Source organism: Stenotrophomonas maltophilia (genome assembly GCF_002799245.1).
GTDB classification, from domain to species: domain Bacteria; phylum Pseudomonadota; class Gammaproteobacteria; order Xanthomonadales; family Xanthomonadaceae; genus Stenotrophomonas; species Stenotrophomonas maltophilia_S.
Window position 1 is genome coordinate 770,410 of record NZ_NEQV01000001.1, and the last position, 56,949, is coordinate 827,358.

Here is a 56,949-nt window from a genome sequence, read left to right on the forward strand (position 1 = left end):
CCTTGCGGGTGCGGGCGTTGGTACGGGTGCGCTGGCCACGCAGCGGCAGACCGCGACGGTGACGCAGGCCGCGGTAGCAGCCCAGGTCCATCAGGCGCTTGATCGCGATGCCGATTTCACGGCGCAGATCGCCTTCCACGATGTACTTGCCGACTTCGGCGCGCAGGCGCTCGATTTCCGGCTCCGACAGATCGCGGATCTTGGTGGTCGAAGCAACGCCTGCGACTTCGCAGACCTTCTTCGAACGGGTACGGCCGATGCCGTAAATGCTTTGCAACCCGACCCAGACGTGCTTCTGGGCTGGCAGGTTGACGCCTGCAATACGCGCCATGACGCGGTTCTCCAGCTGAGTGATGGCCGACAGCGCGCCTCGGGCACGCCAATCCGGCAGGATGGATCAAAAAAGTGAACTAGCGATACTAACAAGGTTCCGGTTTACATGGAAGCCCGTGAAACCATTGGTTTCATGAACCCGGCCTGGGGAGTGTGCCCAGGCTCCGGCGCCGGATGGGGTTGGGCCTGGGGTTTCCCCCGGGACCGCCCGCGCTACTCCAGCGCGGGACCACCTCATCACACCCCCACCCGGAACCGCTGCGGGGGCCGCCCTTCGTTTGTGTGGCCGAAGTCCGCGAAGCGGAGGGACCATCACGTCAGGAAGACGAAAGTATAACAGGCCTGTCAGCCGCGGGCAAAACCGCCGCGGTTGCCGCCCTTCAGGTTGGCCTTCTTCAGCAGGCTCTCGTACTGGTGGGACATCAGGTGCGCCTGCACCTGGGCGATGAAGTCCATCACCACCACCACCACGATCAGCAGCGAAGTACCACCGAAGTAGAACGAGGCATTCAGCTGCGTGCGCATCAGTTCCGGCAGCAGGCAGACGATCACCAGGTAAGCCGAGCCGGCCGCGGTCAGGCGGGTCAGCACGCCGTCGATGTAGTCGGCGGTGGCCTTGCCCGGACGGATGCCCGGAATCAGCGCGCCCGACTTCTTCAGGTTGTCGGCGGTTTCCTGCGAGTTGAACACCAGCGCGGTATAGAAGAACGCGAAACCGGTGATCAGCGCAGCGAACACGATCATGTGCAGCGGCTCGCCCGGGCCCAGGGCATTAGCGACCTTCTGCAGGACCTGGCCGAAGCTGCTCTGGTTGGCAGCCTGGCCGGACCACATGGCCAGGGTGGCCGGGAAGGCCAGCAGGCTCGAGGCGAAGATCGCCGGGATGACGCCGGCCATGTTCAGCTTCAGCGGCAGGAACGAGGTCTGGTTCATGTACGCGTTGCGACCGCCCTGGCGGCGCGCGTAGTTGACCGTGATCCGGCGCTGGCCACGCTCGACGAACACCACGAAGAAGGTGAAGGCGAGCACGACGATGGCGATCAGCAGCAGCTGGATGAACTGGATGTTGCCGTCGCGGTAAGCGTCGAAGGTGTGGATGACCGCACCCGGCAGGCCGGCGACGATACCGGCGAAGATGATCAGCGACACGCCGTTGCCGATGCCGCGCTCGGTGACCTGCTCACCGACCCACATCAGGAACATGGTGCCAGCGGTCAGTGCGACCACGGCAGTGAGCACGAAGCCCATGCCCGGCGCATACACGACCGGAGCGCCCGACGGCGAGAGCTGGCCCTGCAGGGCCAGCGCGATCGAGCCGCCCTGCACCACTGCCAGCAGCACGGCGCCGATGCGCGAATACTGGGTGATCTTGCGGCGACCGGACTCACCTTCCTTCTGCATCGCCTTCAGGGCGGGGAAGATGTGCACGGCCAGCTGCATCACGATCGATGCCGAGATGTACGGCATCACGTTCAGCGCGAAGATGCTGAAACGGTGCAGGGCGCCGCCCGAGAACATGTTGAACATGTCCACGATGCCGCCGCCCTGCGTTTGCATCATGGCAAGCATGGCATCGGGATTGACGCCCGGCACCGGCACGTAGCAGCCGATGCGATAGACGATCAAAGCCCCGACGACGAACAGCAAACGTTGGCGAAGTTCAGTGAACTTGCCCATTCCGCCCGCGAGGTTACCGATGCCAGCTTGCGCCATGATTTTCTTACTCCGTTACGCTGCCGCCGGCAGCTTCGATCGCGGCCTTGGCACCGGCCGTGGCAGCAATACCCTTCAGGGTGAACGCCTTGGTCACTTCGCCCTTGACGACGACCTTGGCCTTCTTGGCAGTGCTCGGGACCAGCTTGGCAGCACGCAGGGCGGCGAAGTCGATCTCACCGGCCGGCAGCTTGTCCAGCGCGTACAGCAGCACTTCAGCGGTGTCCTTGGCGATCGGCGAACGGAAGCCGATCTTCGGCAGACGACGCTGCATGGGGGTCTGGCCGCCTTCGAAGCCAGCCTTGATCTTGCCGCCACCCTTACGGGCGAACGAACCCTTGTGGCCGCGGCCGGCAGTCTTGCCCAGGCCCGAGCCGATACCGCGACCGACGCGGGTGCGCTCGGTGCGGGCGCCCGGTGCCGGGCTCAGTTCATTGAGACGCAGAGTCATGATCGATTACTCCTCAACCTTGACGAGGTAGTGAACGGTGTTGATCAGGCCGCGAACCTGCGGGCTGTCCTTCAGTTCACGCACATCGTTGAGCTTGTTCAGACCCAGAGCACGCACCGACAGGCGGTGACGCGACTGAGTACCACGCAGGCCGCGCACCAGGCGCACCTTCACAGTCTTGTTGGACTCATTAGCCATGGTTGAGTTCCTCCACCTTCTTGCCGCGCTTGGCCGCGATGCGAGCCGGCGACTGCGCAGCAGTCAGGCCCTTCACGGTGGCACGCACCAGGTTGATCGGGTTGCGCGAACCGGTGGCCTTGGCCAGCACGTTCTTCACGCCAACGGCTTCCAGCACGGCGCGCATGGCACCGCCGGCGATGACGCCGGTACCTTCCGAAGCCGGCTGCATGAACACGCGGGCTGCGCCGTGACCATCCTTGATGGTGTGCCACAGGGTGCCGTTGTTCAGGTCAACGCTGACCAGGTTCTTGCGGGCCTGTTCCATCGACTTCTGGATGGCGACCGGCACTTCGCGGGCCTTGCCATAACCGAAACCGACCTTGCCTTCGCCGTCGCCGACAACGGTCAGGGCGGTGAAGGTGAACTGGCGGCCACCCTTGACGGTCTTGCTGACGCGGTTGACCGCGACCAGCTTTTCGATCATGCCGTCGTCGATCTTCTCTTCGCGGTTACGGTCGCGATCGCGACCCCGCTGCTGACGCTCTTCTGCCATGTTGATTCCTTGGTTGTTTGGGTATGTACGGCTCAAGGCCGCTTATGGTTGTGAAGTAACACGTCGTTCCGGTGGGCCGCTGCAGAAGAGCGGCGCCGTCCAGCCTCACTCAGGCTGGCGAGCAGGCGGGCAGGAGGCCATCGGCCCCCTGCCCTGATCCCTTAGAACTGCAGACCGGCTTCGCGGGCGGCTTCTGCCAGGGCCTTGATGCGGCCGTGGTAGCGGTAGCCCGAACGATCGAAGGCAACCTTCTCGACGCCGGCGGCCTTGGCGCGCTCAGCGACGATGCGGCCAACCTTGGCAGCGGCATCGGCGTTCTTGCCGTTCTTCAGGCCTTCCATGACGTCGGTCTGGGTGGTGTTGGCAGCAGCCAGCACCTTGGAACCGTCAGCGGTGAAGACCTGGGCGTACAGGTGCTGGCCGGTGCGCAGCACCGACAGGCGGGCGACGCCGAGCTCACGGATGTGGGCGCGGGTCGACTTGGCGCGACGCAGGCGGGCGATGTTCTTGTTCATGATGTTTTTCCCTTGAAAGCGGAAGAGCCTAATTAGGCCTTCTTGGCTTCCTTACGGATGATGACTTCGTCGGAGTACTTCACGCCCTTGCCCTTGTACGGTTCCGGCTTGCGGAACGCACGGATCTTGGCGGCGACTTCACCGACGACCTGCTTGTCAGCGCCCTGCACCAGGATCTCGGTCTGGGTCGGGGTGGTGATGGTGATGCCTTCCGGCGCCACGAACACGACCGGGTGCGAGAAACCGAGCGACAGGCTCAGGTCCTTGCCCTGCATGGCAGCGCGGTAACCCACGCCGACCAGCTCGAGCTTGCGCTCGAAGCCTTCGGACACGCCCTTGACCATGTTGGCCAGGATCGCACGCACGGTACCGGTCAGTGCGACCAGGTCGGCGCTCTCGGTGCTCAGGGTGGCAACGCCGTTGTCGACGTTGATGGCAATACCGGCCGGCTTGACCAGCGACAGGGTGCCCTTCGGGCCCTTGACGGTGATGCTTTCCGACTGGACGTTCAGTTCGACCTTACCCAGGGTGACGGGCTTCTTGGCTACGCGGGACATATTCTTACTCCTCTCGCCTTAGGCCACGAAGCACAGGACTTCGCCGCCGACGCCCAGCTGGCGCGCCTGCGCATCAGTCATGATGCCCTTGGAGGTGGAAATGATGGAGATACCCAGGCCGTTCATGACCTTCGGCAGCTCGCTCTTGCCGCGGTACTGGCGCAGGCCCGAACGCGAGAAGCGCTTCAGGGTCGCGATGACCGGCTTGCCTTCGAAATACTTCAGCACGATTTCCAGCTCGGACTTGTTGTTTTCCAGCTGGGTCACGCGCAGGTCGGTGATGTAACCCTCGTCCTTCAGGACCTGGGCGATCGCAACCTTGATCTTGGACGACGGGGCTTTCACCGTCTGCTTGCCAACCGCGGCCGCATTCTTGATGCGGACCAGCAGGTCGGCGATGGGATCAGTCATGCTCATATGAGTACCTTTGAGTGCACCGATATCCGCTTTCGCGAAAATCTGTTGTCTCCTGGAAACGGGCCAGGTCCCTTGATGCAGCGGGCCAAGGGCCCACTCCTACAACCCCGTTTGCGCAGGGCAAGACGCGGGAGTATACGCCAAAAGAGCCCGACTTGCGTCGGGCTCTTCGGGTTTTTTCGCAGAAAGGAAGCTGAACGCCTCCCCTCCCCGGTTCAGCAGCCCCCGAAGGGGCTCCTGATCGCAGGGCCGGCTGGGATTACCAGCTGGCCTTGCGCAGACCCGGGACGTCGCCACGCATGGTGGCTTCGCGCAGCTTGTTGCGGCCAAGGCCGAACTTGCTGTAGACGCCACGCGGACGACCCGACAGCTCGCAACGGTTGCGCTGGCGGCTCGGCGACGAATCGCGCGGCAGCTTGGCCAGCTTGGTTGCGGCGTCGATCTTCTCTTCGTAGGTCGCATCCACGGAGGACACGATCTTCTTCAGAGCCGCACGCTTTTCAGCGTACTTCTTGGCCAGCTTTTCCCGCTTGATGTCGCGGTTGACCATGGAGGTCTTTGCCATTTCGGTTTCCTCGACAGATCAGTTACGGAACGGGAACTTGAACGCCGCCAGCAGCGCCTTCGCTTCCGCGTCGGTCTTCGCAGTGGTGGTGATGGCGATATCCATACCGCGGATCGCGTCGACAGCGTCGAAGTCGATTTCCGGGAAGATGATCTGCTCCTTCACACCCATGTTGAAGTTGCCGCGACCGTCGAAGGAACGACCGGAAACACCACGGAAGTCGCGCACGCGCGGCAGCGAGATGTTGATCAGGCGGTCCAGGAACTCGTACATCTTGTGGCGACGCAGCGTGGTCTTGCAGCCGATCGGCCAACCATCGCGGATCTTGAACGACGCGACCGACACACGCGACTTGGTGACAACCGGCTTCTGGCCGGAAATCTTGGTCATGTCGCCGACGGCGTTTTCCAGGATCTTCTTGTTGGTGGCCGCTTCGCCGACACCCATGTTCAGGGTGACCTTGACCAGCTTCGGCACTTCCATCGGATTGGTGTAGCCGAACTGCTTCATCAGCGCCGGCACCACTTCGTCCTTGTAGAACTTTTCGAGACGGGAACTCATCTTCTCATTCCTCAGGCGTCGAGCGCCTCACCGCTGGAGCGGAACACACGCAGTTTGCGTCCATCCTCCAGCACCTTGAAGCCAACGCGTTCACCCTTGCCCGAAGCCGGGTTCAGGACGTTCACGTTGGAGATATGGATCGAAGCTTCGCGCTCGACCACGCCGCCGGCAACACCTGCCTGCGGGTTCGGCTTGGTGTGGCGCTTGACGATGTTCACGTTGGCGACGACCACACGATCGCCGTCGACGCGGACGACTTCGCCCTGCTTGCCCTTGTCCTTGCCAGCGTTGACGACAACCTGGTCGCCCTTCTTGATACGGTTAGCCATGATTATCTCCTGTCGCTCACAGCACTTCGGGAGCGAGCGAGACGATCTTCATGAACTTCTCCGAACGAAGTTCACGGGTCACCGGCCCGAAGATACGGGTACCGATCGGCTCCTGCTTGTTGTTCAGCAGGACGGCAGCGTTGCCGTCGAAGCGGATCAGCGAACCGTCGGCGCGACGCACACCCTTACGGGTACGCACCACGACGGCGTCATACACTTCACCCTTCTTGACCTTGCCGCGCGGAATTGCATCCTTCACGGTGACCTTGATGATGTCGCCGATACCGGCGTAACGGCGCTTGGAACCACCCAGCACCTTGAAGCACATCACCTGCTTGGCACCCGAATTGTCCGCGACGTCAAGGTAGCTCTGCATCTGGATCATGATTCAGACTCCTTATTCAGCCGCACGCGTGATGACTTCCACCACGCGCCAGTTCTTGGTCTTGGACATCGGAGCAATCTCGGTCACGCGGACGACATCGCCTTCCTTGCAGGCGTTGTCGGCATCGTGGGCGTGCAGCTTGGTCGAGCGCTTGATGTACTTGCCGTACAGCGCGTGCTTGACCTGACGCTCAACCAGGACGGTAACCGTCTTGTCCATCTTGTTGCTGACGACACGGCCTTCGACCGTGCGCAGCGTCTTGTTTTCAGTATTGTCGCTCATAGCGGCCATCCTTACTTCGTGCTGCCGAGCAGGGTCTTGACGCGAGCAATCTCGCGACGGACCCGGCGGATGTCGTGGGTCTTCGGCAGCTGGCCGGTGACCTGCTGCATACGGACAGAGAACTGTTCCTTACGCAGGTCGATCAGGTGGGCCTTGAGTTCGTCAGCCGACTTTTCACGGAGAGTTTTGATATCCATCAGCGCACCGTCCGGGTCACGAAAGTGGTGGTGACCGAGAGCTTCGCGGCGGCCAGGCGGAACGCCTCGCGTGCCACCTCCTCGGAAACACCCTCGATTTCATAGATCATGCGGCCGGGCTGGATCTGGGCCACCCAGTATTCCACGTTGCCCTTACCCGAACCCATTCGAACTTCGATGGGCTTCTTGGTGATGGGCTTGTCGGGGAACACGCGGATCCACATCTTGCCACCGCGCTTGACGTAGCGGCTGATCGAGCGGCGGGCCGCTTCGATCTGACGCGCGGTCAGCTGACCGTGGGCGGTTGCCTTCAGGCCGTACTCGCCGAAGCTGACAGCGTTGGCGCTCCAGCTCAGGCCATCGTTACGGCCCTTGTGTACCTTGCGGTACTTGGTTCGCTTGGGTTGCAACATTGTCGTTACCTCGCTTCACGGGCCGGGCGCTGACGGTCACCGCGATCGCCGCGATCATGACGATCGTTGCGCGACGGGGTGTCGTCCTGCTTTTCCTGGCCAACCTGGGAGAAATCGAAGACTTCGCCCTTGTAGATCCAGACCTTGATGCCGATGATGCCGTAGGTCGTCTTGGCTTCAGCGAAGCCATAGTCGATGTCGGCACGCAGGGTGTGCAGCGGCACGCGGCCTTCGCGGTACCACTCCGAACGGGCGATTTCTGCACCGTTGAGGCGGCCACCGACGTTGACCTTGATGCCCAGGGCACCCAGGCGCATCGCGTTGCCGACCGAGCGCTTCATTGCACGGCGGAACATGATGCGACGCTCCAGCTGCTGGGCGATCGACTCGGCAACGAGCTGCGCGTCCAGTTCCGGCTTGCGCACTTCGGTGACGTTGATGTGCGCCGGGACGCCCATCATCTCGCTCACTTCCTTGCGCAGCTTCTCGATGTCCTCACCGCGCTTGCCGATCACCACGCCCGGACGGGCGGTGTGGATCGTCACGCGAGCGGTCTTGGCCGGACGCTCGATCAGGATCTTGCTGATGCCGGCCTGAGCCAGCTTCTTGCGCAGCATTTCGCGCACTTTCAGGTCGGCTGCCAGGTAACCAGCGAACTCGGCCTTGTTGGCGTACCACTTGGAGTTCCAGTCCTTGGAAATGCCGAGGCGGATACCAATCGGATGAACTTTATGACCCATGGTCTTTTCCTTATCCGCTTACTTGGCGGCGCCCACAACCACAGTGATGTGGCTGGTGCGCTTGAGGATGCGGGTACCGCGGCCTTTCGCCCGCGCCATGAAACGCTTCAGGGTCGGACCTTCATCAACCATGATGGTCTGAACCTTCAGCTCGTCGACGTCGGCGCCCTGGTTGTTCTCGGCGTTGGCAATTGCCGACTCCACCACCTTCTTGATCAGGTGGGCAGCCTTCTTGTCCGAGAACTTCAGCAGGTTGACCGCACGCTCGGCCGGCAGACCGCGCACCTGGTCAGCGACCAGACGAGCCTTCTGCGGGGAGATGCGCGCAGTGCGCAGGATGGCTTTCGCTTCCATTGTCATCTCTCCTTACTTGCCCGACTTCTTGTCACCACCGTGACCCTTGAAGGTCCGGGTGATGGCAAATTCGCCGAGCTTGTGGCCGACCATGTTCTCGTTGACGAGAACCGGGATGTGGTTCTTGCCGTTATGCACGGCAATGGTGACGCCTACCATGTCAGGCAGGATCATCGAACGGCGCGACCAGGTCTTGATCGGCTTCTTGCTGCCCGCAGCGGCCTCCACCTTCTTGACGAGGTGGTGATCGACGAACGGGCCCTTCTTGAGTGAACGTGCCATGGTCGATTAGCCCCTACGATCGCGGACGATGAACTGCTGAGTGCGCTTGTTATGGCGCGTCTTGTAACCCTTGGTCGGGACACCCCACGGGGTGACCGGATGCGGATTACCCTGGCCGGCCTTCGCCTCACCACCACCGTGCGGGTGGTCAACCGGGTTCATGGCAGCACCACGAACGGTCGGGCGGACGCCGCGCCAACGCTTGGCACCGGCCTTGCCCAGCTTTTCCAGGCTGTGCTCGTCGTTGCCGACTTCGCCGATGGTGGCGCAGCACTCGACCGGAACCTTACGCATTTCACCCGAGCGCAGGCGCAGGGTGGCGTAGATGCCTTCACGAGCCACCAGCTGCACGGCCGCACCGGCGGCGCGAGCGATCTGAGCGCCCTTGCCCGGCTTCAGTTCGATGCAGTGGATGGTGGTGCCGACCGGGATGTTGCGCAGCGGCAGGGTGTTGCCAGCCTTGATCGGGGCATCCGAACCAGCGATCACCTGATCACCAGCCTTCAGGCCCTTCGGGGCGATGATGTAGCGACGCTCACCGTCGACGTAGCACAGCAGGGCGATGTGGGCGGTGCGGTTCGGATCGTATTCGATGCGTTCCACGCGCGCCGGGATGCCCAGCTTGTTGCGCTTGAAGTCGATGATGCGGTAGTGCTGCTTGGCACCACCACCGACGTGACGCACGGTGATGCGGCCATGGTGGTTACGACCACCCGAGCGGCTCTGCGACTCGACCAGTGCGGCGTGCGGAGCACCCTTGTGCAGGTCGGGGGTGACCACGCGCACGGCCGAACGGCGGCCGGGGGAGGTGGGCTTGAATTTCATCAATGGCATGGGATGTACCTCAGGCCTTGGCCGTTACATCGATCGACTGGCCGTCGGCCAGACGAACGTACGCCTTGCGCCAATCGCCGCGGCGGCCAGCACGGTTACGGAAGGACTTGTTCTTGCCCTTGACGTTGACCACGTTGACGGCTTCGACCTTGACGTCGAACAGCTGCTCAACCGCGGCCTTTACATCGGCCTTGGTGGCTTCGTTCGAAACTTCGAAGACATACTGATTGGAGAGTTCCTGCAGGCGCGCGGTCTTTTCAGAGACACGCGGGGCACGCAGCACGCTGAAGATTTTTTCGTTGCTGTTCATGCCAGCCACTCCTCGACCTTCTTGACCGCGTCAGCGGTGATGACGACCGTGTCGGCACCAACCAGCGAGACCGGATCCAGACCCTGGACGTCACGCACCTGCACGTACGGCAGATTGCGGGCGGACAGGTACAGGTGCTCGGACGCTTCTTCGGTGACGATCAGCGGGCGCTTGCCCACTTCCAGGCCGGCCAGCTTGGCGATCAGACCCTTCGTGTTGGTCACTTCGACATCGAAGGACTCCACGATGGTCAGACGGCCCTGACGGTTCAGCTCGGACAGGATCGCGCACATGGCGGCACGGTACTGCTTGCGATTGACCTTCTGCTCGAAGCTGCGCGGCTTGGCCGCGAAGGTGACACCGCCGCCGACGAAGATCGGAGCCGTCAGTGCGCCATGACGCGCGCCGCCGCCCTTCTGCTTCTTCGACTTCTTGGTGGTACCAGCCACTTCAGAGCGAGTCTTCTGCGCCTTGGTGCCGGCGCGACCGGCGTTGCGGTAAGCAACGACGACCTGGTGGACCAGATCTTCGCTGAAATCGCGACCGAACACGGCGTCGGAGACCGAGACCTTGTTGTTGCTACCCGTGATAACGAGTTCCATCGTCATCTCTCCTTATGCCTTGCTCGCCGGACGGACGATCACGTCGCCACCCGCCGCGCCCGGAACGGCGCCGCGAACCGCGATCAGACCGCGCTCGACGTCGACCTTGACCACTTCCAGGTTCTGGGTGCTCTGCTGCACTGCGCCCATATGGCCCGACATCTTCTTGCCCGGGAAAACGCGACCCGGGGTCTGGCGCTGGCCCAGCGAACCCGGCGCGCGATGCGACAGCGAGTTACCGTGGGTTGCATCGCCCATACGGAAGTTGTGGCGCTTGATGGTGCCCTGGAAGCCCTTACCCTTGGTGACACCCTGGACGTCGACGATCTGGCCGACTTCGAAGATGTCCGCCTTGACTTCGCCGCCAACGGCGAAATCGCCGAGCTGCGCGTCTTCAACGCGGAATTCCCACAGGCCACGACCCGCTTCCACCTTCGCCTTGGCGAAGTGGCCGGCTTCCGGCTTGTTGACCAGGGCAGCGCGACGCGCGCCGACGGTCACCTGCACGGCGCTGTAGCCGTCGGTTTCGACGGTCTTGATCTGCGCGATGCGGTTCGGGGTTGCTTCGATCAGGGTCACCGGGATGGAGCGGCCATCTTCAGTGAACACGCGGCTCATGCCAGCCTTGCGGCCCACGAAGCCCAACGAATACTTCTTCGTCATGGTCGTAGTCCTCAGGTCAGCTTGATCTGAACGTCGACGCCGGCAGCCAGTTCGAGCTTCATCAGCGCGTCCACGGTCTTGTCATTCGGGTCAACGATATCGAGCACGCGCTTGTGCGTGCGGGTCTCGTACTGGTCACGCGCGTCCTTGTCGACGTGCGGGGAAACGAGAACGGTGTAACGCTCGATCTTGGTCGGCAGCGGGATCGGGCCACGCACTTGCGCGCCGGTCCGCTTTGCCGTTTCAACGATCTCGCTGGCCGAACGGTCGATCAGACGATGATCGAACGCTTTCAGCCGGATCCGGATCTTTTGGTCCGCCATGGCGGTAGGTTCCTTCGTTAAAAGAGCGACAGACAAAGCCTCTGGGTTGCTTTGTCCCATGAAATTCCTGAATACGGACGGCCCGCACTCCTGCAGGCCGCCAAGGTCAATCCATAGACCTCAAAAACGTAGGCAGACCAGTTACCCGGCCTGCCCAGACGTAGAAGCATAATGGCACGCAAGGCAGCTGTCAACAGTCGCCTGTTGACGCCGCCTGAATGGCATTGACCCTTCCTGGTCCGGGGAACACAAGGCACATCCTATGCCTGCTTTCCCATTTGATACGCCCCGATGCCCTACCCAGGCAACATCGGGGCGCAGATACTACCAGATTACTCGATGATCTTCGAGACCACGCCGGCGCCGACGGTACGGCCACCTTCGCGGATGGCGAAGCGCAGGCCTTCGTCCATTGCCACCGGGTTGATCAGGGTGACGACCATCTTGACGTTGTCACCCGGCATCACCATTTCGACGCCTTCCGGCAGAGCAGCTGCGCCGGTGATGTCGGTGGTGCGGAAGTAGAACTGCGGACGGTAGCCGTTGAAGAACGGGGTGTGGCGGCCGCCTTCGTCCTTCGACAGGACGTACACTTCGCCTTCGAACTTGGTGTGCGGCTTGATCGAACCCGGCTTGGCCAGGACCTGGCCACGCTCGACGTCGTCACGCTTGGTGCCGCGCAGCAGCAGGCCAGCGTTGTCGCCTGCCTGACCCTGGTCCAGCAGCTTGCGGAACATTTCAACGCCGGTCACGGTGGTCTTCTGCACCGGACGGATGCCGACGATTTCGATTTCGTCGCCAACCTTGATCACGCCGCGCTCGATACGACCGGTCACCACGGTGCCGCGGCCCGAGATCGAGAACACGTCTTCCACCGGCATCAGGAACGGCTTGTCGATCGCGCGCTCCGGCTCCGGAATCCAGCTGTCCAGGGCGTCGACCAGCTTCAGGATGGCCGGCACGCCGATGTCGCTCTGGTCGCCTTCCAGCGCCAAGCGGGCCGAACCGGCGATGATCGGGGTGTCGTCGCCCGGGAAGTCGTACTTGCTCAGCAGCTCGCGCACTTCCATTTCGACCAGCTCGAGCAGCTCGGCGTCGTCAACCATGTCGGCCTTGTTCAGGAACACGACGATGTACGGCACGCCGACCTGACGCGACAGCAGGATGTGCTCGCGGGTCTGCGGCATCGGACCGTCAGCGGCCGAGCACACCAGGATCGCGCCGTCCATCTGGGCAGCACCGGTGATCATGTTCTTGACGTAGTCAGCATGGCCCGGGCAATCGACGTGGGCGTAGTGACGGACCGGGGATTCGTATTCGACGTGCGCGGTCGAGATCGTGATGCCACGAGCCTTTTCTTCCGGCGCGGCGTCGATCGAGGAGTAGTCCTTGAACTCGCCACCGAAGCGCTCGGCACCGATCTTGGTCAGTGCGGCGGTCAGCGTGGTCTTGCCGTGATCGACGTGACCGATGGTGCCGACGTTGACGTGCGGCTTGGTGCGCTCGAACTTACCCTTTGCCATTGTTCTATACCTTGATTATGTAAGTAGTTTTCAGGAGAGGCTGAGCGGAGCTCAGCCCTTCTTCATGACGGCTTCGGCGATGTTGTTCGGCGCCGGCTCGTAATGGTCGAATTCCATGGTGAAGGTGGCGCGGCCCTGGGTCTGCGAACGCAGAGCCGTGGCGTAGCCGAACATTTCACCCAGCGGGATCATCGCGTTGATGATGCTGGCCGAACCGTCACCCGTGGTGTCGGAACCCTGCAGCACGCCGCGACGACGGCTCACGTCGCCCATCACGTCACCCTGGTAGTCCTCCGGGGTCACGATCTCGACCTTCATGATCGGCTCCAGCAGCACCGGCTTGGCCTTGGCGAAGCCCTGCTTGAAGGCCATCGACGAAGCCAGCTTGAACGCCATTTCCGAGGAGTCGACGTCGTGGTACGAACCGAACACCAGCTTCACCTTGACGTCCACGACCGGGAAGCCAGCCAGCGGACCGCTGGTGATGGTTTCGCGCAGGCCCTTTTCGATCGACGGGATGAATTCCTTCGGAATCACGCCACCGGTGATGTCGTTGATGAACAGGAAGTCGTCCTTGATCGCCGGAGCAAGCTTGGCGTCGGCACGGTCTTCAGCGGTCAGCGGCGACAGCTCGATCACGACGTGACCGTACTGACCCTTACCACCGGACTGCTTGGCGTGCTTGTAGTCCGACTTGACGTCAGCCAGGGTGATGGTTTCGCGGTAGGCCACCTGCGGTGCGCCGACGTTGGCTTCAACGTTGAACTCGCGCTTCAGGCGGTCGACGATGATGTCCAGGTGCAGCTCGCCCATGCCCGAGATGATGGTCTGGCCGGATTCTTCGTCGGTCTTGACGCGGAACGACGGATCTTCCTGCGCCAGGCGACCCAGTGCCAGACCCATCTTTTCCTGGTCCGACTTGGTCTTCGGCTCGACGGCCATCGAGATCACCGGCTCCGGGAACGTCATGCGCTCCAGGATGATCGGCTTGTCGACCGCACACAGGGTGTCACCGGTGGTGGTGTCCTTCAGGCCCACGGCAGCAGCGATGTCACCTGCCAGAACTTCCTTGATTTCCTCGCGGTTGTTCGAGTGCATCTGCAGGATGCGGCCGATGCGCTCCTTCTTGCCCTTCACCGAGTTCAGCACGGTGTCACCACCGTTCAGGGTGCCCGAGTAGACACGGAAGAAGGTCAGCGCGCCGACGAACGGGTCGGTGATGATCTTGAAGGCCAGCGACGAGAACGGAGCCTTGTCGTCGGACTTGCGGGTCATGGCGATGTTTTCATCGTCCACGTCGGTACCGGTCACGTCCGGAACGTCGACCGGCGACGGCAGCAGCTGGATCACGCCGTCCAGCATGGCCTGCACGCCCTTGTTCTTGAACGCCGAGCCGCAGTACATCGGCACGATCTCGGTGGCCAGGGTACGGGTACGCAGCGCGTTGATGATTTCAGCCTCGGCCAGCTCTTCGCCGCCCAGGTACTTCTCCATCAGCTCTTCGTTGGCTTCAGCCGCGGCTTCGATCATGAAGGTACGGGCTTCTTCAGCCTTTTCCTGCAGGTCGGCCGGGATGTCGCCGTACTCGAACTTCATGCCCTGCGAGGCTTCATCCCAATGGATGGCCTTCATCTTCAGCAGGTCGACGACGCCCTTGAAGCCTTCTTCAGCGCCGATCGGCAGCTGCATCGGCACGGCAACGGCGCCCAGCTTGGCCTTCAGCTGATCACGGACCTTGTAGAAGTTGGCGCCGGTGCGGTCCATCTTGTTGACGAACGCGATGCGCGGCACCTTGTAGCGGTTGGCCTGGCGCCACACGGTTTCCGACTGCGGCTGCACGCCACCAACGGCACACAGCACGAACACCGCACCGTCGAGCACGCGCAGCGAGCGCTCCACTTCGATGGTGAAGTCGACGTGCCCGGGGGTGTCGATGATGTTGAAGCGATGCTCCGGCAGGGACTTGTCCATGCCCTTCCAGAACGCGGTGGTGGCAGCGGACTGGATCGTGATGCCACGCTCCTGCTCCTGCTCCATCCAGTCCATGGTGGCGGCGCCGTCGTGCACTTCACCGATCTTGTGGCTCTTGCCGGTGTAGAACAGGATGCGCTCGGACGTGGTGGTCTTGCCGGCATCAATGTGAGCCATGATGCCGAAGTTACGGTAACGCTCGATGGGAGTGGAACGGGCCACGGGAGCCTCTCAGATTTCTTGGATTTCGGATGGCCGAACGCCGCCTTTCGGCGGCCTTCGGATTGGCGCAGTCCTTCCGGGACCGCGAGGCAGCACGCACCGAAGTGGTGCTGCCCTGCCTGTTTTACAAGGCCGTCAAACTCACCAGCGGTAGTGGGCGAATGCCTTGTTGGCTTCGGCCATGCGGTGGGTTTCTTCGCGCTTCTTGATGGCGCCGCCACGGTTTTCCGAGGCGTCGATCAGTTCAGCAGCCAGCTTCTTCGGCATGGTGTTCTCGCCACGCTTGCGCGCGGAGTCGATCAGCCAGCGCATGGCCAGGGCCATCTTGCGCGACGAACGCACTTCGACCGGCACCTGGTAGGTGGCACCACCGACGCGGCGCGACTTGACTTCGACCGCCGGAGCGACGTTGTCCAGAGCCTTCTGCACCAGTTCAATGGCGTTGGCGCTGCTGTTCTTCTCGGTGATCACGTCCATGGCGCCGTACACGATCTTTTCGGCGACGGACTTCTTGCCGCTCTGCATGACCATGTTGATGAAGCGGGCGATGGTTTCGCTTCCGTGCTTCGGATCGGGCAGGACGGAACGCTGCGGAGTATTACCCTTACGCGACATAGTGCTCTCTCCTTATGCCTTCGGACGCTTGGCGCCGTACTTGGAACGGGCCTGGCGACGCTTGGCAACGCCGGCGGCGTCGAGCGAGCCACGAACGGTGTGGTAACGCACACCCGGCAGGTCCTTGACGCGACCGCCGCGGATCAGGACCACGGAGTGCTCCTGCAGGTTGTGGCCTTCACCACCGATGTAGGAAATCACTTCTTCCTGGTTGGTCAGGCGGACCTTGGCAACCTTGCGCAGAGCCGAGTTCGGCTTCTTCGGAGTGGTGGTGTAGACACGGGTGCAGACGCCACGGCGCTGCGGGCACTTGTCGAGCGCCGGCGAGGCACTCTTGTAGGTGGTCGCTTGCCGCGGCTTGCGGACCAGCTGGTTGATCGTCGCCATCAGTAGGTTCTTCTGATTGGTGGCCGGAAAATCCGACCAGAGATGCGGAAATGTTAAAGCAGGCCGAAATTTTGGCCTGCTGAGACAGACGATTGTAGCAACCCGTCAGGAAAGCAGTCAAACGCCTCCTGTCAAGCCCGTTCCTGATCCTGGAACGTTACTGGGGGGCCTCCATGTACCCCGTTCAGGTTGGCCGGGAGGAATCGCGGACGATTCCCCCTGCCCTTTCCCTACCCCATCGATGCACCGACAGGGTGGTCCGGCCTCGCGGCCGGACCAGATACCTCATTCTTCGCCAGACGCCTGTTCAGCCTCGACTTCAACAGCCGGGGCCTCGACCGCAGCCGGGGTACCGGTCAGGGCCTGCATCTCCGAGTCGGTGAGACCCGAAGCGCCACGGCGGCGGCTGCTGTGGTACGACAGACCCGTACCGGCCGGGATCAGGCGACCCACGATGACGTTTTCCTTCAGGCCGCGCAGGTTGTCCTTGGTGCCGCGGACAGCCGCTTCGGTCAGCACGCGGGTGGTTTCCTGGAACGACGCGGCCGAGATGAACGATTCGGTCGCCAGCGATGCCTTGGTGATACCCAGCAGGACCGGATCGAAGTGCGCCGGCAGCTCGTTGCGGGTCGACAGGCGCGCATTCTCCTCGATAACGCGCTGGCGCTCCACCTGTTCACCGTTCAGGAACTTGCTGCTGCCCTGGTCGGTGATCTCGACCTTGCGCAGCATCTGGCGGGTGATCACCTCGATGTGCTTGTCGTTGATCTTCACGCCCTGCAGGCGGTACACGTCCTGGATTTCCTTGACCAGGTAGGCCGCCAGCGGCTCGACACCCAGCAGGCGCAGGATGTCCTGCGGGCTCGGCTCGCCGTCCACGATGGTTTCACCCTTGGTGACATGCTCGCCTTCGAACACGATGACCTGGCGGTACTTCGGGATCAGCTCTTCGTGCTCCGAACCATCGGTGTCCTTGATGATCAGGCGCTGCTTGCCCTTGGTGTCCTTGCCGAAGCTGATGATGCCCGAACGCTCGGCCAGCACCGCCGGATCCTTCGGCTTGCGCGCTTCGAACAGGTCGGCCACGCGCGGCAGACCACCGGTGATGTCGCGGGTCTTCGACGCTTCCTGCGGGATCTTGGCGACGACGTCGCCCACGCCCACCGGGGCGCCATCCTGCAGGTTGACGATCGAACGCGGCGGCAGCAGGTACTGCGCCGGCAGGTCGGTGCCCGGGATCGACAGGTCGTTGCCCTTGGCGTCGACGATGCGCACGATCGGGCGCAGGTCCTTGGCCTGGGTACCGCGACGCTTCGGATCGGTGATTTCGCGCGACGCCAGGCCGGTCAGCTCGTCGGTCTTCTCGATGACGGTGATGCCGTCGACGAAGTCGATGAAGCGGATGAAGCCGGCCACTTCCGACACGATCGGGTGGTTATGCGGATCCCAGTTGGCCACGGTCTGGCCAGCCTTGATCGCATCACCGTCCTTGGACGTGATGGTCGCACCGTACGGCAGCTTGTAACGCTCACGCTCACGGCCGTGGGCATCGAGCACCGAGATTTCGCCCGAGCGCGACACTGCCACCAGCGAGCCGTTGGCGTGCTCGACGGACTTGAGGTTGCTGAACTTGACCGAGCCGGTGGTCTTGACGGTGATGTTGTCGACCGCAGCAGCTCGCGACGCCGCACCACCGATGTGGAACGTACGCATGGTCAGCTGGGTACCCGGCTCACCGATGGACTGGGCGGCGATGACGCCGACCGCTTCACCGATGTTGACCAGGTGGCCACGGGCCAGATCGCGGCCGTAGCAGCGACCGCAGACACCGAAGGCCGATTCGCACGAGATCGTCGAACGCACCTTGATGCTCTGCACGCCGGCGTCTTCCAGCTTGGCGACCCAGGCTTCGTCCAGCAGGGTGTTGCGGGTGACGATCGGATCTTCGTCGTTGCCCGGCAGGAACACGTCCTCGGCAACCACACGACCCAGCACGCGGTCCTTCAGCGGCTCGACCACGTCGCCGCCTTCCACGATCGGAGTCATGATCAGGCCTTCGGTGGTACCACAATCCACTTCGGTGATCACCACGTCCTGCGCGACGTCGACCAGACGACGGGTCAGGTAACCCGAGTTCGCGGTCTTCAGCGCGGTATCGGCCAGACCCTTACGGGCACCGTGGGTGGAGTTGAAGTACTCCTGCACGTTCAGGCCTTCGCGGAAGTTCGCCTTGATGGGCGTCTCGATGATCGAGCCGTCCGGGCGGGCCATCAGGCCACGCATGCCGGCCAGCTGACGGATCTGCGCCTGGCTGCCTCGCGCACCGGAGTCGGCCATGATGTACAGCGAGTTCATCGACTTCTGGTCGATGGTCTCACCCTTGGCATTGACCACCTTCTCGGTACCGATGGTGTCCATCATCGCCTTGGCGATGCGCTCGTTGGTGCGCGACCAGATGTCGACCACCTTGTTGTAGCGCTCGCCGGCGGTGACCAGACCCGACTGGTACTGCTCCTGGATTTCCAGCACTTCGGCTTCGGCCTCGGTGAGGATGCCCTTCTTCTCGTCCGGGATCAGCATGTCGTCGATGCCGATCGAGACGCCGGCGCGGGTCGCGTAGGCGAAGCCGGTGTACATCAGCTTGTCGGCGAACACGACCGTGTCCTTCAGGCCCAGCTGGCGGTAGCTGGAGTTGATCAGGCGGCTGATGTTCTTCTTGGTCAGCTCGGTGTTGGCCAGCGCGAACGGCAGGCCTTCCGGCAGGATTTCAGCCAGCAGGGCGCGACCGATCGTGGTGTCCACGATCGAGGTCTTCGGCTGCTTGTTGCCGTCTTCGTCGGTCACCACTTCGGTGATGCGGACCTTGACGCGCGCGTGCAGTTCCACCACGCGGTTGTCGTAGGCGCGCTTGACTTCGGCGATGTTGGCGAAGGCCATGCCCTCGCCCTTCTTGTTTTCCAGCGAGCGAGTCATGTAGTACAGACCCAGCACGACGTCCTGCGACGGCACGATGATCGGCTCGCCGTTGGCCGGCGACAGGATGTTGTTGGTCGACATCATCAGCGCACGCGCTTCCAGCTGGGCTTCCAGCGAGAGCGGCACGTGGACGGCCATCTGGTCACCGTCGAAGTCGGCGTTGAACGCGGTGCAGACCAGCGGGTGCAGCTGGATGGCCTTGCCTTCGATCAGCACCGGCTCGAACGCCTGGATGCCCAGACGGTGCAGGGTCGGCGCACGGTTCAGCATCACCGGATGCTCGCGGATGACCTCTTCCAGGATGTCCCAGACTTCGGCTTCTTCGCGCTCGACCAGCTTCTTGGCGGCCTTGATGGTGGTGGCCAGGCCACGGCGCTGCAGCTTGGCGAAGACGAACGGCTTGAACAGCTCAAGCGCCATCTTCTTCGGCAGGCCGCACTGGTGCAGGCGCAGGTACGGACCGACCACGATGACCGAACGGCCCGAGTAGTCGACGCGCTTGCCGAGCAGGTTCTGGCGGAAGCGGCCCTGCTTGCCCTTGATCATGTCGGCCAGCGACTTCAGCGGGCGCTTGTTGGTGCCGGTGATGGCACGGCCGCGACGGCCGTTGTCCAGCAGCGCATCGACCGATTCCTGCAGCATGCGCTTTTCATTGCGCACGATGATGTCCGGCGCGCTCAGTTCGAGCAGGCGGCGCAGGCGGTTGTTACGGTTGATGACGCGGCGGTACAGGTCGTTCAGGTCGGAGGTCGCGAAGCGGCCGCCGTCCAGCGGGACCAGCGGACGCAGGTCCGGCGGCAGCACCGGCAGCACGGTCATGACCATCCATTCCGGACGGTTGCCCGATTCCAGGAAGGCTTCGATCAGCTTGATGCGCTTGGTGAGGCGCTTGAGCTTGGTTTCCGAACCGGTGGCGGCGATTTCCTCGCGCAGGCGGGTCATCTCCGACTGCAGGTCGATCGTGCGCAGCAGTTCGTAGACCGCCTCGGCGCCCATGGCGGCGTCGAAGTCGTCACCGTGCTCCTGGCGGGCCTGCAGGTACTGCTCTTCGGTCAGCAGCTGGCGGCGCTCCAGGGCGGTCAGGCCCGGCTCGGTCACCACGTACGCTTCGAAGTACAGCACGCGCTCGATGTCGCGCAGGGTCATGTCCAGCATCAGGCCGATGCGCGACGGCAGCGACTTCAGGAACCAGATGTGCGCGACCGGCGAGGCCAGGTCGATGTGGCCCATGCGCTCACGGCGCACCTTGGCCAGGGTCACTTCGGTGCCGCACTTTTCGCAGACCACGCCGCGGTGCTTCATGCGCTTGTACTTGCCGCACAGGCACTCGTAGTCCTTCACCGGGCCGAAGATGGCGGCGCAGAACAGGCCGTCGCGTTCCGGCTTGAAGGTACGGTAGTTGATGGTTTCCGGCTTCTTCACTTCGCCGAAGGACCACGAACGGATCAGGTCCGGCGAGGCCAGCGCGATCTTGATCGCGTCGAAGTCCAGCGTCTGGCGCTGCTGGTTGAAGAGGTTGAGCAGGTCTTTCATGGTGTTCTCCAGAAGGAGGAATGCTGTGTCGATGGGCTTTCAGTTGACTGCCAGCGGCGCGGCGGCGGAGGCCGCCGCGCCGGCATGGATCAGTTGTCTTCCAGTTCCATGTTGATGGCCAGCGAGCGGATTTCCTTCACGAGCACGTTGAAGGATTCCGGCATGCCCGCGACCATCTCGTGCTCACCGTCGACGATGTTCTTGTACATCTGGTTGCGGCCCTGCACGTCATCGGACTTCACCGTCAGCATTTCCTGCAGGGTGTAGGCCGCGCCGTAGGCTTCCAGCGCCCAGACTTCCATTTCACCGAAGCGCTGGCCGCCGAACTGCGCCTTGCCGCCCAGCGGCTGCTGGGTGACGAGCGAGTACGGACCGGTCGAACGGGCGTGCATCTTGTCGTCGACCAGGTGGTTCAGCTTCAGGTAGTGCATGTAACCAACGGTGGTGTGGCGATCGAACGCTTCACCGGTGCGGCCGTCATACAGCTGGGTCTGGCCACTGCTCGGCAGGTCGGCCAGTTCCAGCATGCGCTTGATTTCCGCTTCGGTGGCGCCGTCGAACACCGGGGTGGCCATCGGCACGCCGTCGGTCAGGTTGCGGGCCAGGCGCAGCAGTTCCTCGTCGCTGAACTGCGACAGGTCGACACGGTTGGCCACGTTGGTGTCGTCGTGGTTGTAGATGTCGTCCAGGAACTTGCGCAGGTCGGCGACCGCAGCCTGGGCTTCCATCATCGCCTGGATCTTGCGACCCAGACCCTTGGCAGCCCAGCCCAGGTGCACTTCCAGGATCTGGCCGATGTTCATACGCGACGGCACGCCCAGCGGGTTCAGCACGATGTCCACGGTTTCGCCCGAGGCCATGTACGGCATGTCCTCGACCGGCACCACGTTGGACACCACACCCTTGTTGCCGTGGCGGCCTGCCATCTTGTCGCCCGGCTGGATGCGGCGCTTCACGGCCAGGAACACCTTGACCATCTTCAGCACGCCCGGGGCGAGGTCGTCGCCTGCGGTGATCTTGCCGCGCTTGTCGGCGAAGCGACGCTCGAATTCCTTCTCGTGCGCCTGGATCTGCTTCTGGGCGCGTTCAATGGCTTCCGAAGCGTCTTCGTCCTTCATGCGCAGGGCGAACCAGTCGGCCTTCTTCAGACCGTCCAGGAACGCGTCGCTGATGACGTCGCCCTTCTTCAGGCCAGCGCCACCGTTGACCACCTTGCCCACGATCTGCGAACGCAGACGCATGTAGATGGCGGCTTCCAGGATGCGGAACTGGTCGTCGAAGTCCTTCTTGACGCGCTTGATTTCAGACTCTTCGATCTGGCGGGCGCGCTTGTCCTTCTCGATGCCGTCGCGGGTGAAGACCTGCACGTCGATGACGGTGCCGTCCATGCCCGGCGGAACGCGCAGCGAGCTGTCCTTAACGTCCGAAGCCTTCTCGCCGAAGATCGCGCGCAGCAGCTTCTCTTCCGGGGTCAGCTGGCTTTCGCCCTTCGGGGTGACCTTGCCGACCATGATGTCGCCGGCGCGCACTTCGGCACCGATGTACACCACGCCGCTCTCGTCCAGGCGGTTCAGCGCCTGCTCGGAGACATTCGGGATGTCGGCGGAGATTTCCTCCGGCCCCAGCTTGGTGTCACGCGCGACGCAGGTCAGCTCTTCGATGTGGATCGTGGTGTAGCGATCCTCTTCCACCACGCGCTCGGAGAGCAGGATGGAGTCTTCGAAGTTGTAGCCGTTCCACGGCATGAACGCGATCAGCATGTTCTGGCCCAGGGCCAGTTCGCCGATGTCGGTGGACGGACCGTCGGCCAGCACGTCGCCGCGGGCGATGACGTCACCCACCTGGACCAGCGGACGCTGGTTGATGCAGGTGTTCTGGTTCGAACGGGTGTACTTGACCAGGTTGTAGATGTCGACGCCGGCGTCGGTGGCACCGACGATCTCTTCCTCGACCACCTTGACCACGATGCGCGCGGCGTCGATCTGCACGATCTCGCCACCACGACGGGCGTTGACGGTCACACCGGAGTCACGCGCCACGGCGCGCTCGATGCCGGTACCGACCAGCGGCTTCTGCGCACGCAGGGTCGGCACGGCCTGACGCTGCATGTTGGCGCCCATCAGTGCGCGGTTCGCGTCATCGTGCTCCAGGAACGGAACCAGTGCGGCCGCGATCGACACGGTCTGCATCGGCGAGACGTCCATGAAGTGGACTTCCGCCGGCGGCTTCAGCAGCGATTCGCCCTGGAAGCGGCAGGGAACGAACTGCTCGGTCAGCACGCTGTTGGCATCGGTCAGGGCGTTGGCCTGGGCGATGACGTACTCGTTCTCTTCGATGGCCGACAGGAACTCGACTTCGTCGAAGACCTTGCCGTCCACGACCTTGCGGTACGGGGTCTCGAGGAAACCGTACTTGTTGGTGCGGGCGTACACGGCCAGCGAGTTGATCAGGCCGATGTTCGGGCCTTCCGGAGTTTCAATGGTGCAGACGCGGCCGTAATGGGTCGGGTGCACGTCGCGCACTTCGAAGCCGGCGCGCTCACGGGTCAGACCGCCCGGGCCCAGGGCCGAGACGCGACGCTTGTGCGTCACTTCCGACAGCGGGTTGTTCTGGTCCATGAACTGCGACAGCTGCGAGGAGCCGAAGAACTCCTTGATGGCAGCGGCGACCGGCTTGGCGTTGATCAGCTCCTGCGGGGTCAGGCCTTCCGACTCGGCCATCGACAGGCGCTCCTTGACCGCGCGCTCGACGCGGACCAGGCCGACGCGGAACACGTTCTCGGCCATTTCGCCGACCGAACGCACGCGGCGGTTGCCCAGGTGATCGATGTCGTCGACCACGCCGCGACCGTTGCGGATCTCGGTCAGGACCTTGATCACGTCCAGGATGTCGGAGCTGTCGCCGTGGGCAGCGACCAGGCGCTTGGACTCTTCGTCGTTGCGCTCACCGAAGTACTTGCTGTCGTACAGCACGGCTTCGCCGGTGGTTTCCTTGCGGCCCACGCGACGGTTGAACTTCATGCGACCGACCGCGGACAGGTCGTAGCGCTCGAAGGTGAAGAACAGGTTGTGGAACAGGTTCTGCGCGGCATCCTTGGTCGGCGGCTCGCCCGGACGCATCATGCGGTAGATTTCGACCAGGGCTTCCAGCTGGGTCTTGGTCGGATCGATGCGCAGGGTGTTGGACAGGTACGGGCCACGATCCAGGTCGTTCACCCACAGGGTGCCCACCGCGTCGACGCCGGCCTTGCGGAAGTTCTGCAGCTGCTCGTCGCTGATCTCGTCGTTGGCCTGGGCCAGCAGTTCGCCGGTCGAGGCATCGACCACGTCGTGCGACAGGATGCGGCCGACGATGTAGTCGTCCGGCACGGCCAGGGCGGCGATGCCCGAGGCTTCCAGCTGCTTGATGTGACGCGCGGTGATGCGCTTGCCGGCTTCCACGATGACCTTGTCGCCGTCGGCGAGGTCGAAGCCCAGGGTTTCGCCGCGCAGGCGCTCCGGCACCAGCTCCAGCTGGACGCCTTCATCCGGGTTGATGTGGAAGGTGTTGATCTCGAAGAACTCGGCCAGCATCTCTTCGTTGCTGTAGCCAAGCGCGCGCAGCAGGATCGACACCGGCAGCTTGCGGCGGCGGTCGATACGGGTGAACAGCGCGTCCTTCGGATCGAACTCGAAGTCCAGCCAGGAGCCGCGGTAAGGAATGATGCGGGCGCTGTACAGCAGCTTGCCCGAGCTGTGGGTCTTGCCACGGTCGTGGTCGAAGAACACGCCCGGCGAGCGGTGCAGCTGCGAAACGATGACGCGCTCGGTGCCGTTGACGATGAAGGTGCCGTTCTCGGTCATCAGCGGGATTTCGCCCAGATAGACCTCCTGCTCCTTCACGTACTTGATGGCCTTGGTCGACGACTCACGGTCGTAGATCACCAGGCGCACGGTCACGCGCAGCGGGGCGCCATAGCTCATGCCGCGCTGGCGGCACTCACGCTCGTCGAAGACCGGTTCGCCCAGCTTGTAGCCGACGTATTCCAGGGCGGCATTGCCGCTGTAGCTGGCGATCGGGAAGACCGACTTCAGCGCGGCATGCAGGCCGTGGTCCGTGCGCTTGGCCGGATCGACGTTTTCCTGCAGGAATTCACGATAGGAATCCACCTGGATGGCGAGCAGGAACGGCACTTCGAGAATCGAGCGCTGCTTGCCGAAATCCTTGCGGATACGCTTTTTTTCGGTGAACGAATAGGACGTCATGAGGTCTTCCACCTTGTTGTGCGGGCCGTGCGTCCACGACCCTGAAGGAAACTTGAAATTGTCAGTTGGAAGTCGCTGGTATTGCCGGCACCAGCACGCCTTCTCCCGCTACTTCCAACTGCCAACTCGTCTGCATACTTGCCCCCGCTGCCGCGCCGTGCGCTGGCCTGCCGGGGTTTGACCGCAGCCCGTGTTGGGCTTTTTTCCGCTTTTGAAACAGCCGACCAACCGTCGACCCTACCGCCTTCGCAACAACGACCAAAGGCCGGGGGCTTACGCCCCCAGCCTTGGCTGCATCGCCGTGAATCGGTGACGATGCAAGGTAACTGCTTACTTGACTTCGACAGTCGCGCCAGCAGCTTCCAGGTCCTTCTTCATCTTCTCGGCTTCGTCCTTCGAAGCGTTGTCCTTCAGGACGCCACCGGCTTCGGCCAGGTCCTTAGCTTCCTTCAGGCCCAGGCCGGTGATGGCGCGGACGGCCTTGATGACTTCGACCTTCTTCTCGCCGGCGGTCTTCAGGGTGACGACGAATTCGGTCTGCTCTTCGACCGGAGCGGCCGGGCCGGCCGGGCCAGCAACGGCAACCGGAGCAGCGGCGGAGACGCCGAACTTCTCTTCGATGGCCTTGACCAGCTCCATCACTTCCATCAGGGACTTCTCGGCGATGGCGTCGACGATCTGTTCGTTGGTAAGGGACATGATTAATACCTTTGGATGATTTTCTGGGTTGAGGTTCCGTCAGGAACCACGGTAAGTCGAAACTCAGGCGGTCTCGGCGGCCGGCTCGGCAGCGTCAGCGGCGACATCGCCACCACCCTGCTTCTCGCCAACGGCCTTGATGGCGCGGGCAAACATCGTGACCGGCTCGGTCAGGACGCGGGCCAGCATGGCCAGGGCCTGGTCGCGGGTCGGCAGCGATGCCAGCACGTCGACGTGGCTCGCCGGGAACACTTCACCACCGATGGCGACGACCTTAGCCTTCAGCTTGTCGTTGCCCTTGGCGGCTTCCTTGATCAGGCGACCGGCAGCGCCGGGCTCCTCGAGCGAGAACGCGTACAGCAGCGGACCAACCATCTGGTCCTGTGCGACTGCGAACTCGGTGCCTTCAACGGCGCGCGAAGCCAGGGTGTTCTTGACAACCTTCAAGAAAACACCGGTTTCACGAGCCTGCTTGCGCATCGCGGTCATCTGGGCGACCGTGGTGCCAGCGTATTCGGCTGCGATCAAGGAGTGGGCCTTGGCGGCGACGTCTGCCAGCTCGGCGACTACTTCTTGCTTCTGGGACAGATTGAGAGCCATTGCACTCCTCCTATTGAACTCCGCTTACGGCTCCTGCCGTGTGCGGTCCTGTGCGGCATCCGTCCTGGACGCCGGGAACATCGGGATGATGTTCCGGGGGTGGGCCGTTCTAGACCTGGAGTGGGCCAACCTGGGAAACCCCAGACGTGCGTGAACCAGAAAAACTCCAGAAGGGCACCATCTACGCAGGGTGATTCCGGGGAATCGATTAAGCGCTCATGACTGCTCCGGCGGCGACTCCTTGCCAGATCGAGCTTCCGTGCCCGTCGCCGGTATTGCCACGACCGCGCCTGCGGTCTTTGACGGCTACCGCGGGCGATGCACTGCCAGCGATGCCTTCAAATGTCACGGTCACGGCACCAGGGGCACCGTGACCGCTTGAAACAATTACTTCAGGGTCAGCGACGACTGGTCGACGGTGACGCCCGGGCCCATCGTCGAGCTGACCGAAACCTTCTGCAGGTAGGTGCCCTTCGAGGTGGCCGGCTTGGCCTTGATCAGGTCCAGCAGCAGCGCGGTCAGGTTCGACTTCAGCGCGTCTTCGGCGAAGTCGGCCTTGCCGATGGTGCAGTGGATGATGCCGGCCTTGTCGGTGCGGTAACGGACCTGACCCGACTTGGCGTTCTTCACGGCTTCACCCGGGTTCGGGGAAACGGTGCCGACCTTCGGGTTCGGCATCAGGCCGCGCGGGCCCAGCACGGTGCCCAGCTTGCCGACGACGCGCATGGCGTCCGGGGTCGCGATGACGACGTCGTAGTTCAGATCGCCGGCCTGCATCTTCTCGGCCAGGTCATCCATGCCGACGGCTTCGGCGCCAGCGGCCAGGGCTTCGTCAGCCTTGGCACCGGCCGGAGCGAACACGGCGACGCGGACCGACTTGCCGGTACCAGCCGGCAGCACGGTGGAGCCACGGACCTGCTGGTCGGACTTCTTCGCATCGACGCCCAGGCGCACGGCAACGTCGATCGACTCGACGAACTTGGCCTTGGTGGCGCTCTTCAGGATGTTGATCGCGTCCTCGAAGGCGTACGCCTTGCCCGGAACGACGGCGGCCTTGATGGCCTTCTCACGCTTGGTCTGTGCCATCTTATTAACCCTCCACCACGAGGCCCATGGAACGGGCAGAGCCAGCGATGGTACGCACGGCGGCGTCCAGGTCGGCGGCAGTCAGATCCGGTTCCTTCGCCTTGGCGATCTCTTCCAGCTGCTTACGGGTGACCTTGCCGACCTTCTCGGTGTTCGGGCGCTTGGAGCCCGACGAGATGCCAGCGGCCTTCTTCAGCAGGGTGGTAGCCGGGGTGCTCTTGGTGATGAAGGTGAACGTACGGTCCGAGTAGGCCGTGATGATCACCGGAACCGGCAGACCCGGCTCGAGCTTCTGCGTGGCAGCATTGAACGCCTTGCAGAATTCCATGATGTTCAGACCACGCTGACCCAGCGCAGGACCGACCGGCGGCGAGGGGTTGGCCTGACCGGCCTTCACCTGCAGCTTGATGTAACCGACAACTTTCTTTGCCATGTGAGTGCTCTCCGGGTGCTAGCGCCTTTCGACAACAGGCTCCCCATCGGACCGGGAATCACGCGTCCCGGCATCGCGTTTTGAAATCATGCTGAAGGCCACCTTGCGGCGGCCTCATCCTGCCGGCTTTCCCAGCGGGGAGCCGCGCACTATAACAGGTTTTTTCTTCACATGCCTGAAGCAGCAGGTAAACGAACGAAACCGGGCCAGGCCCGGTTTCTGGTTCTGCAGCGGTCGAGCCTGCTCGACCCCGCAGACAGGTCAGACGGCCTTTTCGACCTGGCCGAACTCGAGCTCGACCGGAGTGGCACGACCGAAGATCAGCACCGAGACGCGCAGACGGCTCTTCTCGTAGTTGACTTCTTCGACGACGCCATTGAAATCGTTGAACGGGCCGTCGGTGACGCGGACCATCTGGCCCGGCTCGAACAGCACCTTCGGGCGCGGCTTCTCGACACCTTCCTGAACGCGATTCAGGATGGCTTCGGCCTCGGAATCGGCGATCGGCAGCGGACGATCGGCAGTACCGCCGATGAAGCCCATCACGCGCGGGGTTTCCTTGACCAGGTGCCAGCTTTCGTTGTCGATGCGCGGAATACCGGCTTCTTCGTGGGTCTCGATCTGGACCAGCACGTAACCCGGGAAGAACTTGCGCTCGGAGCGGCGCTTCTGGCCAGCGCGCATCTCGACCACTTCTTCGGTCGGGACCAGGACGTCGCCGAAGCGCTCTTCCATGCCGTCACGGACGATGCGATCGCGCAGAGCCTGCGCCACCGACTTCTCGAAGCCCGAATAGGCGTGAACGACGTACCAACGCTTCATGCAATTCTCCTTAGCGGCTCAGGAACCACTGAGTCAGTTTCTGGATCAGGAAGTCGAAGCCACCCAGCAGCAGGCTGAGGATGAGCACCACGACGATCACGACCCACGTCATGCGGATGGCTTCCTGGCGCGTCGGCCAGACCACCTTGCGCAGTTCGAAGCGCGACTCGGAGAGGAATTCGCGGGTGTCGCGCCCCTTGCCGGTCAGCATGAACACGCCGATACCGCCAACCAGACCGACCACGACCGCCAACGCACGCAGCTGACCCGCCCACGCGCCCAGCTGGGCAGCGCGACCGGAGTCGGCGGAGAACCAGAACCAGACGAACAGACCGGCCAGCACCAGCAGCGATGCGGCGACATACTTGACGATATCTCCACCGTGGGCGGAGTTGTCCTTGGAGTGTTCGATCTTGCTATTCATCCGGCTGTGTCTGCTTTAGCGGCCCAGGCCGCTGGATAAGGTGGGCAGATGGCACGCCAGGAGGGACTCGAACCCCCAACCTGCGGTTTTGGAGACCGCTGCTCTGCCAATTGAGCTACTGGCGTACGTTGAAAACTTGCCTTCCCTTAGACGGCGAAGGCGGACCGAGGTTCCCGGCCCGCCATTCGCGTAACCGGCGGTGCTATGCAACCACCGGTACTGCAGGCTTACTCGATGATCTTCGAGACCACGCCGGCGCCGACGGTACGGCCACCTTCGCGGATGGCGAAGCGCAGGCCTTCGTCCATTGCCACCGGGTTGATCAGGGTGACGACCATCTTGACGTTGTCACCCGGCATCACCATTTCGACGCCTTCCGGCAGAGCAGCTGCGCCGGTGATGTCGGTGGTGCGGAAGTAGAACTGCGGACGGTAGCCGTTGAAGAACGGGGTGTGGCGGCCGCCTTCGTCCTTCGACAGGACGTACACTTCGCCTTCGAACTTGGTGTGCGGCTTGATCGAACCCGGCTTGGCCAGGACCTGGCCACGCTCGACGTCGTCACGCTTGGTGCCGCGCAGCAGCAGGCCAGCGTTGTCGCCTGCCTGACCCTGGTCCAGCAGCTTGCGGAACATTTCAACGCCGGTCACGGTGGTCTTCTGCACCGGACGGATGCCGACGATTTCGATTTCGTCGCCAACCTTGATCACGCCGCGCTCGATACGACCGGTCACCACGGTGCCGCGGCCCGAGATCGAGAACACGTCTTCCACCGGCATCAGGAACGGCTTGTCAATCGCGCGCTCCGGCTCCGGAATCCAGCTGTCCAGGGCGTCGACCAGCTTCAGGATGGCCGGCACGCCGATGTCGCTCTGGTCGCCTTCCAGCGCCAGACGGGCCGAACCGGCGATGATCGGGGTATCGTCGCCCGGGAAGTCGTACTTGCTCAGCAGCTCGCGCACTTCCATTTCGACCAGCTCGAGCAGCTCGGCGTCGTCAACCATGTCGGCCTTGTTCAGGAACACGACGATGTACGGCACGCCGACCTGACGCGACAGCAGGATGTGCTCGCGGGTCTGCGGCATCGGGCCGTCAGCGGCCGAGCACACCAGGATCGCGCCGTCCATCTGGGCAGCACCGGTGATCATGTTCTTGACGTAGTCAGCATGGCCCGGGCAATCGACGTGGGCGTAGTGACGGACCGGGGATTCGTATTCGACGTGCGCGGTCGAGATCGTGATGCCACGAGCCTTTTCTTCCGGCGCGGCGTCGATCGAGGAGTAGTCCTTGAACTCGCCACCGAAGCGCTCGGCACCGATCTTGGTCAGTGCGGCGGTCAGCGTGGTCTTGCCGTGGTCGACGTGACCGATGGTGCCGACATTGACGTGCGGCTTGGTGCGCTCGAACTTACCCTTGGCCATGGCTGCTTATCTCGAATTCGTCTGAGAGGTGATGCTTAAGATGGTGCTCACGAAAGGAATCGAACCTTCGACCTCTTCCTTACCAAGGAAGTGCTCTACCGACTGAGCTACGTGAGCCGAGTTTTGCATTATGACATGAACTCGATAAGATTCAAAGTTCATTCAATGGAGCGGGAGACGGGAATCGAACCCGCACCATCAGCTTGGAAGGCTGAGGTTCTACCATTGAACTACTCCCGCGCCGGGAATGTCACAACGTGAAACTGGTGGAGGGAGGTGGATTCGAACCACCGAAGGCGTAAGCCAGCAGATTTACAGTCTGCCCCCGTTGGCCGCTTGGGTATCCCTCCTTACCACCCCATTCCGTTGCCGCCGAAGCGTTGCGGTGTGTGGTGGTGAGCCGCTTATTCTGCTGATGGGACGGGGGGCTGTCAACGCTTTTTTCCATCTTTTTCACACGTTGTCGCAAACCCATTGATACGCAAGGTTATTGCCCGGGGACCGGCAGGGTCTCGTTGGCGAAAATTGCGACATGGGGAACGCCGTCGGCGCCGATCCAGCCCCGATACATGCCCTGGGTGTTGAACGGCGCGGCCATTTTGCCGTCTGCGGCAAGCACGATCGCACCGCCGTCGCCGCCCATCTGCGGAATCGTCTCGTTGATCACGCCCTTGCCCGCCTGCTCCGGGCTCTGTCCCTGGTAGCGCATGCGGGCACAGATCTCGTGTGCGGCGGCAGTACGGATGTAGTACTCGCCCCAGCCGGTGCCGGACACCGCACAACGCGCATCGGCCCAGGTGCCCGCGCCGATGATCGGCGAGTCACCCACCCGGCCATAACGCTTGTTGGTCATGCCGCCGGTGGAGGTACCGGCGGCCAGGTGCCCCTGTGCATCCAATGCGACCGCACCTACGGTACCGAAGTGCTTTGCGGTCTCCAGGTCGGCATGCACCTGGCCACTGGCTTCTTCCTTCAGCGCGCGCTGCAGCTGCTGCCAGCGCTTCTCTGTACGGAAGTACGACGGATCCACCAGGGTCATGCCCTGCTCCACCGCAAACGCTTCGGCGCCCTGCCCCACCATCATCACGTGCCTGGACTTCTGCATCACGGTCTGCGCCAGCAGGATCGGATTGCGCACCCGCTGCACGCCGGCCACTGCGCCTGCCGCCTGGGTGGCGCCGTCCATCAGCGCGGCATCCAGCTCGTTGTGGCCGTCATGGGTGAACACCGCGCCCTTGCCGGCGTTGAAGGTCGGATCATCCTCCAGCACGGTGATGGCCGCAGTGACCGCTGCAAGCGCCGGGCGACCGGCCGCCAGTTCGGCATGGCCCTTCAACAGCGCGGCACGCAACGCATCGCGCGCGGCCTTCTCTTCGGCCGGCGACAGATCCTTGCGCTCGACGCCGGCCCCTCCATGGATGACCAGCAGTGGCGACGTAGCCGGTGCGGCCTGGGCAAGCAATGGCAGGGACAGCAGCGCGGACAGCGCCAGGCGCAGTTTCATCGGGTAGGTCTCCAGCAGGGCGTAAGGAATGGATTGCATGTTGGTGCCGGCCGCGGGCCGGCAAGGGGCGCATCAGGGAAGGTGAGTTGCCGGCCAGCGGCTGGCACTACCGAAGCGTGAACTCGATCTCGCCGTCACTGATGTCGGCCATCGCCTGGTAATCGGCCTCGGCCTGGAAGTCATCCAGGCGCATGCGGCTGCCGCTGGCGACCACGGTCACCGGAACGGCATGGAAGCGCAGCGGCTCGCCCTCCACCAGCCGGTCGGCATCACGGCCGGGGCTGACCACCCAGACCTTGCCTTCGCCATCGGCGCTGTAGACCTGGGCCTGGCCATCGGGCTCCACGCACAGGGCAGTGTCCTCATCGACGCCAATGCCGACGATGTCGGGGTCGCCGCTGTCCTGCGCGGCGCGCGCCACGAACACGATCAGGCGACCGAGCCGGTCACGCTTGTCGAAATGGGTGTCGGTGACCACGCGCTGCAGGTAGGGCATCTGCAGGAATCCACTGTCCATGGTGACCGCGCTGCCCATCGGGTCGGCCAGCGCACCGGCCGAGGTGATGCTGCCGCCATCCATGGCGCCATAGGCATAGCCGCCGAGGATGGCCAGGCCCGCGCTGGTACCGGCGATCGGCTTGCCGGCGCGCACATGGGCGTTGAGCGCGCGGTTGAGAGCGGTGCCCTTCCAGAAGCGGATGTAGCGTGACTGGTCGCCACCGGCAATGAAGATGGCATCCGCCGCGGCGACCACCCGCAGCACCGCCGGATCATCGGCACCGCGACGGCTGTCGAAGACCAGGGTCTGCACTGCGGTGGCGCCGCCGATTTCGCGGTACAGGCGGTCCTGCAGCTCGTCACCGCCAGAGGCACGCAGGATCAGCACACGGCCATTGCCGGCCTGCTTCAGCCACCACTGGAAGGCGTCCGGCACCCATTCGCCACCGCCCATCAGCATCATCGCGGGCGCCCGCGGTCCGGGGCGCGGAGCCTCCAGATCGCCGACTTCGTAGTAGGCGAAGCCGGGACCCTGCAGGTCCTGCGCGGGCGTGGCCAGTGGCCAGGCCAGCACCAGCAGCGCCAGCCAGGCAAAGGGGCTACGCAGGGTGCGGTGGAGGCGTCGCATCTTGATCTCCCTGAACAAAATCGACTTGCAAGCGTTTTCACTCTTTGCCAGATAGGGACCCAGTAGTCAAGGACATAAAAAAGGCGTTAAATGCGCGCGCCCATTCCGGAAATCTGAATGGGGGACAGGGCCCCTCCTCTGCGGGCCGGCTTCATTTCCGAGAATTCCTCATGCGTAGAATGGCGATGGCGTGGTCGATCCAGCTGGCGTTGATGGGTGTGGCTGCTTCCGCGGCTGCCCAGGCTCCGGCTTCCTCTTCGGTACAACAACTGGACGCGGTGCAGGTCACCGGTTCGCGCATTCCGCGCGCCCAGGTGGAAGGCCCCGCCCCGATCACGGTGATCAACGCCGAACAGATCCGCTCCAGTGGCTTCACCAGCGTGCCGGACGTGCTGCGCGCGATGACCCAGAACGGCGGTGAGACGCAGAGCCAGCAGTCTTCCAGTGGTGCCGACTTCTCGCCGGGCGCCCAGCAGGTGGACCTGCGCGGGCTGGGCCCGAACCACACGCTGGTGCTGGTCAATGGCCGCCGTATCGCCGACTTCCCGATGCCTTTCAAGGGCCGCAGCAATTTCACCGATGTCTCCAACATCCCGCTGGGGATGATCGAGCGCATCGAAGTGCTGACCGGCAGCGCCTCGGCCATCTATGGTTCCGACGCGATCGCCGGCGTGGTCAACTTCATCCTGAAGAAGAAGGCCGACGGCACCACCATCGACATGCGCATGGGCACCACCACCGAAGGCGGTGGCGAGTCGTTCGACATGAGCCTGGCCAGTGGTTTCAGCCGTGGCAACTTCAACGCCGTGTACAGCGTCGAGCTGCAGTCGCAGACCCCGCTGTGGGCCTATGACCGCGACATCCAGGACTCGACCCAGGATGGCCCCACCGAGGGTTCACGCATCGCGCGCCGTGCCTATCTGCGCACCGACTACAACGATGACTACCTGGACCCGGGCGCCGCTACCTGCGAAGCGCTGTCCGGCCAGAACCAGGGCAGCACCTACCGCGCCTACCGCCCGAAGTACGGCTACTACTGCGGCAGCGACAGCTCGATCGGCTACGGCACCATCCTCAGCAAGCGCCGCGGTGCCAACGGGTACGCGTCGCTGAGCTACGACTTCGACAATGGCCAGCAGTGGTTCGCCGACGTGCAGCTGGGCTACCACACGATGTCGCTGATGCGCGACGTCACCAAGTGGGGCCGCATGGACGCCAACGGCGATGAGTCGGGTTACTTCAACAATGAAGCCACCGGCGAGATCGAGTTCTGGCAGCGCCAGTTCTCGCCCGAGGAAATGGGCGGCCTGCGCAATGCCATGGTGCGCAGCACGCAGAAGACCTTCAGCGTGACCACCGGCTTCAAGGGCAACCTGACCGGCAACTGGGATTACGAAGCGGCATTGAGCCATTCGCAGTACCAGTCGCGGATCAGCTGGGCACAGATCATTGCCGCCAAGGCCAATGACCTGTTCCTCGGCCCGCAGCTGGGCGTGGATGACGACGGTTTCCCGATCTACAACGCCGACCCGTCACGCCTGTACCGGCCATTGACCCGCGCCGAGTACGACTCGATCGCCGCGCGTACGACCTACACCCCGAAGTCGCGCACGGAGACCGCCGCCTTCACCCTGACCAACGCGGCGCTGTTCGCCCTGCCTGGTGGTGATGCCGGATTTGCCGCGACCGTGGAAGTGGGCCAGCAGGCCTACTCGCTGAACCCCGATCCGCTGGCGACCGGGTACTACTACTACAGCTGGAAGGACTCGGACGGCAAGGGCTCGCGCAACCGCTGGGCGACCGCTGCGGAGCTGCGCATGCCGCTGCACGAGACGGTCAACCTGAGCGTGGCCGGCCGCTACGACCAGTACCGCTATTCCGGCAACACCATCGGCAAGGCGACCTGGAGCGGTGGCCTGGAATGGCGCCCGATCGACACCCTGCTGGTCCGCGGTTCGTATGGCACCGCGTTCCGTGCGCCGGACCTGCACTACGTGTTCGCCGGCCCGGGCAACGATGAAACCACCGCCGAAGACCTGTACAGCTGCCGCGCCGACGGCGCCACCGACTGCGCCGACTACGAACGCAACCTGATCCGCAGCCGCACCGGCAACCGCCAGCTCGACCCGGAAACCAGCACGTCGTGGAGTGCCGGTTTCGTCTGGTCGCCGGCGGTCGGCCTGGATCTGTCGGTGGACTGGTTCGACATCGACATGCGCAACCAGGTGCAGGACATGGACGTGCGCACGATCCTGGCCAACGAAGCCAACTGCCGCCTGGGCAGCGCCGACATCACCTCGCCGACCTGCGTGGATGCGCTCGCCCGCATCACCCGCAGCAACGACGGGCGCCTGTATGGCGTGCGCGTGGAGCCGATCAACGTCGCCCGCGAGTCCACCTCCGGCATCGACGTCGGCCTGCGTTACCGCCTGCAGACGGGCATCGGCGATTTCATCTTCAACGGCACCCACACCTGGGTGAAGAAGCATGATTTCCAGCGCTACCCCGGCGACCGCACCGAAGACCAGTTCGCGGTCAACAGTGGCTTCGACATTCCGCGCACCAAGACCAGCCTGAGCGTGACCTGGGAGAAGGATGCGTGGTCGGCAACGGTGTACGGCTCGCGCCTGGGCAAGCTGCCGACCTCGGACAGCTACGACCAGGTGTTCGACTGGGACAGCGGCGACAGCCCGTACGTGAAGGCGACGTATCGCTACAACGCCTCGCTGCAGTACCGCTTCGACGACCACTCGCGCCTGTCGCTGTCGGTGGTCAACGTGTTCAACAAGATGCCGCCGAAGGACCGTACCTACACCGCCTACCCGTACTACGACGTGTCCTGGTTCGACAGCGTCGGCCGCACGATCAACCTGCAGTACACCCACAAGTTCGGTGGCAGCGCGCTGTAAGTGCCCGGCCAACGCCCATACAGGAGACCCCCGCTTCGGCGGGGGTTCTTTTTTCCGCCGCCTGAACGGTACCCGCGTGCAGGCTTCAGCCCGGCGGGCCGGCGGCGGATTTTAGGAAACAGCTGATTCCGCGCCGTGGGTACCGCTCCCTAGCATCGCTGCATGTTCCGCTTCCCCCGCCCTTCGCTGCAGCAGGCCGTGCCATCGACCACCGCGTCGGTGTTGCTGCGCTGCCTGACCGTGTGCGTCTTCATCTGCCTGGCCGCTGCGGCCGGGTTCTACCTGCTCACGGCATTCACCGAGGACATCTCGACCCATCGCCGCGAAATGAATGCAGCGGCCTACAGGGCCCAGATCTATTTCGATCAGCGCGAAGCGCTGCTGCGGTACCTGGGCGATTCGGTGCTGGCCGGCAACCCGGATGCACCTGCCGCGGACAGCGAAGGCATGCGCCAGGTACCGCTGGATGGACCCGGCGGCCAGCCCGGCCAACGGCTGCTGTTGTCGGCGCGCGCCGAGCACACGCTGCAGGCACTGCAGACGCACCTGCTGCTGGTCGATGCGCACGGCGCGCATTGGCTGGCCGGAGGCGAGGTCGACGTGGACCTGGCGCACCTGCCATCGCTGCGTGCGCTGCAGGCACGCAGCGGCAGCCTTGAGGGCGCAGACCCGGTGTACTGGCTGCGCCCGGGCGAGAAGGGCGTTGCACTGGCGCAGCCGGTACAGGAGGGCCCCCATCCGACGCAGTGGCTGGTACTGCTGCTTGATGGTGCGGCGGCGGCGAGCATGATCGACGGACAGGGCATTGGCGGTTATGCGCTGCTCGACCGTGCGGGACAGCCGGCCTTGTCCAGCCAGGCCCCACGGCTGGATGGTGCGGGCTGGAAGACCCTGCGGCAGCGCCAGGACGACAGCTTCGGCACGTTGTGGAGCGGCGGGCTTCCGCGCGGCGTCGCGCTGGTGAAGGGGGTCGGCACTGATGGCTGGCGGTTGGTCTACCACCTGCCGCCGCAGCTGCTGCTGGGCGACCTGGCGGTGCCCCTGCTGGCCTGCGTGCTGTTGCTGCTGCTGGCCGGCGTCGCGCTGCGCCTGCTGCGGCACCGCGTGGACCTGCAGCTGATCCAGCCGGCCCTGCAACAGCACCGCCGCCTGCTGGAGAACCTGGATTTCAGTTCGACGGTGATCGACATGGCGCCGGTCGGCATCTGCGTCCTGCGCCGCAGCGACCGCGCGCTGCTGCTCTCCAACCAGCTGCTGCGCGACTGGCTCGGCGAAGAGGGCGAGCACAGCGACTGGCAGGCGCCCTGGCGTGGACATGCCGGCGAGCGCGGGCGCGGACTGGAGTTCACCACCCGCGACGGGCGCCAGCTGCAGGTACTGCACGCGGCCTGCCGCTACCAGGGCGACGACGTCCTGCTATGCGTTTTCCACGACATTTCCCGGCACCGCCAGGCACAGGCCGCCCTGTCGTCGGCACGCCAGGCCGCCGATGCGGCCAACCAGGCCAAGAGCGCGTTCCTGGCCACCATGAGCCATGAGATCCGCACGCCGCTGTACGGCGTGCTGGGTACGCTGGAGCTGCTGGGCCACACCTCGCTGGACGCCCGGCAGTCGCAGTACCTGCGCACCATCGAGAGTTCCTCGTCGGTGCTGCTGCAGTTGATCAGCGACGTGCTGGATGTTTCCAAGATCGAGTCAGGGCAGCTCAGCCTGGAGCCGGCGGCATTCTCTCCACGCGAGCTGACCGAAAGCGTGCTGCGCAGCTTCGCCGCATCGGCCACCTGCAAGGGCCTGCAGATCCTGGTCTGTACCGATCCGCGCCTGCCGACGCGGGTGCTCGGTGATGCCGACCGCATCCGCCAGGTGCTGGGCAACCTGCTCAGCAACGCGATCAAGTTCACCGAGCATGGCCGGGTGGTACTGCGCGTGCGCCAGGTGCAGCGCGAAGGTGAATCGAGCGTGCTGGCCTGGCAGGTGACCGATACCGGCGTGGGCATCGCTGCGGAGGAACAGGCGCGGCTGTTCGAACCGTTCCGCCAGGTCCGCGGTGCGGCCAGCGCGCAGGGCACCGGACTGGGCCTGTCCATCAGCGACCGCCTGGTGCGCCTGATGAGCGGTGAGCTGCAGGTGGTAAGCGAGCCCGGCCTGGGCAGCAGCTTCAGCGTCCGCCTGCCCTTGCCGGTGCTGGCCGCTGCCGAGGATGGCCCTGCGTTGCTGCCGGAACCGCCGATCCTGGTACGCGGCCGCGACCGCGAGCTGGTCGACAGTGCCTGTGGCTGGCTGTGTCGCTGGGGTGCCAACGCGCAGCCCCTGCTTGGCGACCCCACGCTGCTGGACCATGACGGCGCGATCCTGATGGATGGCGAAGCCGGCATGCCGCTGGCCTGGACGGGTCCGCGCGTGGTGGCATCGATCGAGGGCGGTGACCAGCCCATCCTCGCCGCCGATGGCAGCCTGGTGGTGACCCTGCATGGCATGACCGCGATCGGCAATGCGCTGGCCAGCGTGCAGCAGCAGCGCGCGGCGCAGCCGGAGACCACGCGCGTGGCACCGCCGATGCCTCTGGGCCTGCGCGTGCTGGCCGTCGAAGACAATCCGATCAACCGGGTGATCCTGGCCGAGCAGCTGCGCACCCTCGGCTGCGACGTGGAGCTGGCACAGGACGGCGTGGAAGCCCTGCAGCGATGCCGCGAGCAGTCCTTCGACCTGGTGGTGACCGACATCAACATGCCGCGCATGGACGGCCACGCGCTGGCCCGCCAGCTGCGCGATGACGGCAACCTGGTGCCGGTGATCGGCGCCACCGCCAATGCCACCGCCGAAGAGCGCGAGCGCTGCCTGGCCAGTGGCATGCAGGGCTACCTGAGCAAACCCATCGACATCGCCCGCCTGCGCAAGGCGCTCACCGCCCTGCGCCAAGGAGACCCCGCATGACCCAGCGTGTCCTGATCCTGGAAGACCAGCCGTTCCAGCGTGGTTTTCTGGCCAATCTGTTCGGCAGCCACGCCGGCGTCCAGGTGGATGCCTGCGAAGACGTGGATGCCGCCATCGCGCTGTGCGCCTGCCAGCCCTACGACCTGGTGGTCAGTGACCTGCTGATGCCCGGGCAGGACGGCATCCAGTTCATCCAGGCACTGGCGGCGCAGCCGCGCCCGCCGCGCCTTGCCGTGGTCAGCGCGGCACCGCGCCGGATGATGACCTCGGCACGGCTGATGGCCGAATCGCTGGGGCTGGATGTGGTCGGCCTGCTGCCCAAGCCGGTGGCGGCCGCCGACGTGGACGCGCTGTTCGAGGCCCTGGCGCAGGCGCGTCCGGCCAGCGACGAGGCCCCCTCGCGTGCGGCGGCCGCCCCCGAACCGGATGCATCGCAGCTGCGCCAGGCCATGGCCGATGGCAGCCTGACGGCGTGGTTCCAACCGAAGAAGTCACTGCAGTCCGGGCGGGTGGTGGCGGCCGAAGCACTGGTGCGCTGGCGCCATCCACGACTGGGTACGTTGGCCGCCGGCAGTTTCCTGCCGGCGATCTGCCGCTACGGGCTGGAGGGCGACCTGTTGCGGATGATGCTCAAGGCCAGCATCAGCGCACAGGCACGTTGGCGCAAGCAGGGCTTCCGGGTGCCGGTGTCGATCAACCTGCCGCCTCACCTGCTGGAGCAGTCGGACCTGCCCGATGAGCTGCTGGCGCTGACCCTGGCCCACGGCGGCACACCCGGCGAGTTGTGCTTCGAACTGATGGAGAACAGCACCACGCGGCACGTCAGCGACTTCTATGCCGGTGCCTGCCGCCTGCGCATGAAGGGCTTCGGCCTGGCCCAGGATGATTTCGGGCAGGGCCTGAGCTCGGTCCACAACCTGGTCAACACCCCCTTCACCGAGGTCAAGATCGACCGCGCGCTGGTCAGCGGCTGCGCCCGTGACCCGGCCCTGCACCTGACCCTGTCGACGGTGATCGCGCTGGCCAACCAGCTGGGCCTGACCATCGTGGCCGAAGGCGTGGAAAGCGATGCCGACCTGGCCGCACTGCGGCAGCTGGGGTGCAGCCAGGTGCAGGGTTTCCTGATCTCGCAGGCGCTGCCGTCGGACGAGTTCACCCGCCTGCTGGACGAGGAAGCACCGCAACTGGATGAAAGACCGCGGGCGGCCCCGCGCTGACACGGATTCCACGGCGGCTTCACGAAACCATCAAGTGGCATTGACGATCCTGTCTGTGCAGTGGCGGCAGACTTTGCGCCACCGCCACCGGTGTCGCTGCCCGCCCCCTGCTCCGAGACCTGCCATGCCGGCCGAGGCCGCTCCTGTACGCCGACTCGCTCGCCGCTCGCTGCGCGTCCACGCCCTGCTGATCGGCGTGGTGGTGCTGGCGACCCTGCAGGCCGGACTGCTGCTGTCGGCCGGCACGCAGCTGTTGAACGAAGAGCGCAGCAAGATCGAGTACCACTTCCGCCGCCTGGACGGCACGCTGCGCGAGCAGGAGCGTTTCCTGCGCCAGTGGCGGCTGCATGATGTCGGCGCACGCGGGCAGCCGGTTGCCGATGCCAGCGTGGAGCTGCAACGCGGGCCGTTGTTCGCCAACTTCGCGGTGATCGGAAGCGAGGGCGCCAGTCTTTCGCCACCGACCGAGCTGGGCGACCGTTTCCTGCGCTTCTACGGCACCTTCTGGTCGGCCTCGCGCTACCCACCACCACAATGCCTGCTGGTCGATGGCCAGGGCACACGCGGGCTGCTGGCACCGGTACAGATCGCGGGTGCCGATGCGAGCCAGAACAGCCCGCACCACCTGCGCCCGGCGATCGCCGATATCCACCGGGTTCTGGGTACGCGGCCCGCGCTGCAGCGCGGCGGCATCGTCTGGGTAGGCGTGCCGTGGCGCGACCGCCAGACCTGGCTGCTGGCCATCGCCCACGCCCCGCAGGATGCACGCCTGTGGGGGGAGGACGGCGGGAATTCACAGGCCGCGCTGGCCTGCCTGCTCGATCCGGCGCGTGTCGATGACTACCGGCAGGTGCTGGGTGTTCCGGTATTCCAGCGCTTGTCGTTGTTCGATGCCGATGGCCAGCGCCTGCTGGGCGATGCCGCGGACGCCAGCGACGCTGGCACCTCCTGGCAGGCAGGCCTGCAAGGCCTGCAGTTCCGCATGCGCAGCGAGCGCGGCTGGCTGGCGGTGTACCACGTCAGCTGGCGGCAGGTATTCCAGCACCCACAGGGGCCCCTGCTCGGCGCGACCGTGGTGGCCCTGCTGCTGGCGTTGGGTGGCACGCTGGTGCTGCGCGCGTACCGGCGTTCGGTCATCGAGCCGCTGCGCAGCAACCACGCGCGCCTGCTCGAAAGCGAAGCCTTCAGCCGCACCATCCTGGACAACGCGCCGATCGGGTTGTGCCTGCTGCGCCGTACCGATGGCAATGTGCTGCTGGACAACACCCTCGCCCGCCGCTGGCTGGGCGAAGACCATCACACCGGAGGCTGGCATGGCCCCTGGCGGCGCAGCGTGCTGGCCGCTGGAGGCACCACGCTCGGTGATGGGCTGGCCTACACCACCCCCGAAGGCCGCCACCTGCTGGTGACGGCGACGCCGGCGCGCTATCGCGGCGAGCCGGCGGTGCTGTGCCTGTTCATCGATCTGAGCAGCCAGCACGAAGCCGAACAGGTGCTGCAGCAGGCGCGCCGCGCCGCCGACCAGGCCAACCGGGCCAAGAGCCAGTTCCTGGCCACCATGAGCCATGAAATCCGCACGCCGTTGTACGGCGTGCTCGGCACCCTCGAACTGCTCGGACTCACGCCACTGGATGCGCGGCAGCAGGACTATCTGGCGACGATCCAGCGTTCGTCCTCGACCCTGATGCAGCTGATCAGCGACATCCTCGATGTCAGCAAGGCCGAGGCCGGGCAACTGAGCCTGGAGCCCAGCCCGTTCGATCCGGTGCGGCTGACCGAGGATGCGCTCGACTCGTATGCTGCCGCGGCCGCCAACAAGGGGCTGCAGTTCTACGCCTGCATCGATGCCGACGTGCCCCCGATGGTGTGCGGTGATGCCGCGCGGATCCGCCAGGTACTCAACAACCTGATCAGCAACGCACTGAAGTTCACTGACAGCGGGCGCGTGGTGGTACGCGTTTCGGCGCGCTGGCAGGAGCAACGCTGCTGGCTGCAGTGGCAGGTGGCCGATACCGGTATCGGCATTGCCAGCGAACACCAGGCGCACCTGTTCGAGCCGTTCTTCCAGGCCAACCCGGGCACCGATGCGATGCGGGGCACAGGCCTGGGCCTGGCCATCTGCGCGCATCTTGTGGCGTTGATGGAGGGACAGCTGCGCGTGGTCAGCGAGAGCGGCCTGGGCAGCAGCTTCAGCGTCGAACTGCCGCTGCCGGCGGCGCCGGCGGATCCGCAGCAATCCCCTGCGCCGCAGCTGCCTGCGGGCCTGCAGGTACAGGTGCGGGGCAGTGTGCGCGAGCTGGTGCAATCGCTGTGCGAACGCCTGCAGCAGCGTGGTGCACAGGCCAGCGTATACCGGGAGGACAGCGCGGCGGGCTCGCCCCCGACCTTCGTGCTGCTCGACCTGGTCCTGGACGGCTCGCTGCCGGACGCGGCCGATGGCGCGCACGTGGTCGCCTGCCGCGAAGGAGGCGTGCGGCCCCGGCACATCGATGGCTTCTGGCAGGTTGGCCTGCACCGGTTCGACGCGATCGTGCTCGCTTTGGCCGCGGCCAGTGGCCAGCCGCTGGCGGCGAGCGCCGAAGGGCGCCTGCCGACGACGCGCCGTTTCGGCCTGCAGGTGCTGGTGGCCGAGGACAACCCGATCAACCAGGCGATCCTGCGCGACCAGCTGGAACAGCTCGGCTGCCGCGCCGTGGTCGCCAGCGATGGCAATGAGGCGCTGGGCTACTGGCAGCAGGGCGCGTTCGCGCTGGTGCTGACCGACCTGAACATGCCCGGGATGGATGGCTATGGCCTGGCCCGTGCCCTGCGGGCCCGCGGTGTCAGCGTGCCGATCCACGGTGCCACCGCCAATGCCGATCCAGCCGAACGCCAACGCTGCCAGGAATCGGGCATGCAGGGCGTACTGGTCAAGCCGATCACGCTGGAAGCCCTGCAGCGCCTGCTGACCCGGATCACCCAGAGCGATGCAGCGGTTGCCGCGCCGCCGCAGGGCCGCGGGCCCGCCGATACGCGCGATGATGATCCGCCGCTGCAGGTTCCCGCAAAAATGCAGGCATTGTTCGTGCAGACCATGCAGGCCGACCTGGACAGCCTGCGCCGGTCGATTGCCGCCGCCGACCCTGCACGCGTGGTGCAGGTGCTGCATCGCATCCGTGGCGCATTGGTCATCGTCGGCGCACCCGCGCTGGTGGACAGCGGCCTGCAGATCGAACACGGCCTTGCTGGCGGCGATGACCTGGCCACCCAGGCGGCTGCGCTTGCCGGCTTCCAGCGACGCCTCGAACAGTTGCTGCATCCGCTGCTCGGCGCGGCACCCCCTTTCCTACCTGACGACCCGACCCTGCCATGACCACACGGATCCTCATCGCCGACGACCACCCGATCGTGCTTGCCGGCATCCGCGACGTACTGGCCGGGGAGCTGGACCTGGACGTCGTCGGCGAAGCGGCCGATCCGGCTACGCTGATCGAGCTGATGACCCGGACCCGGCCACAGGCGGTGATCACCGACTACAGCATGCCGGGCGGCGACCGCTTCGGCGACGGCATCAAGCTGATCTCGTTCCTGCGCCGAAGCTTCCCGGAGACGCGCCTGCTTGTGCTGACGATGGTGTCCAATCCGTCGCTGGTCGCGGCGATGTATGCCGCCGGCGCCGGCGGTGTGGTGCTCAAGAGCCATGGATTGGGCAGCCTGGTACAGGCCCTGCGCGTGGTGCTGGCCGACCGCGTCTACCGGCCCCCGGGCCTGCTGCCGGTAGCCGCGAGCGAACCGGCCGATGCCGATGCGGTCCGTGCGCGCCTGTCGCCGCGCGAGCTGGAAGTGATCCGGCTGTTCACCGGCGGCATGAGCGTGGGCGACATCGCACGCCAGCTGCAACGCAGCGCAAAGACGGTCAGCACGCAGAAGATCAGCGCGATGCGCAAGCTCGGCGTGGACAGTGACCAGGCGCTGATCGAGTACTGCCTGCAGGCCTCGTTGTTCGCCTGAGGCCCACTCCAGGCTGAATCCTGCCGGCCCGGTACCAGGGCCGGCAATGGCTTTAGGAAACGCCTGATTCCATAGGACGGTGCCGATTTCTAGGCTGGACGCATCCCGCCATGGTGCGCCTGCCGGCAGCAACCGCGTCGCCATGGGGGACGGAAGCCCGATGGCGCCTGCAGCTGCCATCGCATGTGGCTTCCGCAGCGACGCGGCCCTGCCGCGCCAGTTCGCGCAGCCGTGCTGCGCCCTGCCACAGGAAGTCCAACAGCATGTACGCCTCCCCCACCCGGCGCCGCCGTGCGTCCGCGCGCGCGCGCCTCGCGCCTGCCCCCCTCCTCCCCAGCCTGCTGGCGACCGCCCTGTGGGCGGCACTGCCGGTCCATGCCGCCGATCTGACCGGGCCCCTGCAGGTCAGCGATGGCAACAGCCTGCAGCTCGGTGCCGACGATGTCCTCACCCATGGCGCAGGCAGCTTCGCGCTGAGTGTCACCGGTGCAGGCAGCAACGCACTGATCGACGGCAGCCGCATCAACGTGACCGGCAATGGCAGTGCCGTATCTGCCGCCAATGGCGGCCAGGTGCAGCTGCGCGGCGCCACGCTGTCCATCGCACCGGCCACCGGTGCGGGTTTCTACGCGCTGTATGCCAATGGTGCCGGCAGCGTGATCGATGCGCGCGATGTCGCCATCGATGCCACGCGCAACGGCAGCGGATTCGGCAGCGTGCAGGCCTACAACGGTGGCGTGGTCCGCTACACCGGCGGACGCATCGCGATGACCGGCGGCGTCGGCACTCTGGTTGGGGCCTCCGGTAATGGAAGCGAGACGCACCTGGACAGCCTGCAGATGAGCGCCGACAGCGGTGCCCGCCTGCGCGCCGACAGCGCCGGCCTGCTGACGATCCGCAACAGCCGGATCACCCTCGCCCCCGGCGGCATCCTCGCCGGTGTCGCCGTCGATGGCGCGGGCAGCCGCGCCGAGCTGTACGACACCTACATGGACGGCGGCTGGTTCGATATCGGCAGTGGTGGCAGCGTGCTGCTGGAGAACGTGGAGGCGCACTCGGTGGGTGGCAGCATGCGCCTGCTCGGCAGCAGCATCAGCAAGACCTATTCCAGCGCGGTGATCAACGGCGGCAGCTTCTACACCGTCGGCGGCTATGGCGTGAACATCAACAACTGGGGCCAGCTGACCGCCCGTGACGCCGCATTCGATGTTCGCGACGGCTACTCCGGGTTCTGGCTGGCCAGCGATGAGTCGCGCCTGCAGCTGACCGACAGCAGCGTCGATACCTGGACCGACACCTACGGCTACGGCGTTGAGATCGCTGGCGGCGTCGCCACCGTGCAGGGCGGCCGGATCACCACGCACGGCGATGCGACCTATGGCGTGCGCGTGACCGGTTCCACCGGCAGTACCGCCAGCCGCATCGAAGCCACCGGCAACGTGATCGAGGTACGCGGCAACGGCGGCGGCGGTGTGTTCATCGGTGGCTCCACCGCCAGCGCACTGCTCGACACCGTTGCGATCCGCAGCGACGGCGAGAACGTGTTCGGCATCGTGCACATGAACACCGCGCGGCTGACCCAGGCCGACCGCCTGGACATCCGCATGACCGGCAGCAACAGCGGTGGCTACCGCTCCTACCTGACCGCGTTCGGTCCGTACTGGAACCGTGCCACCTTCAACGACAGCCACATCGAGACCGCCAGCGGCGCCGCCTTCTGGCTGCAGGGCAGCAACCATGCGTTGACCGTCAACGGCAGCGACGTCACCGCAGGCGACGGCAGCGGCCGCCTGCTGCGGGTCAGCGACACGGTATTCACCGATGGCAGCAGCGTGGCGACCAGCCGTGTCGATTTCAGCGCCGACGCCAGCACCCTGCGCGGCGACGTGGTGGTCGACAGCGCGACGGCTGACGTGCACATGGTGCTGGGCAACGGCACCACGTTCAGCGGTGCCCTGCGCAATGACTCCGGCTACCAGGTCGCACAGCTGGCGCTGGATGGCAGCAGCCAGTGGAACGTGCGTGCCAGTTCCAGCGTCGGCGCGCTCGAGCACGCCGGCACCATCGCGTTCGATGCACCGGCGGCGGGTGGCTTCAAGACCGTCACTGTCAGCGGCGACTACGTGGGCAACGGTGGCCAGTGGATCTTCAACCGCGCGCTGGGCGATGACACTTCGCTGGGCGACCAGCTGGTGATCAACGGCAACAGCAGCGGCACTGCCAACGTGAGCGTGCGCAATGCCGGCGGTGCCGGTGCACTGACCCAGGAGGGCATCCGCCTGATCACCGTGGCTGGCCAGTCGGATGCCCAGTTCAGCCTGCAGGGGCGCGCAGTCGCTGGTGCCTACGACTACTTCCTGTTCAAGGGCGGCGTGTCGACTCCGGATGATGGCAACTGGTACCTGCGTTCGGAATACGTACCGCCGGTCGATCCGCCGGAACCCCCGGTTGATCCGCCGCAGCCGCCGGAACCGCCGGTCGACCCGCCGGGACCGCCGGGGCCGCCGATCGACCCGCCGTTGCCGCCGGAGCCACCGATCGATCCGCCGTTGCCGCCGGAGCCGCCGATCGATCCGCCGCGCCCGCAGGTGGAACGCCCGGAACCGGCGGCCTACCTGGCCAACCGCAGCGCCGCGCTGGGCATGTTCCGGCACAGCCTGCACGACCGCGCCGGAGATCCCGCCGCCGAGGCCGGTGCCAGCAGCGATGCCGTGGCGTGGATGCACCTTCGCAGCGCGCAGCCCGACAGCCACGACCGCAACCGCCAGGTACAGGTCGATGGGCAGATCAGCAGCGTGCTGGTCGGCGTCGGACGCCGCTTCGAGGTGGGTGGCAGGGGCGAACTGCAGGCGGGCGCAATGCTCGGCCACGGCCGCGCGCGCAATGACAGCCGCTCGCAGGTAACCGGCTATACCGCGCGTGGCGTGGTCACCGGCACCAGCGTGGGCGCCTATGCCACCTGGCTGCAGGATGCGCGCATGGACGGCGGCGCCTACGTGGATGGTTGGCTGCAGTACGGCCGTTTCCGCAACAGCGTGCAGGGCGAAGGCCTGCAGAAGGAGCGCTATGACGCGCGCAACTGGAGTGCGTCGGCCGAGGCCGGCTACGTGCTGCCGCTGCGGCGCACCGTGCAGCGCGGCATCTACCTGGAACCACAGCTGCAGGTGGTGCACAGCCGCTATGACAGCGACCGCGTGGTCGAGGCCAACGGCACGGTGGTCGAGGACCGCGGTGGCGGCGAGACCAGCACCCGCCTCGGCCTGCGCCTGTACAGCCGTGGCTTGAGCCCGGCGCAGGGCCAGGTGCACCCCTACGTGGCGGTGAACTGGTGGTCCGGCGGCAATGGCGCGGGCCTGGCGATGGACGGCGAGCGGCTGCAGCGGCAACTGCCGCGCGACATCTACGAAGCCAAGGCCGGCGTGCAGGTGGACCTGTCCGGCGGCTGGCGCGGCTGGGGTGAATTGAGCCGGCAGCGCGGCGGCATGGGCTTCCGCGACGTCGGTGCCCAGCTGGGTGTGTCGTACAACTGGTGATGCGGGAAGTGCCCGGCAAGGGAGTGCCGGGCACTTTTTTCCACACGCCACGTGGAAAGCGATGGGGGTTTGGTGTGGACAAGTGCCCACGAACCGCGCGCAGCAACGGTTTCGAAACGTGGCGAACATTTGTCCACGCGGCACGATCGAGCCTTGTTGAGCCGAGCCCATGCTCGGCTCACGCCCGTCGCAGCCGAGCATGGGCTCGGCTCTACACCCAGTTCGTCGGTTTTCCACATCCGGCGTGGAAAGCGATGGGAGTTTGCTGTGGACAAGTGACTGCGAGCATCACACCGCAGGCGTTTCGAAACGTGGTGAAGATTTGTCCACGCTGCACGATCGAGCTCTTGTAGAGCCGAGCCCATGCTCGGCTCAAGCCCATCGCAGCCGAGCGTGGGCTCGGCTCTACAGCAGGTTCGTCGGTTTTCCACATCCACTGCCCGCGAGCATCACACCGCAAGCGTTTTGGAACGTGGCGAACATTTGTCCACGCGACACGATCGAGCTCTTGTAGAGCCGAGCCCATGCTCGGCTCAAGCCCATCGCAGCCGAGCGTGGGCTCGGCTCTACACGCAGTTCGTGGGTTTTCCACATCCACTGCCCGCGAGCATCACACCGCAAGCGTTTTGAAACGTGGCGAACATTTGTCCACGCGACACGATCGAGCTCTTGTAGAGCCGAACCCATGCTCGGCTCACGCCCTTCGCAGCCGAGCGTGGGCTCGGCTCTACACGCAGTTCGTGGGTTTTCCACATCCACTGCCGGCGAACATCACGCCGCAGGCGTTTCGCAATATGGTGTTCTTGTCCATCGCCGCAAACGCGAACGCCCCGCACAAGGCGGGGCGTCCGAAGTCGATCAGCTGCCGCGGGATCAGACGTTGAAGCGGAAGTGCAGGACGTCGCCTTCCTGCACACGGTATTCCTTGCCTTCCAGTCGCAGGCGGCCGGCTTCCTTGGCGCCGGCTTCGCCCTTGTACTTGATGAAGTCGTCATACGCGATGGTTTCGGCGCGGATGAAGCCCTTCTCGAAGTCGGTGTGGATGACCGCGGCAGCCTGCGGGGCGGTGGCGCCCTTGCGCACGGTCCACGCGCGGACTTCCTTGACGCCTGCGGTGAAATAGGTCTGCAGGCCGAGCAGGCTGTAGGCCGCGTTGATCACGCGGTTCAGGCCCGGCTCGCTCAGGCCCAGGTCGGCCAGGAAGGTATCGCGGTCTTCGTCATCAAGCTGGGACAGCTCTTCTTCGATCGCGGCCGACACCGGCACCACCTGCGCGCCTTCGGCGGCAGCATGCGCGCGCACGGCATCCAGGTGCGGGTTGTTCTCGAAACCGTCTTCGAGCACGTTGGCGATGTACATCACCGGCTTCAGGGTCAGCAGGAACAGGTCGCGCACCAGCGCCTTCTCTTCCTCGTCCAGGCCAACCGAGCGACCGGACCTGCCATCCGACAGCGCGGCCTGCAGCTTGGCCAGTACCGGCTTGCGCGCCATGGCGTCCTTGTCGCCGCCCTTCGCCGCGCGCTCGGCACGGTTCAGCGCCTTCTCGACGCTGTCCAGGTCGGCCAGCGCCAGCTCGGTATCGATGGTTTCGATGTCCGAGATCGGGTCAACCTTGTTGTTGACGTGGATGACGTCGGCATTCTCGAAGCAGCGCACCACGTGGGTGATCGCATCGACTTCGCGGATGTGCGCCAGGAACTTGTTGCCCAGGCCTTCACCGCTGGCGGCACCGGCGACCAGGCCGGCGATGTCGACGAACTCGACCGCGGTCGGGATGACCTTCTGCGGATTGATGATCGCTGCCAGCTCGTTCAGGCGCGGATCCGGCACCGGCACGATGCCGACGTTCGGCTCGATGGTGCAGAACGGGAAGTTCGCCGCGGCGATACCCGCCTTGGTCAGCGCATTGAACAGGGTCGACTTGCCGACGTTGGGCAGGCCGACGATGCCGCATTTGATACCCATGGGTGACAGCTCTCTGGGGTGAAAGTGATTGGGGAAACAGCGACGTGGTCGCTGCTTTTCCAATCATTCTCCGTACCGACCAACGGCCGGTACCTACCGAACCGGTTACTTCGGGGTGTGCAGGCGCTTCATCGCTTCGTTGAAATCGCCCTGCACTGCCAGCGGCAGCACGTCGATCGCATCATCGATGGCACGCGCGATCAGCACGTCGTCGTCCTTCGACGGGCGGCCGAGCACCCAACCCACCACGCGGTCCTTGTGGCCGGGATGGCCGATGCCCACGCGCAGGCGGTGAAACCTGCCGTGGCCCAGCAGGCGCATGGTGTCGCGCAGGCCGTTCTGGCCACCATGGCCACCGTCGAACTTCAGCCGCACCGCACCGGGCGGCAGGTCCAGCTCGTCGTGGGCCAGCAGGGTTTCTTCCGGCTCGATCTTCCAGAACCGCTGTGCGGCGGTGACCGATTTGCCGCTGAGGTTCATGAAGGTAGCGGGCTTGAGCAGCCACACCGTCTGGCCGGCAATCTCGACCTTGGCGGTCTCACCGAACAGCTTGCTGTCGACATTCCATCGCGCACCGGCCTTTTCAGCCAGGGCCTCAACGAAATGAAACCCGGCGTTGTGCCGGGTCCGGGCGTGTTCCGATCCGGGGTTGCCCAGACCGACGATCAGTCGCAATCCTGCCATGGTTCCTTCCAGCACGGCGCCTGCCCGGAGGCAGGCGCCGCTTGGTATTACTCGGCAGCCGCTTCTTCGTCGGCCGCGTCAGCCTTGCCGGCCTTGGCGGTGACGATGGCGTCGTCGTGGTCCTTGCCCAGCGCCAGGGCCGGGATTTCCACGCCCTTCGGCAGCTTGATGTTGGACAGGTACACCACGTCACCGGCCTTCAGCTCGCCCAGGTCGACTTCGATCGACTCCGGCAGGTCCTTCGGCAGGCAGGTGATGGTCACTTCCTTCAGTTCGTGGGTGACCACGACGTCGGCAGCCTTGCCGGCCGGCGAGGTGTCTTCGTTGATGAAGTGCAGCGGGACCGAAGCGGTCAGGGCTTCGTTCTCGTTCACGCGCTGGAAGTCCAGGTGCATGATCAGCTGCTTGTACGGGTGGCGCTGCATGTCACGCAGCAGGACCTTCTGCACCTGGCCATCCAGGTTCAGGTCCAGGATCGAGGCATAGAACCACTCGTTCTGCTGGGCCAGCCAGATTTCGTTGTGGTCCAGGCTGATGGCGACCGGCTCGGCGTTGCCGCCGTACACGATGGCCGGGATCACACCAGCGTGACGCAGGCGGCGGCTCGCACCCTTACGCTGCAGTTCACGCTTGGTGACCTTGATTTCATGGGTCTTCGACATTTTCGACTACTCAGGTTGTTGCCTCGCCTTGCGGCTTGGCGGTTGAAGATGCTTCCGCGACCAGAAGCATCCGGGGTATGCCCCCACCGTTGCCGGCAGGGGCGAAAAACTCAGTCGACGTACAGCGAGCTGACCGATTCGCCGAAGGCGATGCGGCGCATCGTTTCGGCCAGCATTTCCGCCACGCTCAGCTGGCGGATCTTGCTGCACACCCGCGCGGCGTCCTTCAGCGGGATGGTGTCGGTCACCACCAGCTCGTCGAGCTGGGAATTGGTGATGTTGTCCACCGCCGGGCCCGACAGCACCGCGTGGGTGCAGTAGGCGGCGACCTTCAGCGCACCACGTGCCTTGAGGGCAGCCGCGGCGGCGCACAGGGTGCCGGCGGTATCGACGATGTCATCGACCATCACGCAGGTCTTGCCTTCGACGTCACCGATGATGTTCATCACGGTGGAGACGTTGGCGCGCGGGCGGCGCTTGTCGATGATCGCCAGATCGGCGTCATCCAGGCGCTTGGCCACCGCACGGGCGCGGACCACGCCGCCCACGTCCGGCGAGACGACGATCAGGTTCTCGGTGCCGTAGGCGCGCCAGATGTCGGCCAGCAGCAGCGGAGAGGCGTACACGTTGTCGACCGGAATATCGAAGAAGCCCTGGATCTGGTCGGCGTGCAGGTCGACGGTCAGCACGCGATCAGCGCCAGCGGTGCTGAACATCTTGGCCGCCAGCTTGGCGGTGATCGGCACGCGCGAGGAACGCATGCGGCGATCCTGGCGCGAGTAGCCGAAGTACGGCACCACGGCGGTCACGCTGGCCACCGATGCGCGCTTGAGCGCGTCGATCAGCACCAGCAGTTCCATCAGGTTCTCCGCGCTCGGCGCACAGGTCGGCTGGATCACGAACACGTCCTGCTTGCGGACGTTTTCTTCGATTTCCACCTGCACTTCACCATCGGAGAAGTGCGAGACCAGCGCCTTGCCCGGGCGGACCCCCAGTTCCTTGCAGATGTTCTGCGCCAGACGTTTGTTGGCGTTGCCGGAAAAGACCAGCAGGTTCGGGGACTCTTGCATCATGATTGTCTCGGGCGGGGACGAGTGGCGGGGATCCGGGGTCGGCAAGGACCCGATGGACCCTTGCTGCTGACAACACCGCGGTTGTTTCCACGTCCCGCGCAGGCGATGCGCTGAAAGGCGCGGACACAGCCGCTATTGGCAGGGGCGGTAGGATTCGAACCTACGAATGCCAGGATCAAAACCTGGTGCCTTGGGCCTCTTGGCGACGCCCCTGCATTGATAAATCAGTGTTGCTCGAGTGCATCCAGCAGTGGCGAACGCGCAACGCCCGCTGCCACCCTTGCCCGCAACTCCTTCGGCAATTTCGACCGTCCCTGCTCTGCAGCAGACTGCGACGCGAACTCGACGAAACAACCACTTCCCGAACCGGTCAGCCGCGCCGCGCCGATGTCGCTCAACGCGGCAAGCGCCGCCTTGACGGCAGGCTCGCGGCGGCGCAGCACCGGTTCGAACGCGTTCCCGACCAGGGTCCCGGAAGCGAAGTCCTCTATTTTCGCCACTGGGCTGTCGCGCGTCAAATCCGGGTCTGCAAAGAGGACCGGCGTGGGAACATGAACACCCGGTTCAACCACCACATACCAGGCCGGCGCCAGCGTGATCGGCTGCAGGCGCTCGCCCACCCCTTCGGCCCAGGCATTGCGGCCTCGCACGAACACCGGCACGTCGGCGCCCAGGCGCAGGCCCAGCGCGGCCAGGGCGTCCTCGTCCAGACCCGCCCGCCAGAGCCGGTTCAGCACCACCAGCACGGTGGCGGCATCGGACGAACCTCCGCCGAAGCCACCGCCGGCAGACACATGCTTTTCAACGATGATGTCCGCACCTTGCGCGATATTCGCCACTTCCTTGAGCAGGCGCGCGGCACGCACCGCCAGGTCATCCGCCTCGGCCACACCGGCCAGACCCTCGCCCTGCCGATGCACCTGGCCGTCTTCACGCAGGCGCAGGCCGATGCGGTCACCCCAGTCCAGCAGGCGGAATACGGTCTGCAGCTCGTGGTAGCCGTCGGCGCGGCGGCCAGTGATGTGCAGGAACAGGTTCAGCTTGGCCGGGGCCGGCCACCACGACCAGCCCGCGTCGTCGACCACCCCACTCATGGGGTGCCCTGCCCCCACTGGTCCACCAGCAGGCGCACCTTGGCGTCACCATTGCTGGCCTCGATCCGGCGCGGCAGCGCCGGCCGGCCGGCATCGGCCGGATACCAGTCCAGGTACTGCACCTGCCAGCCCATCTGCTGCATGCGGCGCGGCCGGCCTTCCCCGTCGCGTTCGACCGTCTCGGGGCCGGCGGCGTCACCGGCCACCAGCCCGCGGATCCACTCCGGCAGCTGGTTGACCGGAATGTCCCAGCCGGTCGCCTCCAGCAGCAGCTGCTGGGCATCCTCGCCGTCGCGGGTGCCACCGGCCAGCCCCTCCAGGCGCCCGGCTTCGGAATGGGTATCGCCGGTCAGCTTCCAGCTCTGCCGGGTCACCGGCGCGCTCAGCTCCACCTGATAGCGGCGGCCTTCCTGCTTCCAGTCGATGCGACCACTGCCGCCGTCCTTGCCCTTGCTGACCGCCACCCGCCCCTGGAAGGCCCAGTCCGGCTGTGCATGCAGCGCCGCCACGCGCGCCGCTTCGGCCTGCGCCGCTTCGGCCGAGACCGTCTCGACCACCGCCGGTGGCGGGGTCTTCTGCGTGCCCACGCTGGTACAGGCGGTCACCGCCAGGGTCGCGGCCGCCAACAGCAGCGGCCGGATCAGGGAAACACTCATGGATTGAATTTCTCGCGGGCGCGCAGCAGCGCGCGGTTTTCAGGGTCGAGCTTGGCTGCTTCGTCGAAGAAGTGGCGAGCCTCGTCATGCTTGCCCAGCACCCACAGCACTTCGCCGACATGGGCGGCGATCTCCGGATCCTTGGCCAGGGTCCAGGCCCGGCGCAGCTGCACCAGCGCTTCCTCCTTGCGGCCCAGGCGATACAGCACCCAGCCATAGCTGTCGACGATGGCCGCGTTGTCCGGCTCGGCCACGCGGGCGCGGTCGATCAGCTCCAGCGCCTCCTGCAAGCGGCCGGTGCGGTCGGCCAGGGTGTAGCCCAGCGCGTTCAGGGCCGGCACGTTTTCCGGGTCGGTCACCAGGATCTTGCGCAGGTCGGCCTCGGCGCGCGGAATATCGTCGCGGCGCTCCCAGGTGAGCGCACGGGCGTACAGCAGGCCATTGTCATCCGGGTAGGCGGCCAGGCCGCGGGCCAATGCATCCAGTTCGCCAGCGCTGTCTTCACCGCGCTGGCGCAGCTCGGCCTCCAGCAGATAGGCGTCACGGCGCACATCATCATCAACCACCGCGTCGGACTGGATCGCATGCACTTCATCCAGTGCCTGCGGCAGGCGCCCGGCCAGGGCCTGGGCATTGGCCGCACGCAGGCGTGCCTCGCTCAACTCATCGCCGCCGGGCACGCTGTGGTACCACTGCACCGCCTCGGGATAGCGCTTCAGGTATTCGGCGATCTTGCCCAGCAACAGGCGCTGCGCCGGGTCCGGCTTGGCCGCCTGCCGCGACAGTTCGTTGTACAGGTTGGACAGCGCCGCCTTGTCGCCCTGCTTGGCCAGCAGCGAGGCGCGCATGCCCCAGGTCTGCACATCCTGCGGGCCGAACGCCAGTACGCGCTCGGCCGCAGCCGGCTGCCCCAGGCTGTCGTAGGCGATGGCCACCGCATTGCGCAGCTCGGGGTCCTGGCGGGTCTTCGGCTCGACATCGTGCAGCAGCGACAACGCCTTGTCGGTCTCGCCAGCCTGCTGCAGCTGGCTGGCACGCAGCAATGCCACGCGCGGCTCTTCGGGGAAGCGCTTGACCACTTCATCGATCATGCGCCGCGCCAGTTCGGGCTTGTCCATGCGCAGGGCGAGACGGCCGAACTCCTGCCAGGCCTCGATCTTCGGTGGAATCGCATTGGCATCGACCAGCTCGCCGAGCACCTGCGCCGGCACCGCCGGGTCGCGGCCACCGCCGATCAGCGCGGCCAGGGCGAACTTCCAGCCGCGCTCGTCGGGGTCGGCCAGCAAGGCCTGCAGCTCGCTGCGGGCGGCCTTCACATCGCCCTGGCGCATGGCCAGCGCACCGGCGGCGCTGCGCATGGTCAACGAGCGCGGGGCGCGCTGCTGCCACAGGGCCAGGCCCTTGGCGGCGCTGGCGTCATCATTGGCGAGCATGGAAATACGGGTCGCGCGCTCGGCCAGGCCGGCATCACCGTCGGTCTGCTGCGCGGCCTGCAGGTACCAGCGCGCAGCCTCGGCCAGCTTGCCAGCCTGTAGGGCGAATTCACCGGCCATCACCGGTTCCAGCGCCAGTTCCTCAGTGGCCGCGGCCCGTACGGGGGCCTTGGCCGGCACCGCCGCCAGGGCCTGGGCACAGGCCAGGGACAGCAGCAGAACACTGGGGATGCGAATCAATGCGGGCATCGTCGGCATCGGGGCCTTAAAATGTCGTCCAATGGCCAGCAGCTTATCGCAAGCAACTGAACAATGACCCTGTGGGTGCTCGGACTGAATCACCAGACCGCACCGGTGGAGCTGCGCGAGCGCGCGGCCTTCGCCGGTGAGGCGTTGCCGCGTGCGCTCGGCTCGCTGCGCGATACCCCGCAGATCGCCGAGGCGGTCCTGCTGTCCACCTGCAACCGCACCGAGTTGTACGCCGTGGCTGAGTCGGCACAGGCGCTGGACCAGTGGCTGCACAGCCAGGCAGGCGACCTGCAGGGCTATCTGTACCAGCATGCCGACGCCGAGGCCGTACGCCACCTGTTCCGGGTCGCCACCGGGCTGGACTCGATGGTGCTGGGCGAACCGCAGATTCTCGGCCAGGTGAAGGACGCCTGGTCGACCGCACGCGACCATGGCCTGCTCGGCCAGCGCCTGGACCGCCTGTTCCAGCAGACCTTCTCGGTGGCCAAGCGTGCGCGTACCGATACCCAGGTCGGTGCCAATCCGGTGTCGGTGGCCTCGGCTGCGGTGCGCCTGGCGCAGAACGCGTTCGCACGCCTGGATGACTCCACCGTGCTGCTGGTCGGTGCCGGCGAGACCATCGAGCTGGCCGCGCGCCACCTGAGTGAAGGCAAGGTGCGGCGGCTGCTGATCGCCAACCGTACCCTCGCCCATGCGCAGGAACTGGCCAGCCGCCATGGCGGCGTGGCCCTGCCGCTGACCGAGCTGGACCGCCACCTCGGCGAGGCCGACGTGGTGTTTTCGGCCACCGCCGCGCGCGAGCCGGTGATCCATCGCGAGATGGTGGCCAAGGCCCTTCGTGCACGCCGGCACAAGCCGATGCTGCTGTTCGACCTGGCCGTTCCACGCGACATCGAAGCCGAGGTCGGCACGCTCAACGATGCCTTCCTGTATACCGTCGACGACCTGGAACGCGCGGTGGAAGACAACCGCCGTGGCCGCCGCGAGGCCGCCGCCGAGGCCGAGGCGATCATCGACCTGCAGGTATCGCGCTTCGTCGAGACCCAGCAGGCCAGTGCCCACCAGGCACCGCTGCGGCAGCTGCGCGCGTTCGGCGAAGCCACCCGCGCCGAGCTGCTGGAGCGCGCGCGACAGCAGCTGGCCAACGGCAAGCCCGCCGACGAAGTGCTGGAACTGCTGGCCCATGGCCTGACCAACCGCCTGCTGCATCCGCCGACCGCCGCACTGCGCGCCGCCGCGCTGAGTGGCGATGCCGACCTGACCCGCGCCGCCGAGCGCCTGTTCCCGGCCACGCCGGGTTACCGCCACCCACCCGTGAGACCCGATGACGCCGACCCTGCGCCGTAAGCTGGAAGCGCTGGCCGAGCGCCGCGAAGAACTGGAACGCCTGCTCGCCGAACCCGATGTG

General features: G+C 65.2%; 53 protein-coding genes and 5 tRNA genes (2 of these 58 cut by a window edge). 8 read left to right on the forward strand and 50 right to left on the reverse strand.

Annotated elements, in window-relative coordinates:
• The 42 genes from rpsM to B9Y64_RS03895 all read right to left on the reverse strand — a co-directional run.
• A protein-coding gene (gene rpsM, locus B9Y64_RS03685; RefSeq protein WP_004145437.1) for a 30S ribosomal protein S13 crosses the window boundary here: on the reverse strand, positions 1-331 show its 5' portion. 26 nt of this gene lie to the left of the window's left edge; 331 of the gene's 357 nt are visible here — the first part of the coding sequence; its start codon is at positions 329-331; its stop codon lies beyond the left edge, outside the window.
• A 347-nt stretch (positions 332-678) separates the two neighbouring features.
• The gene (secY, locus tag B9Y64_RS03690) at positions 679-2,046 is read right to left on the reverse strand and encodes a preprotein translocase subunit SecY (protein WP_100439540.1); all 1,368 of its coding nucleotides are present in this window, start codon (positions 2,044-2,046) and stop codon (positions 679-681) included.
• A 7-nt stretch (positions 2,047-2,053) separates the two neighbouring features.
• The gene (gene rplO, locus B9Y64_RS03695; RefSeq protein WP_004154498.1) at positions 2,054-2,497 is read right to left on the reverse strand and encodes a 50S ribosomal protein L15; all 444 of its coding nucleotides are present in this window, start codon (positions 2,495-2,497) and stop codon (positions 2,054-2,056) included.
• Positions 2,498-2,503: 6 nt separating this feature from the next.
• Complete coding sequence (gene rpmD / locus B9Y64_RS03700; RefSeq protein WP_004154497.1) at positions 2,504-2,695, reverse strand: 50S ribosomal protein L30; 192 nt, start codon at positions 2,693-2,695, stop codon at positions 2,504-2,506.
• The gene (gene rpsE, locus B9Y64_RS03705; protein WP_005415419.1) at positions 2,688-3,230 is read right to left on the reverse strand and encodes a 30S ribosomal protein S5; all 543 of its coding nucleotides are present in this window, start codon (positions 3,228-3,230) and stop codon (positions 2,688-2,690) included. Before rpsE ends, rpmD begins: the two co-directional genes overlap by 8 nt.
• A 161-nt stretch (positions 3,231-3,391) precedes the next feature.
• The gene (gene rplR / locus B9Y64_RS03710; protein ID WP_005408212.1) at positions 3,392-3,745 is read right to left on the reverse strand and encodes a 50S ribosomal protein L18; all 354 of its coding nucleotides are present in this window, start codon (positions 3,743-3,745) and stop codon (positions 3,392-3,394) included.
• A gap of 32 nt (positions 3,746-3,777) precedes the next feature.
• Positions 3,778-4,302 carry a 50S ribosomal protein L6 gene (rplF, locus tag B9Y64_RS03715; RefSeq protein WP_100439541.1) on the reverse strand — a complete coding sequence of 175 codons (525 nt, stop codon included), beginning with the start codon at positions 4,300-4,302 and terminating at the stop codon, positions 3,778-3,780.
• Between the two features lie 18 nt (positions 4,303-4,320).
• Positions 4,321-4,719 (reverse strand): 30S ribosomal protein S8, encoded by a 399-nt coding sequence (gene rpsH / locus B9Y64_RS03720; RefSeq protein ID WP_005408210.1) that lies wholly within the window; start codon positions 4,717-4,719, stop codon positions 4,321-4,323.
• A gap of 259 nt (positions 4,720-4,978) precedes the next feature.
• Positions 4,979-5,284 carry a 30S ribosomal protein S14 gene (rpsN, locus tag B9Y64_RS03725; RefSeq protein WP_005408209.1) on the reverse strand — a complete coding sequence of 102 codons (306 nt, stop codon included), beginning with the start codon at positions 5,282-5,284 and terminating at the stop codon, positions 4,979-4,981.
• Between the two features lie 18 nt (positions 5,285-5,302).
• The gene (gene rplE / locus B9Y64_RS03730) at positions 5,303-5,845 is read right to left on the reverse strand and encodes a 50S ribosomal protein L5 (RefSeq protein WP_004154491.1); all 543 of its coding nucleotides are present in this window, start codon (positions 5,843-5,845) and stop codon (positions 5,303-5,305) included.
• An 11-nt stretch (positions 5,846-5,856) separates the two neighbouring features.
• Positions 5,857-6,174: a 50S ribosomal protein L24 gene (gene rplX, locus B9Y64_RS03735; RefSeq protein WP_004154490.1), complete on the reverse strand. Its 318-nt coding sequence runs from the start codon at positions 6,172-6,174 to the stop codon at positions 5,857-5,859.
• Between the two features lie 16 nt (positions 6,175-6,190).
• Positions 6,191-6,559, reverse strand: a complete 369-nt coding sequence (rplN, locus tag B9Y64_RS03740) for a 50S ribosomal protein L14 (RefSeq protein ID WP_010483978.1) — start codon at positions 6,557-6,559, stop codon at positions 6,191-6,193.
• Positions 6,560-6,571: 12 nt separating this feature from the next.
• Positions 6,572-6,841 carry a 30S ribosomal protein S17 gene (gene rpsQ / locus B9Y64_RS03745; protein ID WP_053519744.1) on the reverse strand — a complete coding sequence of 90 codons (270 nt, stop codon included), beginning with the start codon at positions 6,839-6,841 and terminating at the stop codon, positions 6,572-6,574.
• Positions 6,842-6,852: 11 nt separating this feature from the next.
• On the reverse strand, positions 6,853-7,038 hold the full coding sequence (rpmC, locus tag B9Y64_RS03750) for a 50S ribosomal protein L29 (RefSeq protein ID WP_004154487.1): 186 nt from the start codon (positions 7,036-7,038) through the stop codon (positions 6,853-6,855).
• Positions 7,038-7,451, reverse strand: a complete 414-nt coding sequence (gene rplP / locus B9Y64_RS03755; protein WP_004154486.1) for a 50S ribosomal protein L16 — start codon at positions 7,449-7,451, stop codon at positions 7,038-7,040. The genes rpmC and rplP overlap by 1 nt, the downstream gene beginning before the upstream one ends.
• 5 nt (positions 7,452-7,456) lie before the next feature.
• A complete protein-coding gene (gene rpsC, locus B9Y64_RS03760) occupies positions 7,457-8,191 on the reverse strand; it encodes a 30S ribosomal protein S3 (RefSeq protein WP_004145350.1) in 735 nt (244 codons plus the stop codon).
• A gap of 18 nt (positions 8,192-8,209) precedes the next feature.
• On the reverse strand, positions 8,210-8,545 hold the full coding sequence (gene rplV, locus B9Y64_RS03765; protein ID WP_004145348.1) for a 50S ribosomal protein L22: 336 nt from the start codon (positions 8,543-8,545) through the stop codon (positions 8,210-8,212).
• A gap of 12 nt (positions 8,546-8,557) precedes the next feature.
• Positions 8,558-8,827, reverse strand: a complete 270-nt coding sequence (rpsS, locus tag B9Y64_RS03770) for a 30S ribosomal protein S19 (RefSeq protein ID WP_004154485.1) — start codon at positions 8,825-8,827, stop codon at positions 8,558-8,560.
• Positions 8,828-8,833: 6 nt separating this feature from the next.
• Complete coding sequence (gene rplB / locus B9Y64_RS03775) at positions 8,834-9,661, reverse strand: 50S ribosomal protein L2 (RefSeq protein WP_004145339.1); 828 nt, start codon at positions 9,659-9,661, stop codon at positions 8,834-8,836.
• 10 nt (positions 9,662-9,671) lie between these two features.
• On the reverse strand, positions 9,672-9,971 hold the full coding sequence (gene rplW / locus B9Y64_RS03780) for a 50S ribosomal protein L23 (RefSeq protein WP_004145338.1): 300 nt from the start codon (positions 9,969-9,971) through the stop codon (positions 9,672-9,674).
• Positions 9,968-10,573, reverse strand: coding sequence for a 50S ribosomal protein L4 (gene rplD / locus B9Y64_RS03785; RefSeq protein ID WP_004145337.1), 606 nt, complete (start codon positions 10,571-10,573; stop codon positions 9,968-9,970). The genes rplW and rplD overlap by 4 nt, the downstream gene beginning before the upstream one ends.
• Positions 10,574-10,585: 12 nt before the next feature.
• Positions 10,586-11,236: a 50S ribosomal protein L3 gene (rplC, locus tag B9Y64_RS03790; RefSeq protein WP_004145336.1), complete on the reverse strand. Its 651-nt coding sequence runs from the start codon at positions 11,234-11,236 to the stop codon at positions 10,586-10,588.
• 11 nt (positions 11,237-11,247) lie between these two features.
• A complete protein-coding gene (gene rpsJ / locus B9Y64_RS03795; RefSeq protein WP_005408208.1) occupies positions 11,248-11,559 on the reverse strand; it encodes a 30S ribosomal protein S10 in 312 nt (103 codons plus the stop codon).
• A 332-nt stretch (positions 11,560-11,891) separates the two neighbouring features.
• Entirely contained in the window at positions 11,892-13,082 is a 1,191-nt protein-coding gene (tuf, locus tag B9Y64_RS03800) for an elongation factor Tu (protein WP_004154360.1), read from the reverse strand.
• A 51-nt stretch (positions 13,083-13,133) separates the two neighbouring features.
• Positions 13,134-15,275: an elongation factor G gene (gene fusA / locus B9Y64_RS03805; protein WP_100439542.1), complete on the reverse strand. Its 2,142-nt coding sequence runs from the start codon at positions 15,273-15,275 to the stop codon at positions 13,134-13,136.
• A gap of 141 nt (positions 15,276-15,416) precedes the next feature.
• Positions 15,417-15,890: a 30S ribosomal protein S7 gene (gene rpsG / locus B9Y64_RS03810; RefSeq protein ID WP_004145321.1), complete on the reverse strand. Its 474-nt coding sequence runs from the start codon at positions 15,888-15,890 to the stop codon at positions 15,417-15,419.
• A 12-nt stretch (positions 15,891-15,902) separates the two neighbouring features.
• Positions 15,903-16,277, reverse strand: a complete 375-nt coding sequence (gene rpsL / locus B9Y64_RS03815; protein ID WP_004145320.1) for a 30S ribosomal protein S12 — start codon at positions 16,275-16,277, stop codon at positions 15,903-15,905.
• Positions 16,278-16,562: 285 nt separating this feature from the next.
• Complete coding sequence (gene rpoC, locus B9Y64_RS03820) at positions 16,563-20,786, reverse strand: DNA-directed RNA polymerase subunit beta' (protein ID WP_100439543.1); 4,224 nt, start codon at positions 20,784-20,786, stop codon at positions 16,563-16,565.
• Between the two features lie 89 nt (positions 20,787-20,875).
• Positions 20,876-25,030 (reverse strand): DNA-directed RNA polymerase subunit beta, encoded by a 4,155-nt coding sequence (rpoB, locus tag B9Y64_RS03825; RefSeq protein ID WP_100439544.1) that lies wholly within the window; start codon positions 25,028-25,030, stop codon positions 20,876-20,878.
• Positions 25,031-25,360: 330 nt separating this feature from the next.
• Positions 25,361-25,729 (reverse strand): 50S ribosomal protein L7/L12, encoded by a 369-nt coding sequence (gene rplL, locus B9Y64_RS03830; RefSeq protein ID WP_100439545.1) that lies wholly within the window; start codon positions 25,727-25,729, stop codon positions 25,361-25,363.
• Positions 25,730-25,792: 63 nt separating this feature from the next.
• A complete protein-coding gene (gene rplJ, locus B9Y64_RS03835; RefSeq protein ID WP_005408203.1) occupies positions 25,793-26,329 on the reverse strand; it encodes a 50S ribosomal protein L10 in 537 nt (178 codons plus the stop codon).
• Positions 26,330-26,716: 387 nt separating this feature from the next.
• Positions 26,717-27,415: a 50S ribosomal protein L1 gene (gene rplA, locus B9Y64_RS03845; protein WP_004154350.1), complete on the reverse strand. Its 699-nt coding sequence runs from the start codon at positions 27,413-27,415 to the stop codon at positions 26,717-26,719.
• A gap of 4 nt (positions 27,416-27,419) precedes the next feature.
• A complete protein-coding gene (gene rplK, locus B9Y64_RS03850) occupies positions 27,420-27,848 on the reverse strand; it encodes a 50S ribosomal protein L11 (RefSeq protein WP_004145248.1) in 429 nt (142 codons plus the stop codon).
• Between the two features lie 261 nt (positions 27,849-28,109).
• Complete coding sequence (gene nusG, locus B9Y64_RS03855) at positions 28,110-28,670, reverse strand: transcription termination/antitermination protein NusG (protein ID WP_004154362.1); 561 nt, start codon at positions 28,668-28,670, stop codon at positions 28,110-28,112.
• Between the two features lie 10 nt (positions 28,671-28,680).
• Positions 28,681-29,094 carry a preprotein translocase subunit SecE gene (gene secE, locus B9Y64_RS03860; RefSeq protein ID WP_004154361.1) on the reverse strand — a complete coding sequence of 138 codons (414 nt, stop codon included), beginning with the start codon at positions 29,092-29,094 and terminating at the stop codon, positions 28,681-28,683.
• A 49-nt stretch (positions 29,095-29,143) separates the two neighbouring features.
• Positions 29,144-29,219, reverse strand: a tRNA-Trp gene (locus B9Y64_RS03865).
• 102 nt (positions 29,220-29,321) lie between these two features.
• Positions 29,322-30,512, reverse strand: a complete 1,191-nt coding sequence (tuf, locus tag B9Y64_RS03870) for an elongation factor Tu (protein WP_004154360.1) — start codon at positions 30,510-30,512, stop codon at positions 29,322-29,324.
• Positions 30,513-30,553: 41 nt separating this feature from the next.
• Positions 30,554-30,629 (reverse strand) — tRNA-Thr (locus B9Y64_RS03875).
• Between the two features lie 49 nt (positions 30,630-30,678).
• A tRNA-Gly gene (locus B9Y64_RS03880) sits at positions 30,679-30,752 on the reverse strand.
• A 24-nt stretch (positions 30,753-30,776) separates the two neighbouring features.
• Positions 30,777-30,862, reverse strand: a tRNA-Tyr gene (locus B9Y64_RS03885).
• Positions 30,863-30,999: 137 nt separating this feature from the next.
• Entirely contained in the window at positions 31,000-32,016 is a 1,017-nt protein-coding gene (locus B9Y64_RS03890; RefSeq protein ID WP_100439893.1) for an isoaspartyl peptidase/L-asparaginase family protein, read from the reverse strand.
• 106 nt (positions 32,017-32,122) lie between these two features.
• Positions 32,123-33,142 (reverse strand): cyanophycinase, encoded by a 1,020-nt coding sequence (locus B9Y64_RS03895; RefSeq protein ID WP_100439894.1) that lies wholly within the window; start codon positions 33,140-33,142, stop codon positions 32,123-32,125.
• A gap of 170 nt (positions 33,143-33,312) precedes the next feature.
• Here B9Y64_RS03895 and B9Y64_RS03900 point away from each other — a divergent pair, with 170 nt between their 5' ends.
• From B9Y64_RS03900 to B9Y64_RS03925, 6 genes are all read left to right on the forward strand, one after another.
• Positions 33,313-36,051: a TonB-dependent receptor plug domain-containing protein gene (locus tag B9Y64_RS03900; protein WP_100439546.1), complete on the forward strand. Its 2,739-nt coding sequence runs from the start codon at positions 33,313-33,315 to the stop codon at positions 36,049-36,051.
• Between the two features lie 162 nt (positions 36,052-36,213).
• Positions 36,214-38,985 (forward strand): response regulator, encoded by a 2,772-nt coding sequence (locus B9Y64_RS03905; protein ID WP_100439547.1) that lies wholly within the window; start codon positions 36,214-36,216, stop codon positions 38,983-38,985.
• Positions 38,982-40,202 (forward strand): EAL domain-containing response regulator, encoded by a 1,221-nt coding sequence (locus tag B9Y64_RS03910; protein WP_100439548.1) that lies wholly within the window; start codon positions 38,982-38,984, stop codon positions 40,200-40,202. The genes B9Y64_RS03905 and B9Y64_RS03910 overlap by 4 nt, the downstream gene beginning before the upstream one ends.
• Positions 40,203-40,326: 124 nt before the next feature.
• The gene (locus B9Y64_RS03915) at positions 40,327-43,554 is read left to right on the forward strand and encodes a hybrid sensor histidine kinase/response regulator (RefSeq protein ID WP_100439549.1); all 3,228 of its coding nucleotides are present in this window, start codon (positions 40,327-40,329) and stop codon (positions 43,552-43,554) included.
• A complete protein-coding gene (locus B9Y64_RS03920) occupies positions 43,551-44,192 on the forward strand; it encodes a response regulator (protein ID WP_100439550.1) in 642 nt (213 codons plus the stop codon). The genes B9Y64_RS03915 and B9Y64_RS03920 overlap by 4 nt, the downstream gene beginning before the upstream one ends.
• 263 nt (positions 44,193-44,455) lie before the next feature.
• On the forward strand, positions 44,456-47,725 hold the full coding sequence (locus tag B9Y64_RS03925) for an autotransporter outer membrane beta-barrel domain-containing protein (RefSeq protein ID WP_100439551.1): 3,270 nt from the start codon (positions 44,456-44,458) through the stop codon (positions 47,723-47,725).
• A gap of 873 nt (positions 47,726-48,598) precedes the next feature.
• Here B9Y64_RS03925 and ychF read toward each other — a convergent pair.
• The 8 genes from ychF to B9Y64_RS03965 form a co-directional block, all read right to left on the reverse strand.
• Positions 48,599-49,690 carry a redox-regulated ATPase YchF gene (gene ychF / locus B9Y64_RS03930; protein WP_100439552.1) on the reverse strand — a complete coding sequence of 364 codons (1,092 nt, stop codon included), beginning with the start codon at positions 49,688-49,690 and terminating at the stop codon, positions 48,599-48,601.
• Between the two features lie 105 nt (positions 49,691-49,795).
• Positions 49,796-50,374 carry an aminoacyl-tRNA hydrolase gene (gene pth, locus B9Y64_RS03935; protein ID WP_100439553.1) on the reverse strand — a complete coding sequence of 193 codons (579 nt, stop codon included), beginning with the start codon at positions 50,372-50,374 and terminating at the stop codon, positions 49,796-49,798.
• A gap of 47 nt (positions 50,375-50,421) precedes the next feature.
• Positions 50,422-51,036, reverse strand: coding sequence for a 50S ribosomal protein L25/general stress protein Ctc (locus B9Y64_RS03940; protein WP_057501642.1), 615 nt, complete (start codon positions 51,034-51,036; stop codon positions 50,422-50,424).
• A 110-nt stretch (positions 51,037-51,146) separates the two neighbouring features.
• On the reverse strand, positions 51,147-52,106 hold the full coding sequence (locus B9Y64_RS03945) for a ribose-phosphate diphosphokinase (RefSeq protein WP_005415400.1): 960 nt from the start codon (positions 52,104-52,106) through the stop codon (positions 51,147-51,149).
• 139 nt (positions 52,107-52,245) lie between these two features.
• Positions 52,246-52,322, reverse strand: a tRNA-Gln gene (locus B9Y64_RS03950).
• Between the two features lie 11 nt (positions 52,323-52,333).
• Entirely contained in the window at positions 52,334-53,203 is an 870-nt protein-coding gene (ispE, locus tag B9Y64_RS03955) for a 4-(cytidine 5'-diphospho)-2-C-methyl-D-erythritol kinase (protein WP_100439554.1), read from the reverse strand.
• Positions 53,200-53,859 carry a lipoprotein insertase outer membrane protein LolB gene (gene lolB / locus B9Y64_RS03960; RefSeq protein ID WP_100439555.1) on the reverse strand — a complete coding sequence of 220 codons (660 nt, stop codon included), beginning with the start codon at positions 53,857-53,859 and terminating at the stop codon, positions 53,200-53,202. The genes ispE and lolB overlap by 4 nt, the downstream gene beginning before the upstream one ends.
• Positions 53,856-55,541 carry a tetratricopeptide repeat protein gene (locus tag B9Y64_RS03965; RefSeq protein ID WP_202909037.1) on the reverse strand — a complete coding sequence of 562 codons (1,686 nt, stop codon included), beginning with the start codon at positions 55,539-55,541 and terminating at the stop codon, positions 53,856-53,858. Before B9Y64_RS03965 ends, lolB begins: the two co-directional genes overlap by 4 nt.
• 63 nt (positions 55,542-55,604) lie before the next feature.
• Here B9Y64_RS03965 and hemA point away from each other — a divergent pair, with 63 nt between their 5' ends.
• Together hemA and prfA are read left to right on the forward strand one after the other, a co-directional pair.
• Positions 55,605-56,888, forward strand: coding sequence for a glutamyl-tRNA reductase (hemA, locus tag B9Y64_RS03970; protein WP_032130429.1), 1,284 nt, complete (start codon positions 55,605-55,607; stop codon positions 56,886-56,888).
• Positions 56,866-56,949, forward strand: partial view of a peptide chain release factor 1 gene (gene prfA / locus B9Y64_RS03975; protein ID WP_087921617.1) — the beginning only. It continues 999 nt past the right edge of the window; the window shows 84 of its 1,083 coding nt (coding positions 1-84); it begins with the start codon at positions 56,866-56,868; its stop codon lies beyond the right edge, outside the window. The genes hemA and prfA overlap by 23 nt, the downstream gene beginning before the upstream one ends.

Coding starts and splice junctions, on each gene's coding strand:
- ispE (WP_100439554.1), bottom strand. CDS start 53,203: ATGAGTGGGGTGGTCGACGACGCGGGCTGGTCGTGGTGGCCGGCCCCG.
- rplP (WP_004154486.1), bottom strand. CDS start 7,451: ATGTTGCAACCCAAGCGAACCAAGTACCGCAAGGTACACAAGGGCCGT.
- rpsQ (WP_053519744.1), bottom strand. CDS start 6,841: ATGAGCGACAATACTGAAAACAAGACGCTGCGCACGGTCGAAGGCCGT.
- B9Y64_RS03940 (WP_057501642.1), bottom strand. CDS start 51,036: ATGTCGAAGACCCATGAAATCAAGGTCACCAAGCGTGAACTGCAGCGT.
- rpsS (WP_004154485.1), bottom strand. CDS start 8,827: ATGGCACGTTCACTCAAGAAGGGCCCGTTCGTCGATCACCACCTCGTC.
- B9Y64_RS03895 (WP_100439894.1), bottom strand. CDS start 33,142: ATGCGACGCCTCCACCGCACCCTGCGTAGCCCCTTTGCCTGGCTGGCG.
- B9Y64_RS03915 (WP_100439549.1), top strand. CDS start 40,327: ATGCCGGCCGAGGCCGCTCCTGTACGCCGACTCGCTCGCCGCTCGCTG.
- B9Y64_RS03900 (WP_100439546.1), top strand. CDS start 33,313: ATGCGTAGAATGGCGATGGCGTGGTCGATCCAGCTGGCGTTGATGGGT.
- rplX (WP_004154490.1), bottom strand. CDS start 6,174: ATGGCTAACCGTATCAAGAAGGGCGACCAGGTTGTCGTCAACGCTGGC.
- lolB (WP_100439555.1), bottom strand. CDS start 53,859: ATGAGTGTTTCCCTGATCCGGCCGCTGCTGTTGGCGGCCGCGACCCTG.
- tuf (WP_004154360.1), bottom strand. CDS start 13,082: ATGGCAAAGGGTAAGTTCGAGCGCACCAAGCCGCACGTCAACGTCGGC.
- rpmD (WP_004154497.1), bottom strand. CDS start 2,695: ATGGCTAATGAGTCCAACAAGACTGTGAAGGTGCGCCTGGTGCGCGGC.
- B9Y64_RS03945 (WP_005415400.1), bottom strand. CDS start 52,106: ATGCAAGAGTCCCCGAACCTGCTGGTCTTTTCCGGCAACGCCAACAAA.
- B9Y64_RS03965 (WP_202909037.1), bottom strand. CDS start 55,541: ATGCCCGCATTGATTCGCATCCCCAGTGTTCTGCTGCTGTCCCTGGCC.
- nusG (WP_004154362.1), bottom strand. CDS start 28,670: ATGAAGCGTTGGTACGTCGTTCACGCCTATTCGGGCTTCGAGAAGTCG.
- B9Y64_RS03910 (WP_100439548.1), top strand. CDS start 38,982: ATGACCCAGCGTGTCCTGATCCTGGAAGACCAGCCGTTCCAGCGTGGT.
- rplW (WP_004145338.1), bottom strand. CDS start 9,971: ATGAACAGCAACGAAAAAATCTTCAGCGTGCTGCGTGCCCCGCGTGTC.
- rplA (WP_004154350.1), bottom strand. CDS start 27,415: ATGGCACAGACCAAGCGTGAGAAGGCCATCAAGGCCGCCGTCGTTCCG.
- rplR (WP_005408212.1), bottom strand. CDS start 3,745: ATGAACAAGAACATCGCCCGCCTGCGTCGCGCCAAGTCGACCCGCGCC.
- B9Y64_RS03920 (WP_100439550.1), top strand. CDS start 43,551: ATGACCACACGGATCCTCATCGCCGACGACCACCCGATCGTGCTTGCC.
- rplF (WP_100439541.1), bottom strand. CDS start 4,302: ATGTCCCGCGTAGCCAAGAAGCCCGTCACCCTGGGTAAGGTCGAACTG.
- B9Y64_RS03890 (WP_100439893.1), bottom strand. CDS start 32,016: ATGAAACTGCGCCTGGCGCTGTCCGCGCTGCTGTCCCTGCCATTGCTT.
- rplK (WP_004145248.1), bottom strand. CDS start 27,848: ATGGCAAAGAAAGTTGTCGGTTACATCAAGCTGCAGGTGAAGGCCGGT.
- rplO (WP_004154498.1), bottom strand. CDS start 2,497: ATGACTCTGCGTCTCAATGAACTGAGCCCGGCACCGGGCGCCCGCACC.
- rplJ (WP_005408203.1), bottom strand. CDS start 26,329: ATGGCTCTCAATCTGTCCCAGAAGCAAGAAGTAGTCGCCGAGCTGGCA.
- rpsH (WP_005408210.1), bottom strand. CDS start 4,719: ATGAGCATGACTGATCCCATCGCCGACCTGCTGGTCCGCATCAAGAAT.
- rpsC (WP_004145350.1), bottom strand. CDS start 8,191: ATGGGTCATAAAGTTCATCCGATTGGTATCCGCCTCGGCATTTCCAAG.
- rpsJ (WP_005408208.1), bottom strand. CDS start 11,559: ATGGCGGACCAAAAGATCCGGATCCGGCTGAAAGCGTTCGATCATCGT.
- rplN (WP_010483978.1), bottom strand. CDS start 6,559: ATGATCCAGATGCAGAGCTACCTTGACGTCGCGGACAATTCGGGTGCC.
- B9Y64_RS03925 (WP_100439551.1), top strand. CDS start 44,456: ATGTACGCCTCCCCCACCCGGCGCCGCCGTGCGTCCGCGCGCGCGCGC.
- rpsL (WP_004145320.1), bottom strand. CDS start 16,277: ATGGCGACGATCAACCAGCTGGTCCGCAAGCCGCGGCAAGCGACCACC.
- tuf (WP_004154360.1), bottom strand. CDS start 30,512: ATGGCCAAGGGTAAGTTCGAGCGCACCAAGCCGCACGTCAATGTCGGC.
- rplV (WP_004145348.1), bottom strand. CDS start 8,545: ATGGAAGCGAAAGCCATCCTGCGCACTGCGCGCATCTCCCCGCAGAAG.
- hemA (WP_032130429.1), top strand. CDS start 55,605: ATGACCCTGTGGGTGCTCGGACTGAATCACCAGACCGCACCGGTGGAG.
- rplC (WP_004145336.1), bottom strand. CDS start 11,236: ATGACGAAGAAGTATTCGTTGGGCTTCGTGGGCCGCAAGGCTGGCATG.
- pth (WP_100439553.1), bottom strand. CDS start 50,374: ATGGCAGGATTGCGACTGATCGTCGGTCTGGGCAACCCCGGATCGGAA.
- rpsG (WP_004145321.1), bottom strand. CDS start 15,890: ATGTCGCGTAAGGGTAATACTCCGCAGCGTTCCGTCCTGCCCGATCCG.
- rplL (WP_100439545.1), bottom strand. CDS start 25,729: ATGTCCCTTACCAACGAACAGATCGTCGACGCCATCGCCGAGAAGTCC.
- secE (WP_004154361.1), bottom strand. CDS start 29,094: ATGAATAGCAAGATCGAACACTCCAAGGACAACTCCGCCCACGGTGGA.
- rpoC (WP_100439543.1), bottom strand. CDS start 20,786: ATGAAAGACCTGCTCAACCTCTTCAACCAGCAGCGCCAGACGCTGGAC.
- rpsN (WP_005408209.1), bottom strand. CDS start 5,284: ATGGCAAAGACCTCCATGGTCAACCGCGACATCAAGCGGGAAAAGCTG.
- rpmC (WP_004154487.1), bottom strand. CDS start 7,038: ATGGATATCAAAACTCTCCGTGAAAAGTCGGCTGACGAACTCAAGGCC.
- B9Y64_RS03905 (WP_100439547.1), top strand. CDS start 36,214: ATGTTCCGCTTCCCCCGCCCTTCGCTGCAGCAGGCCGTGCCATCGACC.
- rplE (WP_004154491.1), bottom strand. CDS start 5,845: ATGAGTTCCCGTCTCGAAAAGTTCTACAAGGACGAAGTGGTGCCGGCG.
- rpsE (WP_005415419.1), bottom strand. CDS start 3,230: ATGGCAGAAGAGCGTCAGCAGCGGGGTCGCGATCGCGACCGTAACCGC.
- rplB (WP_004145339.1), bottom strand. CDS start 9,661: ATGCCATTGATGAAATTCAAGCCCACCTCCCCCGGCCGCCGTTCGGCC.
- secY (WP_100439540.1), bottom strand. CDS start 2,046: ATGGCGCAAGCTGGCATCGGTAACCTCGCGGGCGGAATGGGCAAGTTC.
- ychF (WP_100439552.1), bottom strand. CDS start 49,690: ATGGGTATCAAATGCGGCATCGTCGGCCTGCCCAACGTCGGCAAGTCG.
- rplD (WP_004145337.1), bottom strand. CDS start 10,573: ATGGAACTCGTTATCACGGGTAGCAACAACAAGGTCTCGGTCTCCGAC.
- rpoB (WP_100439544.1), bottom strand. CDS start 25,030: ATGACGTCCTATTCGTTCACCGAAAAAAAGCGTATCCGCAAGGATTTC.